61 protein-coding genes and 3 tRNA genes (2 of these 64 running past the window's edge) are annotated in these 54,034 nt (G+C 65.5%); 12 read left to right on the forward strand and 52 right to left on the reverse strand.

Going from position 1 to position 54,034, the window contains the following annotated elements:
* The 6 genes in view from mltG to K6T56_04580 are tightly spaced (at most 33 nt apart) and all read left to right on the forward strand, a layout consistent with a single transcriptional unit that may run on beyond the window.
* Positions 1–868, forward strand: partial view of an endolytic transglycosylase MltG gene (gene mltG, locus K6T56_04555; GenBank protein MCL6555619.1) — the 3' portion only. It extends 116 nt beyond the left edge of the window; 868 of the gene's 984 nt are visible here — the last part of the coding sequence; its start codon lies off the left edge, out of view; its stop codon occupies positions 866–868.
* A 2-nt stretch (positions 869–870) separates the two neighbouring features.
* Positions 871–1,479 (forward strand): dTMP kinase, encoded by a 609-nt coding sequence (tmk, locus tag K6T56_04560; GenBank protein ID MCL6555620.1) that lies wholly within the window; start codon positions 871–873, stop codon positions 1,477–1,479.
* Between the two features lie 33 nt (positions 1,480–1,512).
* The gene (locus K6T56_04565) at positions 1,513–2,502 is read left to right on the forward strand and encodes a DNA polymerase III subunit delta' (GenBank protein MCL6555621.1); all 990 of its coding nucleotides are present in this window, start codon (positions 1,513–1,515) and stop codon (positions 2,500–2,502) included.
* Positions 2,495–2,860 (forward strand): PilZ domain-containing protein, encoded by a 366-nt coding sequence (locus K6T56_04570; protein MCL6555622.1) that lies wholly within the window; start codon positions 2,495–2,497, stop codon positions 2,858–2,860. Before K6T56_04565 ends, K6T56_04570 begins: the two co-directional genes overlap by 8 nt.
* A 15-nt stretch (positions 2,861–2,875) precedes the next feature.
* Positions 2,876–3,652: a TatD family hydrolase gene (locus tag K6T56_04575; GenBank protein ID MCL6555623.1), complete on the forward strand. Its 777-nt coding sequence runs from the start codon at positions 2,876–2,878 to the stop codon at positions 3,650–3,652.
* A complete protein-coding gene (locus tag K6T56_04580; protein MCL6555624.1) occupies positions 3,642–4,304 on the forward strand; it encodes an ankyrin repeat domain-containing protein in 663 nt (220 codons plus the stop codon). Before K6T56_04575 ends, K6T56_04580 begins: the two co-directional genes overlap by 11 nt.
* Positions 4,305–4,634: 330 nt before the next feature.
* On the opposite strand, the gene K6T56_04585 is transcribed toward K6T56_04580, so the two are convergent.
* The 23 genes from K6T56_04585 to rpoE all read right to left on the reverse strand — a co-directional run bounded on the left by K6T56_04585 (position 4,635) and on the right by rpoE (position 19,931).
* On the reverse strand, positions 4,635–4,844 hold the full coding sequence (locus K6T56_04585) for a hypothetical protein (GenBank protein ID MCL6555625.1): 210 nt from the start codon (positions 4,842–4,844) through the stop codon (positions 4,635–4,637).
* A gap of 130 nt (positions 4,845–4,974) precedes the next feature.
* Positions 4,975–5,062, reverse strand: a tRNA-Leu gene (locus tag K6T56_04590).
* A gap of 5 nt (positions 5,063–5,067) precedes the next feature.
* Positions 5,068–5,141, reverse strand: a tRNA-Cys gene (locus tag K6T56_04595).
* 104 nt (positions 5,142–5,245) lie between these two features.
* Positions 5,246–5,321 (reverse strand) — tRNA-Gly (locus K6T56_04600).
* Between the two features lie 39 nt (positions 5,322–5,360).
* Entirely contained in the window at positions 5,361–5,936 is a 576-nt protein-coding gene (pgsA, locus tag K6T56_04605) for a CDP-diacylglycerol--glycerol-3-phosphate 3-phosphatidyltransferase (protein ID MCL6555626.1), read from the reverse strand.
* Between the two features lie 4 nt (positions 5,937–5,940).
* The gene (gene uvrC, locus K6T56_04610; protein MCL6555627.1) at positions 5,941–7,737 is read right to left on the reverse strand and encodes an excinuclease ABC subunit UvrC; all 1,797 of its coding nucleotides are present in this window, start codon (positions 7,735–7,737) and stop codon (positions 5,941–5,943) included.
* Positions 7,738–7,778: 41 nt separating this feature from the next.
* The gene (locus K6T56_04615; protein MCL6555628.1) at positions 7,779–7,967 is read right to left on the reverse strand and encodes a 4-oxalocrotonate tautomerase family protein; all 189 of its coding nucleotides are present in this window, start codon (positions 7,965–7,967) and stop codon (positions 7,779–7,781) included.
* A gap of 1 nt (position 7,968) precedes the next feature.
* A complete protein-coding gene (locus K6T56_04620; protein MCL6555629.1) occupies positions 7,969–8,601 on the reverse strand; it encodes a uracil-DNA glycosylase in 633 nt (210 codons plus the stop codon).
* Positions 8,598–9,530 (reverse strand): cation diffusion facilitator family transporter, encoded by a 933-nt coding sequence (locus K6T56_04625; GenBank protein ID MCL6555630.1) that lies wholly within the window; start codon positions 9,528–9,530, stop codon positions 8,598–8,600. The genes K6T56_04620 and K6T56_04625 overlap by 4 nt, the downstream gene beginning before the upstream one ends.
* Positions 9,531–9,544: 14 nt before the next feature.
* Positions 9,545–10,594 (reverse strand): beta-N-acetylhexosaminidase, encoded by a 1,050-nt coding sequence (gene nagZ / locus K6T56_04630; protein MCL6555631.1) that lies wholly within the window; start codon positions 10,592–10,594, stop codon positions 9,545–9,547.
* The gene (gene acpS, locus K6T56_04635; GenBank protein MCL6555632.1) at positions 10,591–10,977 is read right to left on the reverse strand and encodes a holo-ACP synthase; all 387 of its coding nucleotides are present in this window, start codon (positions 10,975–10,977) and stop codon (positions 10,591–10,593) included. Before acpS ends, nagZ begins: the two co-directional genes overlap by 4 nt.
* A 7-nt stretch (positions 10,978–10,984) precedes the next feature.
* Positions 10,985–11,713 (reverse strand): pyridoxine 5'-phosphate synthase, encoded by a 729-nt coding sequence (gene pdxJ, locus K6T56_04640; protein ID MCL6555633.1) that lies wholly within the window; start codon positions 11,711–11,713, stop codon positions 10,985–10,987.
* Between the two features lie 7 nt (positions 11,714–11,720).
* Positions 11,721–12,443: a DNA repair protein RecO gene (recO, locus tag K6T56_04645; protein MCL6555634.1), complete on the reverse strand. Its 723-nt coding sequence runs from the start codon at positions 12,441–12,443 to the stop codon at positions 11,721–11,723.
* Positions 12,444–12,447: 4 nt separating this feature from the next.
* Positions 12,448–13,344: a GTPase Era gene (gene era / locus K6T56_04650; protein MCL6555635.1), complete on the reverse strand. Its 897-nt coding sequence runs from the start codon at positions 13,342–13,344 to the stop codon at positions 12,448–12,450.
* Entirely contained in the window at positions 13,341–14,030 is a 690-nt protein-coding gene (gene rnc / locus K6T56_04655) for a ribonuclease III (protein ID MCL6555636.1), read from the reverse strand. Before rnc ends, era begins: the two co-directional genes overlap by 4 nt.
* Complete coding sequence (locus K6T56_04660) at positions 14,027–14,389, reverse strand: DUF4845 domain-containing protein (protein MCL6555637.1); 363 nt, start codon at positions 14,387–14,389, stop codon at positions 14,027–14,029. Before K6T56_04660 ends, rnc begins: the two co-directional genes overlap by 4 nt.
* Before the next feature lie 27 nt (positions 14,390–14,416).
* Positions 14,417–15,220 carry a signal peptidase I gene (lepB, locus tag K6T56_04665; protein ID MCL6555638.1) on the reverse strand — a complete coding sequence of 268 codons (804 nt, stop codon included), beginning with the start codon at positions 15,218–15,220 and terminating at the stop codon, positions 14,417–14,419.
* A gap of 4 nt (positions 15,221–15,224) precedes the next feature.
* Entirely contained in the window at positions 15,225–17,018 is a 1,794-nt protein-coding gene (gene lepA / locus K6T56_04670; GenBank protein MCL6555639.1) for a translation elongation factor 4, read from the reverse strand.
* Positions 17,019–17,132: 114 nt separating this feature from the next.
* Positions 17,133–17,387 (reverse strand): glutaredoxin family protein, encoded by a 255-nt coding sequence (locus K6T56_04675; GenBank protein ID MCL6555640.1) that lies wholly within the window; start codon positions 17,385–17,387, stop codon positions 17,133–17,135.
* A gap of 4 nt (positions 17,388–17,391) precedes the next feature.
* Positions 17,392–17,829, reverse strand: coding sequence for a SoxR reducing system RseC family protein (locus tag K6T56_04680; protein ID MCL6555641.1), 438 nt, complete (start codon positions 17,827–17,829; stop codon positions 17,392–17,394).
* Complete coding sequence (locus tag K6T56_04685) at positions 17,819–18,781, reverse strand: MucB/RseB C-terminal domain-containing protein (protein MCL6555642.1); 963 nt, start codon at positions 18,779–18,781, stop codon at positions 17,819–17,821. The genes K6T56_04680 and K6T56_04685 overlap by 11 nt, the downstream gene beginning before the upstream one ends.
* Entirely contained in the window at positions 18,778–19,329 is a 552-nt protein-coding gene (locus K6T56_04690; protein MCL6555643.1) for a sigma-E factor negative regulatory protein, read from the reverse strand. Before K6T56_04690 ends, K6T56_04685 begins: the two co-directional genes overlap by 4 nt.
* A 2-nt stretch (positions 19,330–19,331) precedes the next feature.
* On the reverse strand, positions 19,332–19,931 hold the full coding sequence (gene rpoE / locus K6T56_04695; GenBank protein MCL6555644.1) for an RNA polymerase sigma factor RpoE: 600 nt from the start codon (positions 19,929–19,931) through the stop codon (positions 19,332–19,334).
* A 188-nt stretch (positions 19,932–20,119) separates the two neighbouring features.
* On the opposite strand from rpoE, the gene nadB reads away from it, so the two are divergent.
* On the forward strand, positions 20,120–21,733 hold the full coding sequence (gene nadB / locus K6T56_04700) for an L-aspartate oxidase (protein MCL6555645.1): 1,614 nt from the start codon (positions 20,120–20,122) through the stop codon (positions 21,731–21,733).
* Here the strand turns inward: nadB and K6T56_04705 are convergent.
* From K6T56_04705 to sdhC, 6 genes are read right to left on the reverse strand one after another with little or no spacing between them, the layout of a single operon-like run.
* Complete coding sequence (locus tag K6T56_04705) at positions 21,727–22,158, reverse strand: hypothetical protein (protein ID MCL6555646.1); 432 nt, start codon at positions 22,156–22,158, stop codon at positions 21,727–21,729. The genes nadB and K6T56_04705 overlap by 7 nt on opposite strands.
* Complete coding sequence (locus tag K6T56_04710) at positions 22,152–22,370, reverse strand: succinate dehydrogenase assembly factor 2 (GenBank protein ID MCL6555647.1); 219 nt, start codon at positions 22,368–22,370, stop codon at positions 22,152–22,154. The genes K6T56_04705 and K6T56_04710 overlap by 7 nt, the downstream gene beginning before the upstream one ends.
* A 23-nt stretch (positions 22,371–22,393) precedes the next feature.
* The gene (locus tag K6T56_04715) at positions 22,394–23,095 is read right to left on the reverse strand and encodes a succinate dehydrogenase iron-sulfur subunit (GenBank protein MCL6555648.1); all 702 of its coding nucleotides are present in this window, start codon (positions 23,093–23,095) and stop codon (positions 22,394–22,396) included.
* Positions 23,095–24,858 (reverse strand): succinate dehydrogenase flavoprotein subunit, encoded by a 1,764-nt coding sequence (gene sdhA / locus K6T56_04720; protein ID MCL6555649.1) that lies wholly within the window; start codon positions 24,856–24,858, stop codon positions 23,095–23,097. The genes K6T56_04715 and sdhA overlap by 1 nt, the downstream gene beginning before the upstream one ends.
* Positions 24,855–25,202, reverse strand: coding sequence for a succinate dehydrogenase, hydrophobic membrane anchor protein (gene sdhD, locus K6T56_04725; protein MCL6555650.1), 348 nt, complete (start codon positions 25,200–25,202; stop codon positions 24,855–24,857). Before sdhD ends, sdhA begins: the two co-directional genes overlap by 4 nt.
* The gene (sdhC, locus tag K6T56_04730) at positions 25,199–25,570 is read right to left on the reverse strand and encodes a succinate dehydrogenase, cytochrome b556 subunit (GenBank protein MCL6555651.1); all 372 of its coding nucleotides are present in this window, start codon (positions 25,568–25,570) and stop codon (positions 25,199–25,201) included. Before sdhC ends, sdhD begins: the two co-directional genes overlap by 4 nt.
* Positions 25,571–25,707: 137 nt before the next feature.
* Between sdhC and K6T56_04735 the strand changes: the two genes are divergently transcribed.
* On the forward strand, positions 25,708–26,742 hold the full coding sequence (locus K6T56_04735; GenBank protein MCL6555652.1) for a folate-binding protein YgfZ: 1,035 nt from the start codon (positions 25,708–25,710) through the stop codon (positions 26,740–26,742).
* A 4-nt stretch (positions 26,743–26,746) separates the two neighbouring features.
* On the opposite strand, the gene ftsB is transcribed toward K6T56_04735, so the two are convergent.
* From ftsB to K6T56_04755, 4 genes are all read right to left on the reverse strand, one after another.
* Positions 26,747–27,049 (reverse strand): cell division protein FtsB, encoded by a 303-nt coding sequence (gene ftsB / locus K6T56_04740; protein MCL6555653.1) that lies wholly within the window; start codon positions 27,047–27,049, stop codon positions 26,747–26,749.
* Positions 27,050–27,181: 132 nt separating this feature from the next.
* Positions 27,182–28,465 carry a phosphopyruvate hydratase gene (eno, locus tag K6T56_04745; protein MCL6555654.1) on the reverse strand — a complete coding sequence of 428 codons (1,284 nt, stop codon included), beginning with the start codon at positions 28,463–28,465 and terminating at the stop codon, positions 27,182–27,184.
* A gap of 102 nt (positions 28,466–28,567) precedes the next feature.
* A complete protein-coding gene (gene kdsA, locus K6T56_04750; protein MCL6555655.1) occupies positions 28,568–29,410 on the reverse strand; it encodes a 3-deoxy-8-phosphooctulonate synthase in 843 nt (280 codons plus the stop codon).
* Positions 29,407–31,053, reverse strand: a complete 1,647-nt coding sequence (locus K6T56_04755) for a CTP synthase (protein ID MCL6555656.1) — start codon at positions 31,051–31,053, stop codon at positions 29,407–29,409. The genes kdsA and K6T56_04755 overlap by 4 nt, the downstream gene beginning before the upstream one ends.
* A gap of 376 nt (positions 31,054–31,429) precedes the next feature.
* Here K6T56_04755 and K6T56_04760 point away from each other — a divergent pair, with 376 nt between their 5' ends.
* The gene (locus tag K6T56_04760) at positions 31,430–31,663 is read left to right on the forward strand and encodes a ferrous iron transport protein A (GenBank protein MCL6555657.1); all 234 of its coding nucleotides are present in this window, start codon (positions 31,430–31,432) and stop codon (positions 31,661–31,663) included.
* Complete coding sequence (gene feoB, locus K6T56_04765) at positions 31,660–33,447, forward strand: ferrous iron transport protein B (protein ID MCL6555658.1); 1,788 nt, start codon at positions 31,660–31,662, stop codon at positions 33,445–33,447. The genes K6T56_04760 and feoB overlap by 4 nt, the downstream gene beginning before the upstream one ends.
* Before the next feature lie 26 nt (positions 33,448–33,473).
* On the opposite strand, the gene ppsA is transcribed toward feoB, so the two are convergent.
* Entirely contained in the window at positions 33,474–35,855 is a 2,382-nt protein-coding gene (gene ppsA / locus K6T56_04770; protein ID MCL6555659.1) for a phosphoenolpyruvate synthase, read from the reverse strand.
* Between the two features lie 29 nt (positions 35,856–35,884).
* On the opposite strand from ppsA, the gene K6T56_04775 reads away from it, so the two are divergent.
* Positions 35,885–36,703, forward strand: coding sequence for a kinase/pyrophosphorylase (locus K6T56_04775; GenBank protein MCL6555660.1), 819 nt, complete (start codon positions 35,885–35,887; stop codon positions 36,701–36,703).
* Here K6T56_04775 and K6T56_04780 read toward each other — a convergent pair.
* Both K6T56_04780 and K6T56_04785 read right to left on the reverse strand, forming a co-directional pair.
* Positions 36,686–37,465 (reverse strand): RNA methyltransferase, encoded by a 780-nt coding sequence (locus K6T56_04780; protein ID MCL6555661.1) that lies wholly within the window; start codon positions 37,463–37,465, stop codon positions 36,686–36,688. The two genes, K6T56_04775 and K6T56_04780, sit on opposite strands and share 18 nt — an antisense overlap.
* A complete protein-coding gene (locus tag K6T56_04785; GenBank protein MCL6555662.1) occupies positions 37,462–38,376 on the reverse strand; it encodes a pentapeptide repeat-containing protein in 915 nt (304 codons plus the stop codon). The genes K6T56_04780 and K6T56_04785 overlap by 4 nt, the downstream gene beginning before the upstream one ends.
* Before the next feature lie 106 nt (positions 38,377–38,482).
* Here K6T56_04785 and K6T56_04790 point away from each other — a divergent pair, with 106 nt between their 5' ends.
* A complete protein-coding gene (locus K6T56_04790; GenBank protein MCL6555663.1) occupies positions 38,483–39,457 on the forward strand; it encodes a TIGR04348 family glycosyltransferase in 975 nt (324 codons plus the stop codon).
* On the opposite strand, the gene K6T56_04795 is transcribed toward K6T56_04790, so the two are convergent.
* The 16 genes from K6T56_04795 to pyrH all read right to left on the reverse strand — a co-directional run.
* Positions 39,439–40,227: a class I SAM-dependent methyltransferase gene (locus tag K6T56_04795; GenBank protein MCL6555664.1), complete on the reverse strand. Its 789-nt coding sequence runs from the start codon at positions 40,225–40,227 to the stop codon at positions 39,439–39,441. The genes K6T56_04790 and K6T56_04795 overlap by 19 nt on opposite strands.
* Positions 40,205–41,134, reverse strand: a complete 930-nt coding sequence (motB, locus tag K6T56_04800) for a flagellar motor protein MotB (protein MCL6555665.1) — start codon at positions 41,132–41,134, stop codon at positions 40,205–40,207. The genes K6T56_04795 and motB overlap by 23 nt, the downstream gene beginning before the upstream one ends.
* A 1-nt stretch (position 41,135) precedes the next feature.
* Positions 41,136–41,996 (reverse strand): flagellar motor stator protein MotA, encoded by an 861-nt coding sequence (gene motA, locus K6T56_04805; protein ID MCL6555666.1) that lies wholly within the window; start codon positions 41,994–41,996, stop codon positions 41,136–41,138.
* Positions 41,997–42,107: 111 nt separating this feature from the next.
* The gene (gene rnhB / locus K6T56_04810) at positions 42,108–42,755 is read right to left on the reverse strand and encodes a ribonuclease HII (protein MCL6555667.1); all 648 of its coding nucleotides are present in this window, start codon (positions 42,753–42,755) and stop codon (positions 42,108–42,110) included.
* A complete protein-coding gene (gene lpxB, locus K6T56_04815; protein MCL6555668.1) occupies positions 42,752–43,945 on the reverse strand; it encodes a lipid-A-disaccharide synthase in 1,194 nt (397 codons plus the stop codon). The genes rnhB and lpxB overlap by 4 nt, the downstream gene beginning before the upstream one ends.
* Before the next feature lie 16 nt (positions 43,946–43,961).
* Positions 43,962–44,735, reverse strand: a complete 774-nt coding sequence (gene lpxA / locus K6T56_04820) for an acyl-ACP--UDP-N-acetylglucosamine O-acyltransferase (GenBank protein ID MCL6555669.1) — start codon at positions 44,733–44,735, stop codon at positions 43,962–43,964.
* Positions 44,732–45,169, reverse strand: a complete 438-nt coding sequence (gene fabZ / locus K6T56_04825) for a 3-hydroxyacyl-ACP dehydratase FabZ (protein MCL6555670.1) — start codon at positions 45,167–45,169, stop codon at positions 44,732–44,734. The genes lpxA and fabZ overlap by 4 nt, the downstream gene beginning before the upstream one ends.
* Before the next feature lie 5 nt (positions 45,170–45,174).
* Entirely contained in the window at positions 45,175–46,227 is a 1,053-nt protein-coding gene (gene lpxD, locus K6T56_04830; GenBank protein MCL6555671.1) for a UDP-3-O-(3-hydroxymyristoyl)glucosamine N-acyltransferase, read from the reverse strand.
* A gap of 35 nt (positions 46,228–46,262) precedes the next feature.
* Positions 46,263–46,781 (reverse strand): OmpH family outer membrane protein, encoded by a 519-nt coding sequence (locus K6T56_04835; protein MCL6555672.1) that lies wholly within the window; start codon positions 46,779–46,781, stop codon positions 46,263–46,265.
* 9 nt (positions 46,782–46,790) lie between these two features.
* Complete coding sequence (bamA, locus tag K6T56_04840) at positions 46,791–49,067, reverse strand: outer membrane protein assembly factor BamA (GenBank protein ID MCL6555673.1); 2,277 nt, start codon at positions 49,065–49,067, stop codon at positions 46,791–46,793.
* Between the two features lie 4 nt (positions 49,068–49,071).
* Positions 49,072–50,409: an RIP metalloprotease RseP gene (gene rseP, locus K6T56_04845; protein ID MCL6555674.1), complete on the reverse strand. Its 1,338-nt coding sequence runs from the start codon at positions 50,407–50,409 to the stop codon at positions 49,072–49,074.
* The gene (ispC, locus tag K6T56_04850; GenBank protein ID MCL6555675.1) at positions 50,406–51,581 is read right to left on the reverse strand and encodes a 1-deoxy-D-xylulose-5-phosphate reductoisomerase; all 1,176 of its coding nucleotides are present in this window, start codon (positions 51,579–51,581) and stop codon (positions 50,406–50,408) included. The genes rseP and ispC overlap by 4 nt, the downstream gene beginning before the upstream one ends.
* A 2-nt stretch (positions 51,582–51,583) precedes the next feature.
* Complete coding sequence (locus K6T56_04855; protein ID MCL6555676.1) at positions 51,584–52,414, reverse strand: phosphatidate cytidylyltransferase; 831 nt, start codon at positions 52,412–52,414, stop codon at positions 51,584–51,586.
* Entirely contained in the window at positions 52,407–53,090 is a 684-nt protein-coding gene (gene uppS / locus K6T56_04860; protein ID MCL6555677.1) for a di-trans,poly-cis-decaprenylcistransferase, read from the reverse strand. Before uppS ends, K6T56_04855 begins: the two co-directional genes overlap by 8 nt.
* Positions 53,091–53,172: 82 nt before the next feature.
* On the reverse strand, positions 53,173–53,736 hold the full coding sequence (frr, locus tag K6T56_04865) for a ribosome recycling factor (GenBank protein MCL6555678.1): 564 nt from the start codon (positions 53,734–53,736) through the stop codon (positions 53,173–53,175).
* Positions 53,737–53,750: 14 nt separating this feature from the next.
* Positions 53,751–54,034, reverse strand: partial view of a UMP kinase gene (pyrH, locus tag K6T56_04870; protein ID MCL6555679.1) — the end only. 442 nt of this gene lie beyond the right edge of the window; 284 of the gene's 726 nt are visible here — the last part of the coding sequence; the start codon falls outside the window, past its right edge — the gene reads right to left on this strand; the stop codon is at positions 53,751–53,753.

The raw sequence follows: 54,034 nt of genomic DNA on the forward strand, positions 1-54,034 counted from the left end.
TACCCCGGGCAGCAGCCTCAGAAGCGTGGCGCGACAGCTCACGGCAGCGGGGCTTTTGCGGGAGCCGTGGAGCTTCATCACCCTGGTGCGGCTAACGGGTCGGGCCACCGACCTCAAGGCGGGAAACTATCTCCTGGAGCAGCCGCCCACGGGTCTTGAGCTCTACCGCATGCTCACCCGTGGTGAGGTGCAGGTGGCCGAAATCCGCTTCATCGAGGGCTGGACCTTCCGTCAGGTGCGCGAGGCGCTGGATGCCCATCCGGCACTGCGCCATGAAACCAAAGGGCTTTCCGAGCAGGAAATCCTGCGCCGCCTGGGCATCGACTCCCCCCATCCGGAGGGTCTGTTTTTTCCCGACACCTACTACTTCGGCGCCGGGGTGAGTGACCTTTCCATCCTGCGCCGTGCCCACGCCCTGCTGGAACACCACCTCGCCCGGGAATGGGAGGGGCGGCAGTCGGGGCTACCCTACCGCAGCCCCTACGAAGCCCTCATCATGGCCTCCATCGTGGAAAAGGAAACCGGCGTGGCGGAGGAGCGGCCCCTCATTGCCGGCGTCTTCGTCAACCGGCTGCGCCTCAACATGCGCCTGCAGACCGACCCCACCGTCATCTATGGCCTGGGCGAGGCCTTCGATGGCAACCTGCGGCGGCGACACCTGGAAACCGACGGGCCTTACAATACCTACCTGCGACCGGGTCTGCCGCCCACTCCCATTGCCATGCCGGGGCTGGCGGCCATCCGCGCCGCACTCCATCCCGCCCCCACACGCGCCCTCTATTTCGTGAGCCGGGGCGATGGCACCCACGCCTTTTCGGAGACCCTGACGGAACACAACCGGGCGGTGGCCCGTTACCAACTGAGGTGAGGATGCGGGGAAAATTCATCACGCTGGAAGGCATCGATGGGGCCGGCAAGAGCACCCATCTGCCTTGGATTGCCGAATGGCTGCAGGCACGGGGTCACACCGTGGTGGTGACCCGGGAGCCCGGCGGCACCCCGCTGGGGGAGATGCTGCGGGATCTCCTGCTGGGGCAGCCCATGCACTCTGACACGGAAACCCTGCTCATGTTCGCCGCCCGCCGGGAACACATCGACAAAGTCATCCTGCCCGCCATGGGCAAGGGGCATTGGGTCGTCTCCGACCGCTTCACCGATGCCACCTTTGCCTATCAGGGCGGCGGGCGGGGTATCCCCGCAGCCAAACTGGAAGCCTTGGAAGACTGGGTGCAGCAGGGGCTCCAGCCGGACCTCACCCTCCTCTTCGACGTACCCTGGGAGGTAAGCCAAGCGCGCCTTGCCTTAAGTGCCGTGCGCGACCGCTTCGAAGCGGAAAAGCAGGATTTCTTCCAGCGGGTGAGAAACGCCTACCTGGAACGAGCGCGCGCCTTCCCGGAACGCATCCGGGTGGTGGACGCAAGCCGACCCATCGCCGCCATCCGCGAGACGCTGGCGACCATCCTCGGCGAGCTCGGCTGAGCGCCGGATGGCCCTTGGCAGGTGACTTTCACCATGAGCCTTTACCCCTGGCAGATCCCCGTCTGGCAGCGGCTCGTCGCAAAGCGACCGCGGCTGCCCCACGCCCTGCTGCTCCATGGACGGCGGGGCATCGGCAAACGGGCCTTTGCCTTCGAATTCGCCCGCTTTCTCCTCTGCGAGGCGCCCCAGGAGGGGCACGCCTGCGGCCACTGCCGCGCCTGTCATCTCTTCCGCGTGGGTACCCACCCCGACTTCCGCCTCCTCGAGCCGGAGGAGCGGGAAGGGGAGGGCGAAGTTGGCCGCGGAACCCAGCAGATCGGCATCGGCCAGGTGCGGGAGCTTTCGGATTTCGTCACCCTTTCCACCCATCAGCACGGGCCGCGGGTGATCCTCATCCATCCCGCCGAGGCCATGAACGTCGCGGCCGCCAATGCGCTCCTCAAGACTTTGGAGGAACCCGCCGAAAATACGGTATTCCTGCTGGTGAGCCACCAGCCGCGGCAGCTTCCGCCCACCGTGCTGAGCCGCTGCCGGGCGGTGGCCCTCCCGTTGCCTGGCCGCGAAGCGGCCCGGGCGTGGCTGGAAGGGCAGGGGGTAGCCGAGGCCGAGCTGTGTCTTGCCATCAGCGGCGGGGCGCCCCTCTTGGCCCAAAGCTATGCCGCGGCCGAACGCCTAGAAAGCCGCCGGGCCTTCCTTTCGGCGCTGGCGGAACCTGCCCGCCTCGACTGGTTGCGGCTGGCGGAAGAGGGGAGCCGGCAGGAGCTGGCGGAGCTCATCGACTGGCTGCAGAAGTGGCTCTATGATCTGCTTGCCGTGCGGCTGGCCGGCCGGGTCCGTTACAATCCGGATTTCGCCGGCCGCTTGCAGGAACTGGGCGCAGGGGTTAATGTGACTGCTCTGTTGCGCTTTTTGCGGGAGGTGGCAGGGGTGCGCCGGCACCTTAAGCATCCCCTGAACACCCAGTTGCTCCTGGAAAGTGTTTTTTCCGCCTACCAACGGCTGTTGACGAGGGAAAATGGCTGAAACGCAGAACAAACCCGCCACCCGACCCGGGGTGCTGTCCCTCAGCATCAAGGAGAAGTCCGCGCTCTACGCGGCTTATATGCCCTATCTGAAAAACGGCGGCATCTTCATTCCCACCAACAAGTCCTACAAGCTGGGGGATGAGGTCTTCATGCTGCTCACCCTCATGAACGACCCTAACAAGATTCCCGTTGCCGGCCGCGTGGTGTGGATTACCCCCGCCGGCGCCCAAGGGGGCAAGACCCAGGGCATCGGCGTCGAATTCGCCGCCAACGAAAGCGGCACCGCCGCCCGCAACAAGATCGAGGGCCTGCTTGGCGGCTCGCTGAAATCGACGCGCCCCACCCACACCATGTGAGGGGCGCCCCGCGCCATGTTTGTCGATTCCCATTGCCATCTGGATTTCCCGGAGCTTGCTCCGCACACCGGGGAAATCCTTGCCCGCATGGCGGATAACCAGGTCACCCATGCCCTCTGCGTGGGCGTCAATCTGCCTGACTTCTCCAAGGTACGGGCGCTGGCCCAACAGCATGGGAATCTCTTCGCCTCCGTCGGTGTGCATCCGGACTACACCGACACACCGGAACCCACCGTCGCCGAGCTGGTCAGCCTCGCCTCCGATCCCAAGGTGGTGGCCATTGGCGAAACCGGCCTCGACTATTTTCGCCTCAAGGGCGATCTAGAATGGCAGCGGGCGCGCTTCCGCACCCACATCCGCGCGGCGCGGGAGGTGGGCAAGCCCCTCATCATCCACAGCCGGGAGGCGGCGGCAGACACCCTGCGCCTGCTGCGGGAAGAGCGGGCCCAAGAAGTGGGGGGGGTGATGCACTGCTTCACCGAGAGTTGGGAGGTGGCCCAGGCGGCGATGGACCTGGGGTTTTACATCTCCTTTTCCGGCATCGTCACCTTCAAGAACGCCACCGCCCTCAGAGAGGTAGCACGCGAGGTCCCCCTGGAGCGCATGCTCATCGAAACCGACTCGCCCTATCTCGCGCCCGTGCCCTTCCGCGGCAAGACCAACGAACCCGCCTATGTGAAACACGTGGCGGAGGAGATCGCCCGCGTCAAGGGCATCGGGGTGGACGAGGTGGGCGCCGCCACATGGAGAAATTTCTTTAACTTGTTCCGTCAAGCCTCTGTTGCACAATAGACTTTTTCAGGCGTTCCTCATTGCCGGCCTGGCCCTTTCCCCCTCCGCCCGCGCCGGTGACATCCGCGACGACATCGTCCAGGCCATCCAGATCGACGACGCGGGGGAAGTCCGGACGCAACTGGCCCGGGGCGCGGACGTCAACCTGAGCGATGAGGCGGGCAACACGTTGCTCATGCGGGCAGCACGGGAAGGAAGCCTCGCCTCGGTGCGGGTGCTCCTTGCAGCCGGCGCCCGCGTCCACCAGACCAACGCCTTTGGCGACACCGCGCTGCACCTCGCCGCCTGGGGCGGTGATGCCCGCATCGTGCGGCTCCTATTGGACCGGGGGGCTTCGGTCGCGCCCAATCACCGCGGCTGGACACCGCTCATGTACGCAGCACTGGCCGGGCACGAGGAAGTCGTGGCCATGCTCCTCGAGGCCGCCTCACCGGTCAATACCGCCAACCGGTCCGGCCTCACCGCGCTCATGCTGGCGGCGATGAAGGGGCATGAAACCATCGTCCGGCGTCTGCTTGCCGCCGGTGCCGATCCCCGGGCGCAGGACGTGACGGGCAAGACGGCGCGGGAACTGGCCTTGGAAAATGGCAACACCGATGTGGCCGCGATCGTTGCCGCTGCCCAGCAAGCGGCAGCCAGGGCGAGCCCCTGAGGACGTCACGCAAGGGCCAGCCAGCTCAACCCCGGGAAAGCATTCCTTCGCATAATGTGTATTATGTCAAATTAGTTGGGATTGTGGTTCAGGGCGCCGCGGGCGTCTTTCGGCCCCCCACGCTCCCGCTCTGTTTCCCCCACCAGCCCGCGGCCCGGGCGAAACGATTTGGGGGCACGGGGATCCGGCCAAGACCCCAGGCTTGCCGCACTGTCCGGAAACGTCGCGCGTGTGGTTGGTTCCCGCACGGAAGACGAACGCGGGCGTGGTAGTCCCCTCGCCGAGGGCGGGCTGTCGTGGGGACGAGGAAACGCTGAGTTGGGAAAACCCTCACCCCACCGGCGTGGGATCGGAACGGGTGAGCGCGGAAAAGAGGCGCTCCAGCAGCGCATCGACGGCTGCCGCATCCTCGGCAAAACCCCGCGCCCCCGCACCGGCCCGCGCCCCTTCACAGGCCGCGTTGAGGGCGGCCAGGCGCGCCAGGAACAGGCGCTCTTCGGCGGTAAGCGGCCCTTGGGGAGAAACGTTCAAAGCAGGCATGGTCACAGGATCCCGGTTTGCCTGCAGTAATCGGCAACGACGGCGGAAACTTTAGCGGCGACGCCGCTGGACAAGAAAAAGGGAGAATCCGGGGAAAAAGGGAGAATCCGGGGGGCTCAAGCCGGCGAAGTGGTGCCCGGAGCCGGACTCGAACCGGCACGGGCTTTTGGCCCGAGGGATTTTAAGTCCCTTGTGTCTACCTGTTCCACCACCCGGGCGGATGTGGAGGCGGGGGTCGGAATCGAACCGGCGTCCACGGCTTTGCAGGCCGCTGCATAACCACTCTGCCACCCCGCCCTGTGGAACCCACGGATTGCGAAACTGTGCAGATGGGCGCCAGACAGGCGCCCGGCAAAACTAAAAAGGGAAAACGAAGTACTCGCCTTCGCTTTCCCCGGATTTGGAGCGGGAAACGAGTCTCGAACTCGCGACCTCAACCTTGGCAAGGTTGCGCTCTACCAGCTGAGCTATTCCCGCCTGACGAGAGCCGCCATTTTACCCAAGCGCGGCGCGATGTCAACCAACCCCCCCGCCACGCGCCGAGCGCACCGCCTGCATCATGTAGTAGATCATGGACAGGATGGTGAGAAGGGCCGCGAGATAAATGAGCCAGGTGCCCATCTCGCGGATGGGCAGTCCTGCCACCGGCTCCCCATAGAGGAGCAGCAGGATGGCCACCATCTGGGAGGCGGTCTTGATCTTGCCAATGAAGGCCACCGCCACGCTCCTGCCCTGCCCCACCCCCGCCATCCACTCGCGCAGCGCCGAAATGGCGATCTCCCGCCCGATGATGATGAGGGCGATGACGCCTTCGACCCGTCCCAGCTCCAGCAGCATGATGAGCGCCGCGGCGACCATCAGCTTGTCCGCCACCGGATCAAGGAAGGCGCCGAAGGGGGAAGTCTGGTTGAGCGCCCGGGCGAGGTAGCCATCCAGCCAGTCGGTGACGGCTGCGGCAGCGAAGAGGGCGGCGGCGGTCATGTTGAGGAGGTGGGCGTCAAGCCACCCTTCCGGTAGGTGGAAAAGCAGCACGAAAACCGGAATGAGGACGATGCGAAGCCAGGTGAGGAGGTTGGGCAGATTGAGCGGCATGGGATCAGTGAAAAGAGGCGTAGATTTTTTCCGCCAGGGTGCGGCTGATGCCCTCCACCTTGGCCAGCTCGTCAATGCTGGCATCCCGCAGGCCCTTCAGCCCGCCGAAACGGCGCAAAAGCATCTGTCGCCGCTTGGGGCCCACGCCCGGGATTTCGTCCAGCAGGGAATGGGTGCGCGCCTTGCCCCGGCGCGCGCGGTGGCCGGTGATGGCGAAACGGTGGGCTTCGTCGCGGATTTGCTGGATGAGATGCAGGCCCGGATGGTCAGTGGGTAGACGCAGCGGTTCCCTTCTGTCACCAAAGACCAGTTGCTCGAGCCCGGGCTTGCGTCCCGGGCCCTTGGCCACGCCCACCACTTCCACCTCGCCCACCCCTAGCTCGGCGAGCACGCTGCGCGCCACGGCCACCTGGCCACGGCCGCCATCGATGAGGAGCAGGTCGGGCAGCTTCCCCTCCCCTGCCGCCAGCCGGCGGTAGCGGCGGGTGAGGGCTTGCCGCATCGCGCCGTAATCGTCGCCCGCCACCCCCGGCTCGATGTTGAAACGGCGGTATTCCGCGGGTCTCAGGGCGAAGTCGTCATAGACCACACAGGCGGCGACGGTGGCCTCGCCGAGGGTGTGGGAGATGTCGAAGCACTCGATGCGGCGCAGGCTTTCGGGCAGTCCCAGCGCCTCCAGCAAGGCGGCGAGGCGGGCCTCTTGGGTGCTTTGCTGGGCAAGCCGCTGCCGGATGGCAAGCAGCGCATTCTTCGCCGCCATCTCCAGCCACACCCGGCGCTCACCGGTCACACGGTTGACGATCTGCACCCGATGTCCGCTGGTGGCACTCAAGAGTTCGCCGAGCTCCGCCCGGTCGATGTCGGTGTTGACCAGGATGAGGGGGGGAGCCGGCTGTTCCCCGTAATGCTGGGCGAGGAAAGCTTCCAGGATGCGGGCCGGGTCGTGCCCTTCCGCATGCTGGGGGAAGATGGCCTTGTCCCCCAGGTGCCGGCCGGCGCGGATCATGGTCAGATTGACACAGGCAAGCCCCGCCTCCACCGCCACGGCCACCACATCCGCGTTTACCTGCCGCCCGCTTTCCACGAACTGGCGCTCCTGCACCGCCCGCAGGGCCTTGATCCGGTCCCGGTAGAAGGCCGCCTCCTCATAGGCCTGGGCTTCCGAGGCGGCCAGCATGGCCTGGGTCAGTTCGTCGAGGACGTGCTGCTCCCGCCCCAGGAGAAAGGCGCTGGCCCGTTCCACCTCTCGGGCGTAGTCGGCCTCGCTCACCGCCCCCACGCAGGGTGCGGTGCAGCGTTGGATCTGGTGCAAAAGGCAGGGACGGGAACGGTGGCTGAACACCCCATCCTCGCAGGTGCGCAGGCGGAAGACTTTCTGCAAAAGCTGGATGCTTTCCCGCACCGCATGGGCGTTGGGATAGGGGCCGAAATAGCGGTCGCCCTTTTTCTGCGGTCCCCGATGCAAGGCCAGGCGGGGGAAGGCATGACCGGTGAGGACAATGTAGGGATAGGACTTGTCGTCGCGGAAGAGAATGTTGTAGCGGGGGGCCAGGCCCTTGATCAGATTGTTTTCCAGGAGCAGGGCCTCGTGCTCGGAGCGGGTGACGGTGATCTCGACGCGCGCCACCTGGGACAGCATGAGCTGGATGCGGGGGGAAAGAACGGTCTTCTGGAAATAGGACGAGACCCGCTTTTTGAGGTCCCGCGCCTTGCCCACGTAAAGCACGTTCCCGTCCGCCCCCAACATGCGATAGACCCCCGGCAGATGGGGCAGACCGGCCAGGAAGGTCGTGTCCAACATCTCAGATTCCGCTTGAGGTTGTCTATGTAAGAGTTTGATATTCAGTCACTTTCATCGAGCAGCTTGCCGCCGATGGCCCATTGCTCGTCCGGCAGCTCATCGAAGGCGATGTAGGTGTAGGACTTGGGTTTGTGGGCGATGCGTTCAAGGGTGTCCGTGATTTCCTCGGCGATTTTGCGCTTCTGCTCCCGGGTCAGGGTGCCGGCGATACGGATGTTGACGTAGGGCATGTCAGCTCCTCTCCAAGTGGCTTCGAATGGCCGCCACCACGGCCTCGAACATGGCCGGGGTGAGGCGTCGCGTCTGGGTATTGTAGCGGCTGCAGTGATAGCTATCGAAGAGCGTCAGGCGCGGCAGGTGATGCACCCTGCCATGGCCGAAGGGAAAATCCCGGGCGCGGACCCCCAGCGCCTGCAGCACGGCATGGTGGGCGATCTGGCCCAAGGCGAGGACCGCGGAATTCTTATCCAGCGCTTGAAGTTCTGATGCCAAGTACTTGTTGCAGCATCTGATTTCCTCTGGCGTCGGCTTGTTCTGCGGGGGCAGGCATTTGACCGCATTGGTGATGCGGCAGTCGATGAGCTCCAGGCCGTCCGCGGCGTGTTCCGCCACCGGCCGGTTGGCGAAACCGAAACGGTAGAGGGTGGCGTAGAGGAGGATGCCGGCGTAATCGCCGGTAAAGGGTCGGCCGGTGCGGTTGGCGCCGTGCAGGCCCGGGGCGAGTCCCACCACCAGCAGTCTCGGACGGGAGGCGCCGAAGGGCGGCACCGGCCGTGCATGGTAGTCTGGATGGCGCCGCCGCACCTCGGCGAGGAAGGCCGAAAGGCGCGGACAGTCTTCACAGGCGGCTTCGAAAGTCTTCATGTCCCGGATTTGCCCGATCGGGAGCGCAGACCGGAAAGCGAGGCCACCGCCCGCGTCGGGGGCCGCAGCTCCGGCTGCACGGTGACGTGGCCGATGCCGAAGCGCCCATCCAAAAGCTCCTGGATCGCCGCCAGGGTGCGCGGCCAGCGGGAAAGGTCGTTCACCACCACGTGGGCGGAAAGGGCGATGCGTCCGCTGGCTAAAGTCCAGATGTGCAGGTCATGGACGGACTCCACCCCGGGCACCTGGGCCAACGCCCGGCCCACTTCGTCCAGAGCGAGGCTGGGGGGCACACCTTCCATGAGGACGTTGAGCGCCTCCCGCAGCAGGCGCAGGGTGGCGAAAAGAATGAGGCCCGCCACCACGAGGGAGAGAAGGGGGTCGGCCAGGCTCCAGCCGGTGAAATGCACGATGGCACCGGCGGTGAGGGCGGCCACCGAGCCGGCGAGGTCCCCCAGGACATGCAGCAGGGCGGCACGCACGTTTAGTCCCGTCCCGCCCCGGCTCAGCACCCAGGCCACCAGGACATTGATGGCGAGTCCTACGGCGGCGATGCCCATCACCCAGGCGCCGGCCACGGGGCGGGGATGGAGCAAGCGGTCCACTGCCTCGACGACAATGTACACGATCACCGCCAGCATCAGGACACCATTGGTGAGCCCGCCCACCACTTCCGCCCGCGCAAGCCCATAACTGTGCCGCGCCGAGGGCGGCTGGCGGGAAAGCCAGGCGGCAAAAGCGGCAAGGAGCAGGGAAAAGGCATCGGTGGCCATGTGGCCGGCATCGGACAACAGGGCGAGTGACCCCGCCCAGAAGCCGCCCACCGCCTCCACCAGGGCAAAGCCCAGGGTGAGCGCCACCGCCCAGCCCAAGGCGCGGCCGGCCGCGTGTTCGTGGTGAGGGTGGGCGTGGGGTTCGGCGGGGTGCACGGCTCTCGCTCCGGTCAGAGGGCGAGCTCACCGCTTTTGCCGCCGATTTCCCCCACCGCGTGCACGGCCGCGGCGTAATGGGGGTCTTCGTGCAGGCGGACGGGATCGGGGGCGCCGGGCCGGCCATGCAGGCGCGCCAGGCGGACCAGGCTCACCGGCGGGGGGGTCCATTGCAGGCGATCGAGCACCTTTTGCGCCCCATCGGGATCGTTGCACACCAGCACCATGTCACAGCCGGCCTCGAGGGCGGCGCGGGCCCGATCCACCACGTCGCCGGCAACACTGGCGCCCTCCATGCTCAGATCGTCACTGAAGATGGCACCATCGAACCCCAGTTCCCCGCGCAGGATGCCCTTGAGCCAGACGGGCGAAAACCCCGCCGGTCGATCATCGACGCGGGGATAGATCACGTGCGCAGGCATGATCGCCGGCAGTCCGAAATGGATCATGCGGCGGAAAGGAATGAGATCGGCGAGCTCCAGATCGACCCGCTCCCGCTCGTCCACCGGCACCGCCACGTGGGAATCCGCGACCACATGGCCGTGGCCGGGGAAATGTTTGCCCACCGCGGCCATCCCCCCCTCCTTCATCCCCAGCATGAAGGCATGGGCGAGCTCGGCCACCGCCTGGGGCTCCCGGTGAAAAGCGCGGTCGCCGATCACCTCGCTCACCCCGTAGTCGAGATCAAGCACCGGCGCGAAGCTGAAATCCACGCCGCAGGCGCGCAACTCCGCCGCCGCCACGTAGCCCACCTGATGGGCGAGCCGCCGCGCCCGCTGGGGGTGTTCGTCCCAGATTTCGCCCAGGCGGCGCATGGGCGGCAGAAGGGTGAAACCCTCGCGAAACCGCTGCACCCGCCCTCCTTCGTGGTCCACGCCGATGAGGAGCCTCGGCTCCCGCAGGGCGTGCAGCCTCCGGGTGAGGGAAACAAGCTGCGCAGGGGAGGCGTAGTTGCGGGCAAAGAGGATGACGCCCCCCACCAGGGGATGGGCAAGACGGGCGAGCTCCTCGGCGGTGGGTTCGGTCCCCGCCAGGTCCACCATCACCGGGCCCAGGGGTTTCATCCCCTCCCCTCCAACACCACGAAAGCCGCCACCAGTTCCTTTTCGTCGCTCACCGAGAGGTGACAGGCGACAATGCCCTGTTCGGCAAGCCACGCCCCCAGCGCGCCGTCCCAGGCGATGCCGGGTTTGCCCAGGGCATCATGGGTGATGGTGAGGCGGGTGAGGCTGACGGGATGGCGCAGGCCCAGGCCGGTGGCCTTGGCGAAGGCTTCCTTGGCGGCGAAACGCTTGGCGAGGAAACGGGCGGGAAAGGTGCTGGCGTCGAATTCCGCCCATTCCAAGGGGCTGAGCAGATGGCGAGCGAAGCGCTGTCCGTGGTGGGCCAGGATGGCGGCCATGCGGCGCACTTCCACGATGTCGGTGCCGATGCCGTAGATGGCCATGACCGGCTCACAGGCCGCGCGCCGCCAGCATCAGGCGCTTCATCTCCCGCACGGCGGCTTCCCAGCCGACGAAGAGGGCATGGGCGACGATGGCATGACCGATGTTCAATTCCCGGACCTCGGGAATCGCCGCGATGCGCTGCACGTTGTGGTAATGCAGGCCGTGGCCGGCGTTGATGATGAGCCCCAGCCGGGCACCGAAGGCCGCCGCGCTGCGGATGCGCTCGTACTCCTCGTCACACGCCGGGCCCGGCTCCAGATTGGCATAACAGCCGGTGTGGAGTTCCACCACCGGCGCCCCTGCCTCCTTGGCGGCGCGGACCTGCTCCGCCTCCGGCGCGATGAAGAGGGAGACGCGGATGCCGGCCCGCCCCAGCACCTCGCAGGCATGGCGCACCCGGTCGAATTGGGCCACCACGTCGAGGCCCCCTTCCGTGGTGAGCTCCTCGCGCCGCTCCGGCACCAGACAGACGTCCTGCGGCCGCACCCGCTGGGCGATGGCGAGCATTTCCTCGGTCACCGCCATTTCCAGGTTCATGCGCGTCATCAGGGTCTGGCGCAGGATTTCCACGTCCGCGTCCTGGATGTGCCGGCGGTCCTCCCGCAGATGCAGGGTGATGGCGTCCGCCCCGGCGGATTCCGCCATCAGCGCCGCCTGCACCGGGCTGGGGTAGCGTGTGCCGCGTGCCTGGCGCACGGTGGCAATGTGGTCGATGTTGACACCCAGGTAGATCATCGGTGGATCACAGTTCCTGCAGGTCCATGAGGAGTTGCCGGGTTTGCAGGTTTTCCCCGCCCAACTGATGGGCAATCAACAGGCGCATGAGCTGCTTCGCCTCCGCGAGCATCAGGGGATCGGAATAGTCATCGCGGGCAAGGGCAATGAGCGTGCTGCCCCGCAATTGTACACCGCCCGTCCCTTTCTCCGCCCGCACCGGGCCGTGTTCCGGCTGATAGACGTAGAGGGCATCCGGATCGATGGGGGTGTCGCTCATCGCCTCTTGTTCCAGCACCAGGGCATAGCCCAGTTCCCGCAGCAGCGCCTTTTCGAAACGCCGGAGCACCGGTGCGGCCGCGGCTCCCTCCCCCAACGCCCGCAGGGCGCTCTGGTAATGCTCGAAGAGGAGCGGGTGAGGGTCCTCCCGGGGCAGCAGGCGAAGCAGAAGTTCATTGAGATAGAAGCCACACATGAGGGCGGGCCCTTTCAGGGGCATCTGCCCCCCCTGCCACTCCGCCTGCTTCAGGGTGCGCAGCTCCCCTTTGCCGAACCAGGACAGGCGCAGGGGCTGGAAAGGCTGCAACAGGCCGCGCACCGGCGAGCGCGGGCGCCGCGCCCCACGCGCGATGAGGGCAAGGCGTCCCTGTTCCCGGGCGAAGATTTCCACCAATAGGCTCGTCTCCCGGTAAGGACGCGTGTGGAGGACGTAGGCAGGTTGATGGTCCTGCGGCCGGTCGGGCGCCGCCATGACTTTACTCGGAATAGCCGAGGCTTTTCACCGCACGTTCGTCGTCCGCCCAGCCGCTGCGCACCTTCACCCACAGCTCCAGATACACCTTGCCGCCGAAGAGTCGTTCCATGTCCCGGCGGGCCTCGCTGCCGATGGCCTTGAGCCGCTCGCCGCCTTTGCCGATGACGATGGCCTTCTGGCTTTCCTTGTCGACGATGATCGCTGCGTGGATGCGACGCAGCCTGCCTTCTTCTTCGAATTTCTCGATGACCACGGTGGCGCTGTAGGGAATCTCGTCGCCTAGCAGACGGAAGATTTTCTCCCGCACCGCCTCCGCGGCAAGAAAGCGTTCGCTGCGGTCGGTGATGTCCTCCTTGTCGTAGAGGGGCGGCCCTTCCGGCAGATGGGGGCGGATGGCCGCCAGCAACTCCGGAATCTGGGAGTGGGTGGTCGCGCTGACGGGCACGATCTCGGCAAAGGGAAACACCTTGGCCATACGGTCGATGAAGGGCAGCAGTTGCAGCTTCTCCTTCACCGTGTCGGTCTTGTTCACCGCCAGGATCACCGGCCGGTCCCGGGGCAGGAGCTTCACCACGGTTTCGTCCCGCTCATCATAGTGGAGCGCCTCCACCACGAAGACCACCACATCCACCCCGCTCAGGGCTTCCGTCACCGTGCGGTTCATGGTGCGGTTCAAGGCATTGCGATACTGCAACTGGAAGCCCGGTGTGTCCACGAAGATCCACTGCGCCGTGTCATCGGTGTGGATGCCCACGATGCGGTGACGCGTGGTCTGCGGCTTGTTGGAGGTGATGCTGATCTTCTCGCCGACGAGGGCGTTGAGTAGCGTCGATTTGCCCACGTTCGGGCGCCCCACGATGGCGATGAAACCGGTGCGGAAGGGCGTGTTTTCGCTCATGTCGCCCCCTCACGCCCGCTTGCCTCGGCATAGGCCAGGCGTGCCGCCTCCTGCTCCGCCTTGCGCCGGCTGGCACCTTCGCCAAGGACGCGGATGTTGAGCTCCGGGATGTGGCACTCGACCTTGAAATGCTGTTCGTGCGCCTCCCCTTCGGTGGCGACGATGGTGTATTGGGGCAGGCGCAGACGGCGCGCCTGCAGGAATTCCTGGAGCTGGGTCTTGGGGTCCTTCGACAGTTTGTGCGGGTCCACGCGGGCGATGATGGGGGCGTAGAGGCTGCCCACGATGCGCTGCGCCTCCTCGAAGCCGCCATCGAGATAAATGGCGCCAAAAATGGCTTCGAGGGCGTCGGCGAGAATGGAGGGACGGCGGAAGCCACCACTCTTGAGCTCCCCCTCGCCGAGGAAAAGATAGTCACCAAGCGCAAGCGACTGGGCGATTTCCGCCAGGGTGGGTTCCTTCACCAGGTGTGCGCGCACCCGCGACAGCTCGCCTTCCGTCAGCCCCGGAAAGTCATGGAACAGGCGGGTGGAGATGACCAGGGACAGCACGCTGTCACCGAGAAACTCCAGCCGCTCGTTGTGGGGCGTGCCGAAGCTGCGGTGGGTGAGTGCCTGGCGCAGGAGCGCCGGCCGTTTGAACACATAGTCGAGGCGCCGGGAAAGACGTTTGAGATCGCCGGTCATTCCACCATCTTCGCCGACTTGCTGCCGGCGGTGCTGGCCGAAAAATCCAGCAGCACGCTGACGTTGTAAAAGAGGGGGATTTTCTGCGAATACTCCACGCTCACCACGTTCTCGCCGTCCTCCTTGCGGATGTCCAGGTCCTGGGCGCTCACTGCGCTTACGTAGTCGATGGCAAGCCGCCGTTCGAAGGACTTGCGGATCTCCGCTGGCGTCATGGTGGCAAAGCCCGGCTCCCTGGCCATGGTGGCGAGAATCTTCTTCACCGAAAAGAATTCCACGTAGGCCGGCACTACTTTGATGCCGATATAGACGTAGCTCAGCACCAGGGCGAGGATCACCACCCAGCCGATGAATGTCATTCCCTTCTGCCGTTTCATCTTTCCCCCTCATTCGATGGATTTGCCGATGCGCCCGAAGTCGTCGAAATTCATCCAGATCAGAAAGGCGCGGCCGACGATGTTTTCATCAGGGACGAAGCCCCAGTAGCGGCTGTCGGTGCTGTCGTCCCGGTTGTCGCCCATGGCGAAATAATGGCCCGGCGGCACCACGCAGGTGAAGCCCCGCTCATTGTAATCACAGTGATCCCGGTACCGGAAGACACGGACGCCTTCCAGGCGCACCGGCGGCTCGTCGGGCTGGATCAGCACTTCATGCACGTGGCTGCCGAGATGTTCCCGATACAGGCGGGCGACGACGTTGTTCAGCCCCGGCTTCACGTAGTCATAGGGACGCAGGAACTCCATCTTCACCGGTTGGCCGTTGATGGTGAGCTGTTTGTCCATGTAGCTCACCCGGTCGCCGGGCAGGCCGACGATGCGCTTGATGTAATCAAGCGAGGGATCCACCGGATAGCGGAACACCATCACATCGCCCCGCTGCGGCTGCCCCACCTCAAAAATTTTCTTGTTGATCACCGGCAGACGGATACCCCAGGCGTATTTGTTGACCAGGATGAAGTCGCCGGCCTGCAGGGTGGGAATCATAGAGCCGGAAGGAATGCGGAAGGGCTCCACCAGAAACGAGCGCAACAGAAACACAACCAGGATCACGGGAAAGAAACTGCGCGAATACTCCACCAGAAGCGGTTCCTTCTCCCCCGCGGCGCGTTTGGGTTTGAACAGCAGGTGATCGACGAGCCAGATCACGCCGGTGACGATGAGCGCGATCAGCATGAGCAGCGCGAAATTCATGGCCTCACTTCCCCTCCACCTGCAGGATGGCGAGGAAGGCCTCCTGCGGGATTTCCACGTTACCCACCTGTTTCATCCGTTTCTTGCCCGCTTTCTGTTTCTCCAGCAGTTTCTTCTTGCGGGTCACATCACCGCCATAGCATTTGGCAAGCACGTTTTTGCGCAATGCCTTCACCGTCTCGCGGGCGATGATGTGACTGCCGATCGCCGCCTGAATGGCGATGTCGAACATCTGGCGGGGAATGAGCTCCCGCATCTTGGCCGCCAGCTCCCTGCCCCGCGCCTGGGCATTGGAACGGTGCACGATGGTGGATAGGGCATCCACCCGCTCACCATTGACGAGGATGTCCAGTTTCACCAGGTCGGCGGCACGGAATTCCTTGAATTCGTAATCGAGGGAGGCGTAACCGCGGGAGGTGGACTTGAGTTTGTCGAAAAAGTCCATCACCACTTCGTTCATGGGCATCTCGTAGGTGAGCATCACCTGCCGCCCCATGTATTGCATGTTCTTCTGCACGCCGCGCCTTTGCGTGCACAGTGTGATCACATTGCCCACGTAATCCTGGGGAACAAGAATGGTGGCGGTGATGATGGGCTCGCGGATTTCCTGAATCCGGGAGGGATCGGGCAGACGCGAGGGGTTTTCGATCTCCTCCACCCTTCCGTCCCGCAGCAGCACCTCATAGACCACGGTGGGGGCGGTGACGATGAGATTCATGCCGTATTCCCGCTCCAGCCGCTCCTGCACGATGTCCATGTGCAGCATGCCAAGGAAGCCGCAGCGGAAGCCAAAGCCCAGCGCCTGCGACGTCTCCGGCTCGTAATGGAGCGCCGCATCGTTAAGGTGCAGCTTCTCCAGCGCATCGCGCAGGGCATCGTAGTCATGGGAATCGACGGGATACAGGCCGGCGAACACCTGCGGCTTGATTTTCTTGAAACCCGGCAGGGGTTCGGCCGCCGGCCGGTTGGCGAGGGTGATGGTATCCCCCACCTGGGCATGGCGCAGTTCCTTGATGCCGGCGATGACGAAGCCCACCTGGCCGGCGGAAAGTTCCTCCCGGTTCACCGATTTGGGCGTGAACACGCCTACCTGTTCGCAGTGATAGGTGGCGCCGGTGGCCATGAGCAGAATCTTGTCCTTCGGCCGCAGGCGCCCATCAACGACCCGCACCAGCATCACCACGCCCACGTAGTTGTCGAACCAGGAGTCGATGATGAGGGCCTTGAGGGGTGCCTCCGGGTCGCCCTTGGGGGGCGGAATGCGGCTGACCACGGCCTCCAGGATGTCCTCGATGCCGATGCCCATCTTGGCGCTCGCCCGCACCGCGTCGTGGGCATCGATGCCGATGATGTCCTCGATTTCCTGGATGACCCGCTCCGGCTCCGCCGCCGGCAGGTCGATCTTGTTCAGCACCGGCACCACCTCCACGCCCTGCTCGATGGCGGTGTAGCAGTTGGCCACGGTCTGCGCCTCCACGCCCTGGGAGGCATCCACCACCAACAGCGCCCCCTCACAGGCGGCGAGGGAGCGGGAGACCTCGTAGGAGAAATCCACATGGCCCGGGGTGTCGATGAGGTTCAACGCATACACCTCTCCATCCCGCGCGCGGTAGGTGAGCGCCGCCGTCTGCGCCTTGATGGTGATGCCCCGTTCCCGCTCCAGCTCCATGGAATCCAGCACCTGGTCGGCCATCTCCCGCGCCGACAGGCCGCCGCAGTATTCGATGAAGCGGTCGGCAAGCGTCGATTTGCCGTGGTCGATATGGGCGATGATGGAAAAATTGCGGATGTTTTTCATCTGCATGCCATTAAAAAAGGGCACCCAGGTGCCCTTTCCTGCCAACCCGTTATTTTACCGGCAAAGCCGGCCGGCGTGTGCTCCTCCGCCCGTCCCACGGCTAGGGGCAACGGCTCAAACCGACTCACCACCCTGCCCGGCGGCAAGCCGCCTGCGCAGCACTTCCGGGTCGAGAAAGTAATGGCACAACACCTCCTCCCCCAGGGCGAGCACCGGCACCAACGTGCCGTAGCACGCGGCAAGGGCAGGGTCCGCATCCACGTCTACCGCCTGGTAGGTGAAGCCCAGTTGTGGGGCAAGCTCCTCCAGCGCTGCCGCCATGTCTTCGCAGAGGTGGCAGCCCGCGCGGGTGTAGAGGGTAAGCTGCATCGCCTCAAAGCCGGCGCAGGATGCGGGGCCGTGCCCCGTGCCGGCAGGCAACACGTCGCGCCAGCAACCAGCCCAGCCCCAAGCCCAGCCCGGCGCCCAGGGCGGCCGCCCCATCGCCCCCCAGCAGGCGGTTTGCGGCGACTGCCGCGACCAGAAGCAGGACAAGGGGCAGCAGATAGACCAGGAGGCTTGCCGCCAGCAGGCTGCCCGCCTTAACGCCCACCACCACCCGCTCCCCCGGACGGGCGCCGATGGGATTCGCCACGCGCAGCGCACCGCGGGGGGAGCGGCTGAAAAGCTGCGCCAACAGGGTGGCACCGCAGCCGCCGCTGGCACAGGCACCGCCGCCACAGCCGCCGCGATAGTCGGCCTCGACGAGGGCCATATCGTCCACCACTTCGAGGACGCGGGCCGGGGTTTCCAGCAGGCTGTCAGCGGACATGGGTGATGGAATCGCCGATTGTGCGCACCGTGGCGGCGGGCACTTCGCCGAGAACCTTCACTTCGTGCTCCCCCACCGCGCGCGTGTAGATGTGGAGCGCCCCCCGCTGAGTCAGGGTGTTCTCCACCGACCCCTGGGCGGGTTCGATGAAAATGGACACGGCGGCCAGGCCGTCCGAATAGACGATGTGGTTGACGGGCACTTCATGCCCCGGAAGTTTGCGCTTGACGGCGTAGATGCGTTTGAAGCCGGGCGGCACGCTGCCCACGTTCCAGCCCGGATCGCTTGCCAGATCGCCTTCGTCGGCGGGGCTGTGCTGGATGATACGCCGGCCCGCCAGACGGGGACGCACTTCGGAGCGGCGGATGGGCGTGCCGATGCTCACCTGGGTGAAGGAAAAGCGATCCACCATGCCCCCTTCCCGGCTCCACATGCCCGCCCGCAACAGCAGGCCCGTTTCCGTATCGGCCCAGAACTTGTGCCCGTAGCGGTAGGCGTCCCGCGGCTCGAGGATGACCACCTGGGTTTCCCGGCCCGCCACGCGGCTTATGCCACCCAGACGCGGCGAATAGGATTCCTTGAGCTCGCTGATGGGTTCCGGCAACAGGGCGGGGAAAAGCTTGCGCACCCGGCTTTTGTCCAGCCACGCGGTCTGGCCGTCCGGGAGCAGGCAAAGGATGTCGTCGTTGATGCGATAGGTCTCCCGCGGCTGGCCATCGAGGGAAACCAGCTTGGCGTGCTCCCCCGTCTCATCCACCAGGTGCACGATGCGTGAGGTTTCCACGCGATCGCCCCGCTGATAGACGAACACCCCGCTGTAATTGAGGCGGTGGCTCGCCTGCGCCATTTTCTGCAGCCAGCGGAAGGCCGCCGCGGCATCGTCCTCGCCGGCTGCCGCAAAGGCGAAGCCCGTCACCGCCGCCAGCAGGGCGGCCGCAACAAACCGCCTCATTGGCCCGTGTCCTCGGCCACCACGCGGACGTAGGCGGGCATGCCCACCATCGCGTAGCTGGGCGAAAACTCCTGATGGGCGAGGAGATAAGGCTCCGCCTCCAGGGGCAGCTTTTTCGCCGGCTCCTCTGCCTTCTCCTTCGTGGCGGCAGGCGGAGGGGAAACCACGACAAGGGGGGCGCTGGCGCCTTGCGCGAGCTCGATCCGGGGGGTTGCGACGACGTTTTCCTCGACGCGGGCAAGCTGCCAGGCAAACAGGCCGACGAAGCCCACGGCAGCCAGAGAGGCAGCCAGCGCCCACGGCGAAAAACGCCACTCGCGGGGCTGCGGGCGAGGCGCGAGCACCGTCGGTTCCTCCGCCAGACGGCGGGCCACGGCCCGGGTCACGTCCAGCGACAGGGGACCACTGCGACGCAGCGCATCCCGGACCAGATGATAGGTCGCCCAGGTTTCCGAAAGCTTTTCATCCTGACGGAGGAGGGCAAGGACACGGGCGGTCTCCTCCCCTTCCAGTTCCCCATCCATGAGGGCGGAAATATCTGCAGTCATGATTACCGCCTCTTGTCTTTGCTGGTGCCCAACAGGGGGCGAAGTTTTTCGGCTATGGCCTCGCGGGCACGGAAAATCCGGGAGCGCACGGTGCCGATGGGACAATTCATGGCCTCGGCAATCTCTTCGTAACTCAGGCCATCGATTTCGCGCAGGGTGATGGCGGTGCGCAACTCTTCCGGCAGCGCGTCCATGGCAGCGGTCACCGTCTCACCGATCTCCTTGGTGAGCATCACCGCCTCGGGGGTTTCCACATCGCGCAACTGCTCCGCCGCTTCGAAACCCTCCGCCTCTTCCGCGTCGTACTCGGTGCTGGTGGGGGCCCGGCGGCCCTGGGAGGCGAGGTAATTCTTGGCGGTGTTGATGGCAATGCGGTAGAGCCAGGTATAGAAGGCACTGTCGCCGCGGAAGGCAGGCAGGGCGCGATAGGCCTTGATGAAGGCTTCCTGGGTCACATCCTCCACTTCGGCCGGGTCACGGATGAAGCGCGACAACAGACGCGCCAGTTTGCGCTGGTATTTGGCGACCAGAAGCTCGAAGGCATGCTTGTCGCCGGCCTGGGCCCGCTGCACCAGAGCCTGGTCGATCTCCCGATCACCCATTTTCGCGTGGGCGTCCCTGAACGCTTGTTGTTTGACGGAAATTTCCCGGACGGGAAAGTCGATTATCTGGCCCAAAGTATACCTGCCCCCGGCTGCCTGAGGAACGAAAACGCCAAACGTGATTCAACAGACCACCCGGCACGCGGTAAGTTCAACGCCATCAGGGGTATGCCTCCCCCCCCCATGCTATGATCCCGCTTTCACTTACGGAGGCAGGGGTGCAACGGTTCGACGTGGTGGTGGTGGGCAGCGGGCTGGCGGGGCTCACCCTGGCCCTGCATCTGGCCGGGCAAAAGCGGGTGGCGGTGATCAGCAAGCGCACCCTCTTTGACAGCGCCAGCGACTGGGCCCAGGGGGGGATTGCCGCCGTGCTCTCCGGTGAGGATTCCATTGATGCCCATGTGCAGGACACCCTCACCGCCGGTGCCGGCCTCTGCGACGAGGCGGTCACCCGCGCCATCATCAGCCAGGGGCCGGACATGATCCGCTGGCTCATGGAACAGGGGGTCGCGTTCAGTCGCGATACCGAAGGGGAAACGGGTCTTCATCTGACCCGGGAGGGTGGCCACAGCCACCGCCGCATCGTGCATGCGGCGGATGCCACCGGCCATGCGGTGCAAAGCGTCCTCATCGCCCGCGCCCGCGCCCACCCATCGCTCACCCTGCTGGAAAATCACATCGCCATCGACCTCATCACGGGCGCCAAGCTCTCGCGCGGTGACAACCGGTGTTACGGCCTCTACGCCCTGGACAAAACCCGCGGCCGCGTGGTGACCCTGGCCGCAGATGCCACGGTGCTGGCCACCGGTGGCGCGGGCAAGGTTTATCTCTACACCACCAATCCCGATGTTGCCACCGGCGACGGCGTGGCCATGGGCTGGCGCGCCGGCTGCCGCGTGGCCAACATGGAGTTCATCCAGTTTCATCCGACCTGTCTTTATCATCCCCACGCCAAATCTTTCCTCATCACCGAGGCGGTGCGGGGGGAAGGCGGTGTGCTCAAGCGCCCGGATGGCAGCCGCTTCATGCCCGAGTACGACCCGCGGGCGGAGCTCGCGCCCCGCGACGTGGTGGCGCGCGCCATCGACTTCGAAATGAAGAAACACGGTTTCGACTGCGTTTATCTGGACATCAGCCACAAGCCGGCGGATTTTCTCAAAAGCCACTTCCCCACCATCTATGAGCGCTGCCGTAGGCTCGGCATCGACATCACGCGAGAGCCCATCCCGGTGGTGCCGGCCGCTCATTACAGTTGCGGTGGCCTCGTCGCCGATGTTGCCGGCCGCACCGACCTGCCGGGCCTTTACGCGGTGGGGGAAGTGGCCTGCACCGGCCTGCACGGCGCCAACCGGCTAGCCAGCAACTCGCTCTTAGAATGCCTGGTCATGGGACGCGCCGCCGCCCGGGCCATCCTGGCCGAGCCCGCCGCGCCGCGACCGGAACTGCCGGCCTGGGATGAAAGCCGCGTCACCGACGCCGACGAGGAAGTGGTCATCTCCCACAACTGGGACGAGCTGCGGCGCTGCATGTGGGACTACGTGGGTATCGTGCGCACCGACAAGCGATTGCAGCGTGCCCTGAACCGCATCAACCTGCTGAGCGAAGAGATCGTCGAGTACTACCGCAACTTCCGGGTAAGCAACGACCTCATTGAACTGCGCAATCTCGTCGTCACCGCCGAACTCATCGTGCGCTGCGCCCTCTCCCGCCACGAAAGCCGGGGCCTGCATTTCAGCCGCGACTATCCCTTCACCCTGCCCCGCGGCGAGAACACCGTGCTCTCCCCGCGCGGGGCTCACTGAGGCGCCTGCCGCGCTGGCAGCCGCCCCCAGCGCAGCCGCAGCCGCAAGCGGCGGAAGGATTCGGCTTCCACCCGGTCGGGGGTGAGCAGAACGCTCACCCGCCCCTTGGCCGTGCGGCACGGCAACACGGTGAGCCACGGCGTGACGAAAGCCCCGGGGACAAGCTCCGCGGCAAGGCGGTTTCTCTTCGTGACCACCTCCAGCCTGCCCGCTTGATCCAGCATAAGCGCCTGCACGGAACGGGGACCACGGTTCAAGGCATGATGGAAAACGGCGTGCACGGCGCTCATGAGGAGAAGGCCGCTGCCGGAAAGCTTCACCCACAGTGTCAGGGGCACAAGCCAAAGGCAGAAGAGCGCGCCGGCGTGCAGGCCCCCCAGCAGGAGGGCAAGCCGCAGGGAAGGTCTGAGGGCAAGCATCAGCATCGGCGCAACCGTTCGATAAGGGGGGCGAATCGTTCGCTCGGCTGGCGACCCTCGAGAAGCGCGAGCAGCGTGGCATCGCCAAGCTGCAACAGCGCATCGAAGCTTTCCCGCTCGCGTGGCGTGAGTTGGGCGTATTCCGTGTCCAGGAATCGCGCCAGGATGAGGTCGAGCTCCAGCATGCCGCGCCGGCAGCGCCAGCGCAGCCTCGCCATCCTGTCATCGTCTTTGGCAGGGTTCACAGCGTGCGACTCACCAGCATGGCCTTGATGCGGGCGATGGCCTGGGTCGGATTGAGACCCCTGGGACAGGCATCGATGCAATTCATGATGGTGTGGCAACGGAACAGGCGGTAGGGGTCTTCCAGTTCGTCCAGTCGCGCATTGGCCGCCTGATCCCGGCTGTCGGCAAGCCAGCGGTAGGCGGCAAGCAGTGCCGCCGGGCCGAGGAAGCGGTCCGGATTCCACCAGAAGGAAGGGCAGGCCGTGGAACAGCAGGCACACAGGATGCATTCGTGCAGCCCGTCCAGCACCGCCCTTTCCTCGGGACTCTGCAGCCTTTCGATCTCCGGCTCCGGATCGTGGTTGATGAGCCAGGGCTTCACCGCGCGGTACTGGCGCAGGAAGGGTTTGAGGTCCACCACCAGATCGCGGATCACCGGCAGGCCCGGCAGCGGGCGCAACTCAATGGGCTGTTTCAAACCCGCCAGGGGCGTGATGCAGGCCAGGCCGTTGCGCCCGTTGATGTTCATGGCATCCGACCCGCACACGCCCTCGCGGCAGGAACGACGCACCGCCAGCGTCGGGTCCTCATCCTTGATTCTGAGGATGGCATCGAGGAGCATCCGCCCTTCCGGTTCCATGTCGAGCACGTATTCCTGCATGCGCGGCGGAGCGCCCGATTCGGGATCGTAGCGGTAGATGGACAGGCGAACGCTCATCAGTAACTCCGGGGCACGGGCGGGAAGGATTCCACGGTGAGGGGTTTCAGGCGCACCGGCTTGTAATCGAGCCGGCTGCCTTCGAGGAAATACAGGGTGTGCTTGAGCCAGTGATCGTCGTCGCGCCGGGGAAAATCCACGCGGGAATGGGCACCGCGGCTTTCCGTGCGGGCCGCCGCGGAAACGATGGTGGCAAGCGCCACCTCCAGCATGTTCTCCAGCTCCAGCGCCTCGATGCGTGCCGTGTTGAAAATGCGGCTGTAATCGCGCAGGCTGGCGTGGGCGAGGCGTTCCCGCAGGCTGCGGATCTCCTCGATGCCCGCGGCAAGCTCGGAAGCAGTACGGAAGACACCGCAACGGCGTTCCATCACCCGCTGCATTTCGTCGCGGATGGCGGGAATCGATTCCTCGCCCCGCGGCCGATCCCAACGCGCGAGGCGCTCCAGCACCGGTTCCACCGCGCTGGGTGGAATCGGCCGCGGATAGGGGTTTTCCCGCAGGTATTCCCGCATGTGCGCGCCGGCGGCGCGGCCGAAGACGACGATGTCCAGCAGCGAATTGCCCCCCAGCCGGTTGGCGCCATGGACCGAGACACAGGCACACTCCCCCACCGCATACAGCCCCGGCACAGGCTCCTCGGGACCCGTGGCGGTGGGTGTCACCACCTGACCGAAGCGGTTGGTGGGAATACCCCCCATCATGTAATGGGCCGTGGGAAAAACGGGAATGGGCTTTTCCGCCGGGTCCACATGGGCGAAGCGGCGCGCCAGCTCCCGCGCCCCCGGCAGACGCGCCGCGATGCGCTCCGCACCCAGGTGGTCAAGCTTCAGCAGCACGTGATCCCCCTGCGGCCCACAGCCGCGCCCTTCGCGGATTTCGGTGACGATGGCGCGGCTCACCACGTCCCGGCTGGCGAGGTCCTTCGCCTGAGGTGCGTAGCGCTCCATGAAACGCTCGCCGCGGTTGTTGATGAGATAGCCCCCCTCCCCCCGCGCCGCTTCGGAGATGAGGCAACCCACGCCGGCAATCCCGGTGGGATGGAACTGGAAGAACTCCATGTCCTGCAGGGGAATCCCGGCACGCAATGCCATGCCCAGCCCATCGCCGGTGTTGATGAAGGCATTGGTGGAGGTACGGAAGATGCGCGCCGCGCCGCCGGTGGCCAGCAGGGTAGCGCGCGCCTCGATGAGGAGCGGCTCGCCGGTCTCGATCTCCAATGCCAGCACGCCGAGGACATAGCCCTCGTCATCCTTGATCAAGTCCACGGCGAAGAACTCGTCGAAGAAGTGGGTGCGGGCCCGGAGGTTCTGCTGGTAGAGCGTGTGCAGCATGGCATGGCCGGTGCGGTCTGCGGCGGCACAGGTGCGCGTGGCCTGGCCCTGCCCCAGCGCAACGGATTGCCCGCCGAAGGGCCGCTGGTAAATGCGCCCGTCGGGCAGGCGGGAGAAAGGCAGGCCGTAATGTTCCAGCTCGTAAACCGTCTGCGCCGCCGCGCGGCACATGAACTCGATGGCATCCTGGTCCCCGAGGTAGTCCGAGCCCTTCACCGTGTCGTACATGTGCCAGTACCAGTTGTCCGGCGTCACGTTGCCCAGGGCGGCGTTGATGCCCCCCTGCGCGGCGACGGTGTGGGAGCGGGTGGGGAAGACCTTGGACACCACCGCCACCTTGAGGTCGGCATCGGCCAGCGCCAGCGCCGCGCGCAGGCCACCGCCCCCCGCGCCCACCACGAGGGCATCGAAAGTACGCTTGCGTACCTTCATGGCCGTCCCCACAAAATGCCCGCCGCCCAGAGGAGACACCCCATCAGGATGAGCAGGGTCAGCGTGTGAGCGGTAAGACGCACCCCGGTGTGGTGCAGATAGTCCATGTAGACATCACGCATGCCGAGCCACGCATGCCAGCACAGGGCGAAGACGAAAAGAAAGGTGGCGTGGCGCATCCAGACCGGTTCGAACAGCCCCCGCCAGGCGGCATGGTCGAGGACGGGGACACGCCAGAGGCACACGCCCAGAAGCAACGTGTAAACCGCCAGCAGCAGGCCGGTGATGCGCTGCGCGAGCCAGCCGATGACGCCATAGTGGGCGCCGCCCACGCTTCGCTTCACCTGCCGCCCCCCCAAAGCGCCACACCGATCACTAGCGCGACGGCGGCCGCTGCGCCCAGCACCAATACCGCGGAGCTGCGGGCGTGGCGGTAGAGTCCCGGCCGGTGCAGATCGAAGACAAGAAAGCGCAAGCCGGCAAGCAGGTGATAGACATAGACGATGAGCAGCAGGGTCACCACTGCCCGCAGCGGCAGGCTCTGTCTAAGCTTCCTGAACCCCGCTTCGCCGGAAAGGGAAAGCTCGAACAGATAAAGCGCGGCGGGGAGCAGGAGAAAGAGCAGGATGCCGCTCGCCCGGTGCAGGATGGAAACGATGGCGGGAAGCGGCTGGCGGATGCGCAACAGATCGAGATAGACGGGGCGGCGCATGACGCATCAGGCTTGCAAAAGACTACGGGCGCCAGTATGTTTCGCCCGGTGCCTCCGTGCCATGCGGAAGCCCTTTGGCCCTTTCTGCGACACGGCTTTTTTCCTTTCGGCGTTTTCCTTTTCCAGGAATCGTGCCCATGAATACCGACTGGCAGCAGTTTCTCCAATCCCGTGGTGCCGTTTTCGAGGACGGTCGGGTGGTCCACTTCGGCGATGCGGCGGAAGAACTCCGGCGCTCGGCGCAGCAGCCCATTTTAGCCGATCTCTCCCACTACGCGCTGATCCGCCTCGCCGGCGACGACGCCCAGACTTTCCTCCAGGGACAGGTGAGCAACGATGTGCGTCTGCTCAACGGTGAAAACAGCCAGTGGGCCGCCTACTGCACGCCCAAGGGACGCATGCTGGCAAGTTTCCTCCTCTGGCGGGATGCGCAGGGTTTCCTCATGCAATTGCCGGCAAGCCTTAAAGAGCCCATCCGCAAACGCCTGTCCATGTTCGTGCTGCGTTCCAAAGTGACCCTCAGCGACGAGAGCGCAAACTGGGTGTGTCTAGGGCTCGCCGGGCCCGGTGCGGGGCAAACCCTCGGCGAAACACTGGGGGTGACGCCGCCAGCGCCCCATGGCGTGCTCTCCCTGGCTGAGGGCATGCTCCTCTCCCTGCCGGGGGGCTGTTTCGAAATCCTCACACCCCCCGCGGGCGCTCCCGCGCTTTGGGACAGACTCGCCCAACGCTTCCTTCCGGTGGGAAGCGACCGCTGGGATTGGCATCTTTTGCGCGCTGGCATTCCCGTGATCCTGCCCGCCACCCAGGAGGAATTCGTGCCCCAGATGGTCAACTTCGAACTGGTGGGGGGCGTGAGTTTCAAGAAGGGCTGCTACCCGGGCCAGGAGATCGTGGCCCGCACCCAGTATCTGGGCAAACCCAAGCGGCGCATGTATCTTGCCCACCTGACGAGCGCCACGCCCCCGCAGCCCGGGGATGCCCTCTTCAGCGCCGACATGGGGGATCAGGCGAGCGGCGTGATCGTCAACGCCGCGGCCGCACCGGAAGGCGGTTACGATGTCCTGGCGGTGATCCACACGGCAAGTGCCACCGCCGCACCCGTCCACTGGAAAAGGCCGGACGGACCGGTCCTGCAGCTTGGGGAACTGCCCTACGCGGTTCCTCTGTGAGGGTTTAGGGTGACGCGGGCGGGGTCTTCGGCTGGGTTTCGTCCATCACCTGGAAGAAAACCTCGTCCTGCCGCACCATGCCCAGTTCGCTGCGCGCGCGCTCTTCGATGGCTTCGTAGCCGGTTTTGAGGTCGTTGACCTCGGCCTCGAGGGAGGCATTGCGCCGCGCCAGCCGCTCGTTTTCGGCGAGCTGTTTTTTCAGCGCCTGGTCCACCTCCCACACCTTGAGCCAACTGCCCTTGCCCAGCCACAGGGGATACTGCAGGGCGAGGATCAGGAGTGCGAGGATCAGAGTCAGCCAGCGCACGGCAAGCTTCACCCCGCTGTCCGTGGCCGCCTGGCACAGGGCCGGCGTCTCGGGCGCGGGCGCCTTCCGGCAACCGCGCCCGAGGCGCAGCCGGCGCCGGGGGCGCGCGCCGCAGACGCCTGCGCCGGAATCTCAGCCGAGTTGATAGAAGGCCTCCCGCCCCGCATAGGCGGCATTGTCGCCCAACTCCTCCTCGATGCGCAGCAACTGGTTGTATTTGGCAATGCGCTCCGAGCGGGACAGGGAGCCGGTCTTGATCTGCAAAGCGTGACTGGCCACGGCAATGTCGGCAATGGTGGTATCCTCCGTTTCTCCCGAGCGGTGGGAGATCACCGCCGTGTAACGGGCGCGCCGCGCCGTCTCGATGCAGGTGAAGGTCTCGGTGAGCGTCCCGATCTGATTGATCTTGATCAATACCGAGTTGGCAATCCCCTGGGCGATCCCCTCGCGCAGGATGCGGCTGTTGGTGACGAAGATGTCATCACCCACCAGCTGGATGCGGCGGCCCAGACGTTCGGTGAGCAGTTTCCAGCCCGGCCAGTCATGCTCGCTCATGCCATCCTCGATGGAGACGATGGGATACCGCTCCACCCAGGAGACGAGATAGTCGGCGAACGCTTCCGAACTCATGCTGCGGTTTTCCGAGGCGAGTACGTATTTCCCATCGCGGTAGAACTCGGAGGCGGCGCAGTCCACACCGATGGCCACATCCGCCCCCGGCAGGTAGCCCGCCGCCTCGATGGCCTCGACGATGAGCTCGAGGGCAGCTTCGTTGCTGGGGAGGTTGGGGGCAAAGCCGCCTTCGTCGCCGACAGTGGTGACGTGGCCGCGGTGTTCCAGCAGTTTCTTCAACGCATGGAAGACTTCCGCGCCGTAGCGCACCGCCTCGCGGAAGCTGGGCGCCCCCACCGGAATGATCATGAATTCCTGCATGTCCACGCTGTTGTTGGCGTGCGCCCCGCCATTGATGATGTTCATCATGGGCACCGGCAGCGTCATCGGCCCCGCCCCGCCCAGGTAGCGGTAAAGGGGCAGCCCCGATTCCTCCGCCGCGGCCTTGGCCACCGCAAGGGAGACGGCGAGGATGGCATTGGCACCCAGGCGGCCCTTGTTTTCCGTGCCATCGAGGTCGATGAGGGTACGGTCGATGAAGGTCTGTTCCTCCGCATCCAGCCCGATGATGGCTTCGCAGATTTCGGTGTTGATGTTTTCCACGGCCTTCAACACGCCCTTGCCGCCATAACGCTGCGCATCCCCGTCGCGCAGCTCGATGGCTTCCCGGCTGCCGGTGGAGGCACCGGAGGGCACGGCGGCGCGGCCGATCACCCCGGATTCCAGCAGCACATCGGCCTCCACCGTGGGATTGCCACGGGAGTCGAGGATTTCACGGGCGATGACATCGACGATTGCACTCATTGCGTTTTTCCTTTTTCCGTTCCACCACGGAGGAGGCGAAGGTTCCGCAGCGACGATCGGTGCGGCCGCGTGTCCCTCTGGTGTTCCCCGTGGTACGTGTTTTTACAAAAACTCGTTTTCGATAAAACCCGCACGTTTCACCTGCGCATCCAGTTCCTTAAGGAGGACGAGCAGTTCCTTCATGCGGGAAAGGGGCCAGGCATTGGGGCCGTCGGAGAGGGCCTTGTCCGGCTCCGGATGGGTTTCCATGAACACCCCGGCCACCCCCGCCGCCACCGCCGCCCGCGCCAGCACCGGCACGAACTCCCGCTGCCCCCCGCTGCGCACCCCCAGTCCCCCCGGCTGCTGCACCGAGTGGGTGGCATCGAAGACCACCGGACAACCCGTCTCCCGCATGATCGCCAGCCCCCGCATATCGGAGATCAGGGTGTTGTAACCGAAGGAGACCCCCCGTTCGCAGACCAGAATGGTGTCCGCGCCGCCATTGGCCGCCTTGGCCTTGGCCACCACGTTTTTCATGTCCCAGGGGGCGAGGAACTGGCCCTTCTTGATGTTGACGGGCTTGCCGGTGGCGGCCACGGCCTGGATGAAATCGGTCTGCCGGCAGAGGAAAGCGGGTGTTTGCAGCACATCCACGACGCCGGCCACTTCCGGGATTTCCGCTTCCGTATGCACATCGGTGAGCACCGGCACACCGATCTGGCGACGCACCTCCTCCAGGATTTTGAGTCCCTGCGCCATGCCCAGGCCGCGGAAGGAAGTCCCGGAGCTGCGATTGGCCTTGTCATAGGAGGATTTGTAGATGAAGGGCATGCCCACTTCGGCGCAGATTTCCTTGAGCCGCCCCGCCGTCTCCAGGGCAAGCTCGCGCGACTCGATGACGCAGGGGCCGGCAATGAGAAACAGCGGATGTTCAAGGCCGGCATCGAAACCGCAAAGCTTCATGACGCCGCTTCCTGCCGCCTGCTGCGTTGCGCCAGGGCGGCGCGGACGAAGGCGGTAAACAGGGGATGACCCTGGCGGGGCGTGGAGGTGAATTCCGGATGGAACTGTACGGCCACGAACCAGGGATGATCCGCGAGCTCGATCACTTCACAGAGATGTTCCTCGCCGGTGGAACGGCCACTCACCCGCAGGCCCGCCTCCTCCAGCGCCGGCAGCAGAGTGTTGTTGACCTCATAACGGTGACGGTGGCGCTCCACGATCCCATCCCGGCCGTAAATCTGGTGAGCGAGGCTGCCGGGGGCAAGCCGGCATTCCTGGCCGCCCAGGCGCATGGTGCCGCCGAGATCGGAGGTCTCGGAGCGACGCAATAGCTGCCCGGAGCGGTCCCGCCATTCGGTGATCAATGCCACCACCGGATAAGGCGTGTCCGGATCGAATTCCGTGCTGTGGGCGCCCGCCATGCCGGCCACGTCGCGGGCGAACTCGATCACCGCAAGCTGCATACCCAGGCAGATGCCAAGATAGGGAATGCGGTTTTCCCGCGCGTAGCGGATGGCCTTGATCTTGCCCTCCACCCCCCGCTTGCCGAAACCGCCGGGAACCAGGATGGCATCCATGTCGCGGAGCACGTCGGGATCCCCGTCTTCCAGTTTTTCGGAATCGATGTAGTGGATATGCACCCGCGAACGGGTGTGGATGCCGGCGTGAACGAGGGCCTCGGAGAGGGACTTGTAGGACTCGGTGAGGTCCACGTATTTGCCCACCAGGGCGACATCCACTTCATGCTGGGGATGTTCCAGCGCATATACCAGTTCGTCCCACAGGCGCAGATCGGCAGGGGGCGGATGCAGCATCAGCTTGCGGCAGACGATGTCATCCAGATGCTGGTCGTGGAGGATGCGGGGAATCTTGTAAATGCTGTCCACGTCGATGGCGGAGATGACCGCTTCTTCCGGCACGTTGGTGAAGAGCGCGATCTTGCGCCGTTCCTCCGCCGGCAGCGGCCGGTCGGCGCGGCAAAGGAGGATATCGGGTTGAATACCGATCTCCCTCAGCTCCTTCACCGAATGCTGTGTGGGCTTGGTCTTGATCTCACCGGCGGAGGCGATATAGGGCACCAGGGTGAGATGGATGAAACAGGCATTCTCCCGCCCCACCTCGATGGCCATCTGGCGGATGGCCTCAAGGAAAGGCAGGGATTCGATATCGCCCACGGTGCCGCCGATTTCCACCACCGCCACTTCCGCATCGCCCGCCCCCAGGCGGATGAAATGCTTGATCTCATCGGTGATGTGGGGAATGACCTGCACCGTGCCGCCCAGGTAATCGCCCCGGCGTTCCTTGCGGATCACGCTTTCGTAGATCTGGCCGGTGGTGAAGTTGTTGCGCTTCGTCATCTTGCGGTTGATGAAGCGCTCGTAATGACCGAGATCGAGGTCGGTTTCCGCCCCGTCCTCGGTGACGAAAACCTCACCGTGCTGAAAGGGGCTCATGGTGCCGGGATCCACGTTGATGTAGGGATCCAGCTTGAGCATGGTGACCTTGATGCCGCGGGATTCCAGGATGGCGCCCAGAGAGGCGGCGGCGATGCCCTTGCCCAGGGAAGAAACGACCCCGCCTGTGATGAAGATGAATTTGGTCATGGAGAAGGCATGCAACAGACGGGATGCCATCATACCGCAAAAGGCGGTGGCGGCCAAAAAATCTTCCTCAGCCGCCGCTGCCGGACTTTCCAGGTCGCCATCTTTGCGAGCGGCAAAGGTGGCGCGTTTCCTTGCCCCCTGCCCGCTTGCGCCGGAGGAAGTTTCCGTCGGGTCCGCCCACTGGTCTCAGCGGGCGGGCCCGCTTCAGACGCTGCAGGATGGCGGCAACAGCGGCGGCAGGCAGCCCTTGGTCTTCTGCGGTCCATTTCCCTGCGCCCCACCCCATGGGCTGCTTTCAGGCGCGCTGATGCTTGCGCCCCAGACGGGGAAGTGGCAAACTTAAAAACAATTCTCATTTGTAAATAAGCCCATCCTGATGGACACCCTGGCCAACCTGCAACCCGGAGAGACGGCGATCATCACCGGCCTCCGTTTCAATGACGCCGTCAAGGCACGCCTGGCCGCTCTGGGTCTGCGGGTGGGGCGGCGAGTGGCCCTCATCCGCCGCGCCTGCTGCAGGGGGCCACTGCAGATCCGGGTCGGCAGCACGGACCTCATGCTGCGCCCGCGGGAGGCCGCCCACATCGACGTCGCCCGCGCTTCGTCATGAAGCGCATCGCCCTTCTGGGCATGCCCAACACGGGCAAGTCCACCTTCTTCAACCGGCTCACCGGCGCCTCGGCCCGCGTTGGCAATTGGCCGGGGGTCACCGTGGACCTGCTGGGCGCAAAAATCCTCCTCGGCGGCGAAATGGTGGAAGTCGTCGATCTGCCGGGGATCTACGATCTCCACGGTTTCTCCGAGGACGAGATGGTGGTGCGCCATTTCCTGGAACACAACCGGGTGGACCTGGTGGTGGTGATCCTCAACGCCACCCAGCTCGACCGCCAGCTCGCCCTCGCCCTGCAGGTGAAACAACTGGAATTGCCCGCCGTGCTGCTCCTCAACATGGCGGATGAAGCGGCGCGTTTCGGGGTGGCCATCGACACCCACCGCATGGCGGCCGAAATGGGCATGCCGGTGGCGCTGTTGTCCGCCAAGCACGGGCAGGGCTTTGCCGCGGCGGTGGATTTGCTGAAGCGCCGCTTGGCCCAGAGCAATCCGGTCACGCTCGAAAATCTGCGGCAAAGACTGGCCGCTGACGCCGGCATCGAACGCCAGATGGAAAGGGTGCTGGCCCGCGCGGTGCACATCCCGCCGCAGCTTACGGACAGCCTCACCGCCCGTCTGGATGGGCTGCTTTTGCATCCCGTGCTTGGCCTGCCCATTTTCTTCGCCATCCTCTATGGCCTCTTCCACGCCATCTTCACCCTGGGCAAGCCCCTGCAGGATGGCATGGCGTGGCTTTTGGCGGCATTCCGCGCGCAGGCGTTGGATCCGCTCCTCTCAGGCGCACCGGCGTGGCTGTCTGGCCTGCTGCTGGATGGCCTCTACAACGGCGTGGGCACGGTGGCGGCCTTCGTGCCGGTGATCGTGCTCTTCTTCCTCTTCATGGCGCTGGTGGAGGACACCGGTTACCTCTCCCGCGCGGCCTTCCTCATGGATGCCCTCATGGCGCGGCTGGGGCTCGATGGACGCAGTTTCGTCATGCTCCTCATGGGCTTCGGCTGCAACGTCCCCGCCATCATGGGCACACGGGTGATGCGCTCGCGTGCCCTGCGCCTGCTCACCATGCTGGTCATCCCGTTCTCCCTCTGCTCGGCACGGCTGCAGGTTTTCCTCTTCATCACCGCCGCGCTCTTTTCCCCACGGGCGGCGCCGCTGGTGCTCCTCAGCCTCTATCTGCTCAGCTTCGCGGCGGCCATGCTCACCGCGCTCCTCTTTAAGGGACGGTTCGTCAGCCACGAACCCTTCGTGCTGGAACTGCCCCCCTACCGCCTGCCGACGCTGCGGCAGATGGTCCTGCGTGGCTGGCAGGAGGTGCGGCACTTCCTCCATCGGGCGAGCAAATTCATTGTCGCCGGTGTCGTCATGGTCTGGCTGCTCACCCACCTGCCGCCGGGTGCCATCCCCGGCAGCAGTGCCACCTGGGCGGGGAAAATCGGCGCCTGGGCCGCGCCCGTACTGGAGCCCGCGGGCATCGATGGGCAGCTTGCCATCGCCCTGATCTTCGGCTTTGTCGCCAAGGAAATCGTCATCGGGGCGCTGGCCGTGATCTATGGCCTCGAGGGCAGTGCCCTCACCCACCACCTCGGGCAGACCCTCAGCTGGGCGCAGGCCATGAGCTTCATGCTCTTCACCCTCCTCTACACCCCCTGTCTTTCCACCATTGCCACCCTGAGGAGCGAAGCCCACAGTTGGCGCTTCACCCTCACCAGTGTGGGCTGGTCCCTGCTCCTCGCCTGGCTGGTGAGCTTCGCCTTCTACCAGACCACGCGCCTGTTGGGTTACTGAGGCTGGGCAAGCCAGGGCACTGCCCCTTACGCGGCAGAACCCGGACGATCACCTGCCAGGGCGAGCCAGGTTTCCACCACCGTGTCGGGGTTGAGGGAGAGGCTTTCGATGCCCTGCTCCACCAACCAGCGGGCGAGATCGGGATGGTCGGAGGGACCCTGGCCGCAGATGCCCACGTACTTGCCCTTCTGCCGACAGGCGGCGATGGCCTGGGCGAGCAGCATCTTGACCGCGGGGTTGCGTTCGTCGAAGGCAGCGGCCACCAGATTGGAATCGCGGTCCACACCCAGGGTGAGCTGGGTGAGGTCGTTGGAGCCGATGGAAAAGCCGTCGAAATACTCGAGGAAGTCGTTGGCCAGGAGGACATTGGAGGGAATCTCGCACATCATCACCAGCCGCAGCCCCGCGCTGCCCCGCGTAAGCCCCTGTTCGGCCAGCAGTGCCACCACTTCCCGCGCCTCCTCCACGGTGCGCACGAAGGGAATCATCAGTTCCACGTTGCCATAACCGAGCTCCTCGCGCACCCGCTTCATGGCGCGGCATTCCAGGGCGAAGCAGTCGCGGAAGGCCGGCGAGATGTAGCGGGCAGCACCGCGGAAACCCAGCATGGGGTTTTCCTCCTGCGGTTCGTAACGTTCGCCGCCGATGAGATTGGCATACTCGTTGGATTTGAAATCCGACAGGCGCACGATCACCGGCTTCGGCCAGAAGGCGGCGGCGATGGTGGCCACCCCTTCCGCCAGCCTTTCCACATAGAAGCGCACGGGATCGGCATAGCCTGCGGCCTGGGTTTCCACCGCCTCGCGCAGGGGCGGCGGCAGCTGGGGATAGTCGAGCACGGCGCGCGGGTGGATGCCGATCATGCGGCTGATGATGAATTCCAGCCGCGCCAGCCCCACGCCGTGATTGGGGAGTTGGGCAAAATCGAAGGCCTGCTCCGGGTTGCCCACGTTCATCATGATTTTCACCGGCGGCGGTGGCAGCGTGTCGAGACTCAGCTCGCGCACCTCGCTTTCCAGCAGCCCCTCGTAAACCTTGCCGGTATCCCCTTCGGCGCAGGAGACGGTCACCGGCTGGCTTTCGGCGAGTTTCTCCGTCGCATCGCCAGTGCCCACCACCGCGGGAATGCCCAGTTCCCGCGCCACGATGGCGGCATGGCAGGTGCGCCCGCCGCGATTGGTGACGATGGCGGCGGCGCGTTTCATCACCGGTTCCCAGTCGGGATCGGTCATGTCCGTGACCAGCACGTCACCCGGCTGCACCCGGTGCATTTCCGCTGCCGACAGGACGCGGCGCACGGGGCCGGCGCCGATACGGCTGCCGATGGCCCGCCCGGTCACCAGGACCCGGCCGGATCCCTTGAGGCGGTACTGGCGCAAGAGGCTGCCGGAAGCGCGCGATTTGACCGTCTCGGGTCTTGCCTGGACGATGAAGAGCTCGTTCGTGAGGCCGTCCTTGGCCCACTCGATGTCCATGGGACGGCCGTAATGTTTTTCGATCACCACCGCCATACGGGCGAGTTCCCGCACTTCGTCGTCACTGAGACAGAACTGCCGGCGGAGCGCCTCCGGTACCTCCTCAATCCGCGTGGCCTGACCGCCCTCGCCATAGACCATGCGCCGTGCCTTGCTGCCCAGGGCGCGGCGCACGATGGCGGGCCTGCCCGCTGCCAGCATGGGTTTGTGCACGTAGAACTCGTCCGGGTTCACCGCGCCCTGCACCACCATTTCCCCCAGCCCCCAGGAGCCGGTGATGAAGACCACGTCGGGGAAACCGGACTCGGTATCGATGGTAAACATCACGCCACTTGAAGCGAGATCACTGCGCACCATGCGCTGGATGCCCGCCGACAGGGCCACCTGGGCATGGCGGAAACCGTGGTGGACGCGGTAGGCGATGGCGCGGTCGTTGTAGAGGGAAGCGAACACTTCCTTGACCGCCTGCAGCACATTCTCGAGGCCGACGACATTGAGCAGTGTCTCCTGCTGGCCGGCAAAGGAGGCATCCGGCAGGTCCTCCGCCGTGGCAGAAGAGCGCACGGCAACGGAAAGCTCCCCGGGGGTGGCGGCGACAAGCTTCGTCCAGGCGACGCGGATTTCCGCCTCGAGCCGGGGAGGAAATTCCCCTGCCTTCACCCAGGCGCGGATTTGCGCCCCCGTCGCCGCCAGCGCGGTGACATCGTTCACGTCGAGGCCATCCAGGGCGGCGTGGATTTTTTCGACGAGACCATTGTGGGCGAGATGATCGCGGAAGGCCTGGGCCGTGGTGGCAAAGCCGCCCGGCACCCGCACACCCAGATGGGAGAGGGAGCGGATCATCTCGCCCAGGGAGGCGTTTTTGCCGCCCACCCGCTCCACGTCCTTCATTGACAGTTCTTCAAACCAGATGATGTATGATGGCTCGGTCATGGTGAGGTCCCATTGAGTGAGGCGGGCGCATGCCCATTTCCCCACGGCGTCACGTGTTCTTCATTTCCGATCACACCGGCATTACGGCGGAAACCCTTGGCCGGAGTCTCCTCAGCCAGTTCGATCATATTGACTTTGTGCGCACCACGCTACCCTTCATCGACAATGCGGAAAAACTCGCCCACGCCCTGGAGCGCATCAGGGCCGCCGCAGAAGAGGATGACGCGCGGCCCATCGTGGTGAGTTCGCTGACCCAGCCCGAGCTGCGCGCGCGTCTTGCCGAGGCCCCGGCGCTGGTGCTGGATGTCTTCGACCATTTCCTGCCGCCCCTGGAGGAGGAGCTGGGACTGACCCCGGCGCGGGCCGTGGGCAGGCTCCATGGCGTGGATCATGCCTATGGCCGCCGCATCGAGGCGGTCAACTTCGCGCTCGCCCACGACGACGGCCTGGGCAGGCAGCTTGCCGAGGCGGACATCGTGCTGGTCGGCGTCTCCCGCTGCGGCAAGACCCCCACCTGCCTTTACCTCGCGCTCCAATACGGACTCAAGGCAGCCAACCATCCCCTCACCGAAGAGGACTTCGACCGTGGCCGTCTGCCGCCGGGGGTGATGGCGCAGGGGGGCAAACTCTTTGGTCTATCCATCAGCCCCCAGCGGCTCCATGAAATCCGCGAGGAGCGTCGTCCGGGCAGCCGCTATGCCGAACTGGCCACCTGCCAGCGGGAGGTGCGTGCGGCAGAGGCGCTCTTCCAGCGCCATGGCATTCCCTTCCTCGACACCACCCACATGTCGGTGGAGGAAATCGCCTCCACCATCGTCCACCGCCAGGGCCTAACGCCCCGCCTGTAGCTGGCGCACCCGCTCGAAAAGACAGACGGCGGCGGCCGCTGCCGCATTCAGTGATTCCACGCGGCCGGGCATGGGGATGCGCACCCGGTGCCGGGCGGCGGCAAGCAGTGCAGGCGATAACCCCGCTCCCTCATTGCCGAAAGCGAAGGCGACCCGCTTGCGCAAATCCAGGTCATAGAGGGAATCGCTGGCAGCGAGACTGGTGGCGATGACCACCCCGGGAAAGGACTGGGCGAGCGCAACCAGGTCCACCTGTTCATGGAGCGCGAGGTGGAATTGCGCCCCCATGCCACCGCGCAGGGCACGCGGCGACCAGACATCGGCGCACCCCTTGGAGAGATAGACCGCATCCGCCCCCGCGCAAGCAGCGCTGCGCAGGATGCTGCCCAGATTGCCCGGGTCCTGGATGCGTTCCAGAAGCAGCACGCAGTCCTGTCCCGCCGCTCTGGGGTGGGGAATGCCGATCACGGTGAGCACGCCGGTGGCTTCCTCCACCGGGGCCAGGGCATCGAACAGGGCATCGGCGAGGAGGGCAACCCGACGCGCCTCCACCTGCGCCAGCAGGCGGCGCGCCGGGGCGGAATCCCGTATCCGCGCGGCGAGGAGCACCCGTTCCACCGCAACGCCCGCAGCAAGACAGGCTTCCAGCAGATGCCACCCATCCAGCACGGCCTGCCGCAGCCGGCGCCGCGCTTTCGCCGAAGCGAGCAGCTTGCGCACCTGCCGGATCAGGGGATTTTCCGGCGAGGTGATGGGCATCATGGACCACACTCCCCCACCGAGCCCGGCGCGCAGGTGTGGCCATCGGTCCAGAGGGCGCCCGACAGGCGGGCACCCATGAGCTCCGTGGCGGCAAGCTTCGCCCCCCGCAGATCGGCCAGACGGAGGTCGGCCTGGCGCAGGCTCGCATAGGTGAGGTCCGCTCCCGCCAGGTTGGCCGCCTGCAGCGTGGCGCCTTCGAGATTGGCATAGCTCAGGTCGGCACCGGCGAGATTGGCATAGGCGAGGCGGGCAAGACTCAGATTGGCGCTGTTGAAGCGCGCACCGGCCAGATTGGCGCTCTCCAGGTCCACTCCCCGCAGCCAGGCGCCGCTTTTGTCGCAGCCCTGCCAGTTGACCTGCGGGGAAGCCGGCGCGCGGCAGTTCGGCTGCGCCGATGGCAGGTGGACCACCACGGGGTTGACCACGCGCCCCCGGCTTGCCGCCCAGAGGGTGACCCCCAGCAACACGAGGAGCACCGCCACCACGCCCAGGTAGCGTTCCCGCCGGGCAGCGAGTGTGCGTTCCCATTCGGCGTGACGTTGCCGCAAAAGCAGGGTCTCGGCACTTTCCGGCAGACGCCGGTCCGGCCGCCGCCGCTTCTCCTCCCCGGATGCGCGGGCTTCACCCTGGCGGCGATCCGGCAGTCTGCGCTCATCGAGCCACCGGCGGCGCGCCCGCAGCCGCTCCTCCTGCCATTCCGGCAGGTCCGCCGGCGCTTCAGGAAGCGGTTCCCGAAGCCAATCGGTCCGCTCCCGCAAGGAAATCCAGCTTACGCGATCGGGACTGATTTCATCCTCCGGCCGCAGGCGCCCCAGGGCAAGATCGCGGCGCAGCCATTTTTCCGGGAAGGGTCCGCTCACCCGCTCCCCCCGCCGCACATACCACAGGTTTTGGAATTTGGCGTCAGTCATGGGCGGAGGGCGTGATCTGGCGAAAAGTGCGTCCTGCGCCGGCGGCAGGCGTTTTCCGGAAAGGCGGGGAAGCGTATAGTGGCGGGCGCATGGGTTGAGTCAGTTTATCCCATTGAGAATCGCCCTGATCACACCTGCCGGGGCGCGGCTTCGCACCGGCAACCGCCACACCGCACTGCGCTGGGCGCGCCTTCTGAAGCGCCTTGGGCATCGCGTGGACCTTGCCACCCGCTGGCGGGGCAGGCCCGCCGACCTCCTCATCGCCCTGCATGCCTGGCGCTCGCGGGATTCCATCGCCCGTTTCCACCGGCGCCATCCCCGCCGGCCACTCTTGGTGGTCCTCACCGGCACCGACCTCTACCGGGATCTGGCAGAAAAAGGGCAGGCGCGCCGCTCGGTGAGGCTTGCCCACGGCCTGATCGTCCTGCAGGAAGAGGCGCTGGCGAGTCTGCCCGCCCCATGGCGGGCCAAGGCCCAGGTTATTTACCAGTCGGCGCCCAAGGGCAGCCGTCTGCCTGGCGAGGCCGGCTTTGCCGTCTGCGTCGTGGGCCATCTGCGGGAGGAGAAAGACCCCTTCCGCACCGCCTACGCCCTCGCCCATCTGCCGCCCACTTCTCACATCCGCGTGGAACATCTGGGCCGCGCCCTGGATCCCCGGCATGCCGAGGAGGCGCGGCGGCTCATGGGTGAAGAGCCCCGTTACCGCTGGCGCGGGGAAGTGCCACCCAGACAGGTGCGGGAAACTCTGCGGCGCTCGCGGCTAATGGTGATGAGTTCCCGCATGGAAGGCGGGGCCAACGTCATCAGCGAGGCCCTGGCGGTGGGTCTGCCGGTGCTCGCCTCCCGCGTGCCGGGCAACGTGGGCATGCTGGGCCGGGATTATGCGGGCTATTTTCCCGTTGGCGACGAGCGTGCGCTGGCGGCCCTCCTCGCCCGCGCCGAAGCGGATGCAGACTTCCTCGCCCACCTCGGCGCCCAATGCCGGCGGCGTGCCCGACGGCTGACCCCGGCACGGGAACGCGCTGATTTGGCCCGCGCCATCAAGGCCGCCTGCCGCCGGGCTCAGAAACGCCAGAGATAGAGGCGCTGCCGGCCGCCGGTGTGGATGACGGCGTGAGGCTCGACGCCGGGCACGGGGAATTCCACGCTGACGAAGACGCTACCGGGCGCCATTTCCGCCTGCACCTTGCGCCACAGCCGCGGCATGACGGCAGGCGAAAGGTAGGCGAAGACGAAATCGTAAGCGCCCAGGTCCTCCTCCCAGAAGGAGCCCCGGACGAAGCTCAGCCGGGTGTGCCCCATGGCCCGCAGCCGGCTGATGAGCCACGGCAAGGGCGCCGCCTCGATGCCCACACCACGAAGCCCCGGGTGATGACGCGCGAGATGAAGAAGAGGCCCACCCAGTCCCGAGCCCAGGTCCAGCACCCGCCCCGTGGGGGGCACAAGATCCGCCAGGGCCTGCCACACCGCCCGCCCGGAAAGATACAGGGGCACACGGGTGCGACCGGGGTTCCCGTACACCGCGGCAAGCGCAAGGAAAGCGGCGAGGAACCAGCCGGAGGCGACGGGCAATGCGAGGGCCGCCGCCAAGGCGGGGGCAAAGGCCAACTCCATGGGCCACCACCACCAGGGCAGCCGTAGCAATACCGCCAATCCCGCCGCCACCACGCCCTGCAACAGCAGCACGCCGGCAAAAGGCAGGCTTTCCGCAAGGGCAAGGCTCACGGGCAGGGCACCAAGCTGGGCGCAAGCCGCGCGCGCCACCACCGGCCAATGGTGGAGGGCCGCCACACCCAAGGCCGCCGGCGCCACCCGCGCGCCCCGCGGTTCAAGGCTTGAGGGGTGGGGCATCGCTGCCCTCCTTCAATTGCTCTGCGGCAACCTCGAGCTTGCCGCCGTCGCTGCGCACCGCCTCCTCCGTGCGTTTGTTCATGACGATGATGCTGATGCGGCGGTTGATGGGGTTATAGGGATTGTCCTTGTCGAAGGGCACGGCGGAGGCGAGCCCCACCACCCGCAGAATCTTGCCTTCCGCAATGCCGCCTGCCACCAGCTCCCGCCGCGCGGCATTGGCCCGGTCCGCTGACAACTCCCAGTTGCTGTAACCCCGTTCGCCCCCGGAGTACGGCGTGGCATCGGTGTGACCCGACAGGCTGATGGTGTTGGGCACATCGTTGAGCACCTTGGCGATCTCGGCGAGGATTTGCCGCGCATAGGGCTGCATGACGGCACTGCCCACGTTGAACATGGGCCGGTTCTGCTCATCCACGATCTGGATGCGCAGCCCTTCGCTGGTGATGTCGATGAGGAGCTGTCTTTTGAACTGCTTGAGCAGTGCATTGCTTTCGATCAACTGTTCCAGCTTGGCCTTCAGGCTTTCCAGACGTTGCCTTTCCAGCCGCTCCTGCTCCGCCCTCGCCGCTTCCAGATTGACGGTTTTCTTCTTCTGCGGCGTGTCGGTCTTTTCCACCTGGCCGGTCTTGCGGGAAAGATCCATGCCGCCGCCCTTGATCACGGAAGAGGCATCACCCGCGCCGCTGCCCCCGCTCATGGAAATCTTGAGCGGTGCCTTGAAATATTCGGCAATCCCCTCCCGCTGCGCCTTGGTGGTGGAACCGAGCAGCCACATGAGGAGGAAAAACGCCATCATCGCGGTGACGAAGTCGGCATAGGCGATCTTCCACGCCCCGCCATGGTGGCCGTGGGCCGCCTTTTTCACCCGTTTGACGATGATTGGCCGCTGGGAATCGTCGCTCATCTCACTTGCCCTTGCGGCTCTTCACCTCTTCCTCCAGCTCACGGAAGCTGGGCCGTTCGGTGGAATAGAGCACCTTGCGCCCGAACTCCACCGCCACCTGGGGCGCATAACCGTTGAGGCTGGCGAGCAGCGTCACCTTGATGCACTGGAGAAACTTGGTCTCTTCCGCGAGCCGGTGCTCCAGCCGGCTCGCCAGGGGCCCGACAAAGCCATAGGAAAGCAGAATCCCGAGGAAGGTCCCCACCAGGGCATGGGCAATGAGAATGCCCAGTTCCGACGGCGGCAGGCCCACCGACTCCATGGTGTGCACCACCCCCATCACGGCGGCGACGATACCGAAAGCTGGCATCGCATCCCCCAGTTTGGAAAGAGCCTGCACGGGCACCTCGCCCTCGTGGTGATGGGTCTCGATTTCGTTGTCCATGAGGTTTTCGATCTCGAAGGCATTGAGGCTGCCGCTCACCATCAGGCGCAGGTAATCGGTGAGGAAATCCATCACGTGGTGGTCGGCGAGGATGCTGGGATATTTGGAAAACAGCGGGCTTTCCTGGGGCGATTCCACATCGTTTTCGATGGACATCAGCCCTTCCTTGCGCACCTTGGCCAACACTTCGTAGAGCATGGACAAAAGGTCCATGTAGAGGGCCTTGGTGTATTTGGAGCCTTTGAAGAGCGACGGCAGCGCCTTGAGGGTGGCTTTCAGGGGTTTGCCACCATTGGCGACGACGAAAGCGCCCACCGCAGCGCCGCCGATCATGAGCAATTCCAGGGGTTGCAGCAGGGCGGCGATGTGGCCGCCGGAGAGGATGAAACCGCCCAGCACGGAGCCGAGCACGATGATGTAACCGACGATGACGAACATGGATCAGTTTTTCCCGGAACCAGGCATGCTTTACGTTCTGGCTGCAGGCAAAGGCGCCCGCCTGGTGACAACTACGGCAGTGCCGGCGGTTTCTTTAGGCCGGAATCCAGCTCAGGCGCGAGGGCTGTCGTGAAGGAGCCGGGCGACGGGGGCAAAGCTGGTTCGGTGCACGGGGGAAACACCGTTGAGCTGCAACGCCGCGAGATGTTCCGCTGTGGGATAACCCTTGTGTCGGGCAAATCCATAGGCGGGATAGAGGCGGTCAAGCCGCACAAGCTCCCTGTCCCGTGCCACCTTGGCGAGGATGGAGGCAGCGGAAATCGCCGGCACCGAAGCATCCCCCCCCACCACGGCCTGGGTGGGACAGGGAAGCGCGGGAAAACGGTTGCCGTCCACCAGAACGAGACCCGGTTCCCGGGGAAGCAGGCGCACCGCCCGCTCCATGGCAAGGAGGCTTGCCTCAAGGATGTTCAGGCGGTCGATTTCCTCCACTTCGGCGCGGGCGATGGCCCAAGCCAGGGCATGGCGGGTGATCTCCACGAACAAGGCCTCCCGCCGGGCGGCGGAGAGCGTTTTCGAATCACGAAGGCCCTGCCAGGGATGGCTTGGATCGAGGATCACCGCCGCGGCATAGACGGGACCGGCCAGCGGCCCCCTGCCCGCTTCGTCCACCCCGCAGAGGAATGCGGCATCGGCGCAGAAATCCCGGGCCTCGGCCCTCTCAGGCAAAGGATCGCCGGCGGGAAACGATGGCTTCATGACGTGCATCCTTCGGCATCGAAGGCCTTCATGGCGGCAGGCCGGTGGGCTTCCAGATGGCGCACCACCGCGTCCGCCACCTTCTCCGCGTTGCCCTGGCGCAAAAGGAGATGCATGCGCACAAAGTGTGCCTCCAGTGCCCCACACAGCCGTGGCGCAGCCAGCAGATTGCACACCGCCTGGGCGAGGTTGTCCGGCGTGGCCTCGTCCTGCAGCAGCTCCGGCACCAGGAAGCGGCCGGCCAGCACATTGGGCAACCCCACGTAGGGCAGATAGCGGCGGGGCCACATGAGCCGATAGGTGAGCGCAGGCACGCGGTAGGTGATCACCATGGGGCGCTTGAGCAATGCCGCTTCCAGGGTCGCCGTCCCCGAGGCGACGAGGACCACATTGGCCGCGGTCATCGCTTCGTGGGCGTGGCCGAAAAGGATGCGTAGCGGCAGGTCGTGCGCCTGCTGCCGCGCCAGCGCCGCCTCGAAGAGATCGCGTGTTTTACGCGTGATGAGGGGCACGAGAAAAGACACGCCCGGCCGCAGGCGGTGAATCTGCTGCGCCGCCTGCACGAAGAGGTCTCCCATCAGGGCGAGCTCGCTTTCACGGCTGCCAGGCAGCAGGGCCACCATCTCCCCTTGCGGAGGTAGGCGCAGCGCCTCCCGCGCCGCCGTTCGGTCGGGGTGGAGAGGCAGCATGTCCGCCAGGGGATGGCCGACGTAGGTGGCGGGAATGCCGGCGGCTTCGTAGAGGGGTGGCTCGAAGGGGAAAAGCAAGAGCATGTGGGAGACGGCGCGGCGGATTTTACGCAGACGCCCGCCGCGCCAGGCCCACACCGACGGCCCGACATACTGGAAGGTGGGGATGCCCGCGGCCTTGAGGGTGCGGGCAAGTCCGAGATTGAAATCCGGCGCATCGACGCCGATGAAAAGGTCCGGCCGCGTGGCGAGGAAATGGCGGGTGAGCTTGCGCCGGATGCGCAGGATCGCCGGCAGGCTGCGCAAGGCCTCCACATAACCGCGCACTGCCAAGGTTTCCATGGGGAAAAGGGAGTGCACGCCGGCCGCAATCATCTTCGGCCCGCCGATGCCTTCAAACTGCGCCTGCGGCAGTCTCGCCTTCAGCGCCGCCACCAGATGGCTTGCCAGAAGATCGCCGGACGCTTCCCCCGCAACGATGCCGATGCGCAGCCGCTCCATGCTTCCGGTACCGGCTTCAGCGGATGATGCCGCGAGTGGAGCGGTCGAGGAAGTCCACCAGACGCTGCACGGCGGGCTCCTGCCGTGCCTGCTCTCGAAGGCTTTCTTTCGCCTCTTCCAGGGTCAGGCCGGAGCGGTACAGGGTCCGGTAGGCCTGTTTCAGCGCCGCCAGAGTCGCTGCGGAAAAGCCACGCCGCCGCAGTCCCTCGCTATTGAGGCCGTGGGGCTTGGCGCCATCGGCCCCGGCGGCCATCACATAGGGGGGGATGTCCTTGAACACCGTGGTGTTGACCGCCGTGATCACATGGGCACCGATCTTGCAAAACTGATGGACGCCGGTGAAGCCACCGAGCACCGCGTAATCGTCCACCTCCACGTGGCCGGCGAGATTGGTGCAGTTGGCAAAGATGGTGTGGCTGCCGACGATGCAGTCGTGGGCGATGTGCACGTAGGCCATGATCCAGTTGTCATCGCCGATGCGGGTCACGCCCCCGCCCTGCGCCGTCCCCACGTTGATGGTGGTGAATTCGCGGATGGTGTTGCGATCACCGATCTCGAGACGGGTGGCTTCGCCCGCATATTTTTTGTCCTGCGGGATTTCGCCGATGGAGGCGAACTGGAAGATGCGGTTTTCGCGGCCGATGCGGGTGTGGCCGGTGATCACCGCATGGGCGCCAATGCGGCTGCCATCGCCGATTTCCACGTGTTCACCCACCACGGCATAGGGGCCGATCTCCACGCCTTTGCCCAGGCGTGCGCCGGGATGCACGATCGCGGTGGGATGGATCATACGACCTTGCGCACCGTGCACATGAGTTCCGCCTCGGCGGCCACCGCCCCGTCCACCTGGGCGCGGCCGGTGAATTTCCAGATGCCCTTGATGGCCCGCTGAAAATCCACCTCCAGCACCAACTGGTCGCCGGGACCCACGGGACGCTTGAAACGGGCACCATCGATGCCGACGAAGTAATAGACCGAATCGGCATCCGGCGTGGTGTTCTCCGATTTGAAGGATAGAATCGCCGCCGCCTGGGCCATGGCCTCCACGATCAACACGCCGGGGAAAACCGGCCGGTTCGGGAAATGGCCCTGGAAGAAAGGCTCGTTCACGCTCACGTTCTTCACCGCCACGATGCGCTTGCCGGGCTCGATGCTTTCCACCTTGTCCAGCATGAGGAAGGGGTAGCGGTGGGGCAGGTATTTCATGATTTCGTTGATGTCCATGAGACTCATGGCGCTTTCCTTTCCAGTTCCAGGAGTTTCTGTTCCAGCTCACGCATGCGCTTGGCCATTTCCTCCACCTGACGCAGCCGCGCCTGCATGTGCATCCAGTCCCGGTGGGGCATGGCCGACCAGACCCCGGTATAGGTGCTGCCCGGCTCGAGGATGGATTTGGTGACGAAGCTCCCCACGGAAATGGTCACGTTGTCGGCAATGGTGAGATGCCCGATGATGCCCGCCGCGCCGCCGATCATGCAATGCCGGCCAATGCGGGTGCTGCCCGCCACCCCGACGCATGCCGCCATCACGGTGTGGGCACCGATGCGGACGTTGTGCGCGATCTGGATCAGGTTGTCGAGTTTGACCCCTTCCTCGATCACTGTATCGTCGAGGGCGCCGCGGTCGATGGTGGTGTTGGCGCCGATTTCCACGTCATCGCCGATCACCACCCGCCCGAGCTGGGGAATCTTCAGCCAACGGCCTGCTTCCGGTGCGAAGCCGAAGCCATCGGCGCCGATCACCGCACCGGCGTGCACGATCACCCGCCGCCCCAGCACACAATCGTGGTAAATGGTCACCCCCGCGTGGAGCAGGCAGTCCTCTCCCAGCACCACCTGTTCCCCCAGGTGGCAGCCTGCGCCAATGCGGCAACGGGCGCCGATGCGCGCCCCCGCGCCGATGAAAACCAGCGGGCCCACTTCCGCAGTGGGATCCACCTCTGCCCCTTCCGCCACCACCGCGCTGGGATGGATGCCCGGCGTGGCGGCGGGGGTCGGATGCAGGAGCGTCAGCACCCGCGCCAGGTAGGCATAGGGATTGTCCGCCACGATGCGGGGCAGCGTCGTGGCCTCCCGCTCCTGCGGGCCCAGCAGGACCGCCGCCGCCCGGGTGCGGGCGAGCTGTCCGCGATACTTCCGGTTGGTGAGGAAAGTCAGGGCATCGGGCCCGGCCTGCTCCAGGGTGGCCACGCGGCGGATGCGCACGCCGGCATCGCCGACCACCTCCCCGCCGAGACGGGCGACGATTTCCTTAAGGCTTACGCCATCCTGCGCATCGGGCATGGTTCACCGTGACCGCGGACGATGCACCACGCGCCTCATTTGTCGGCGAGGGCCTTCAGGATTTTGTCGGTGATGTCGATGCGGTTGCTGACATACACCGCCTCCTGCAGGATGAGGTCGTATTTTTCCTTTTCCGCCAGCTCGCCGATGACCTTGTTCACCCGCTCCTGGAAGGCCGCCCGCTCTTCATTCTGGCGAATGGTGAGGTCCTCGCGGAACTCGCGCTGGGCGCGCTGCAATTCCCGGTTCAGGTTGGCGAGTTCCCGCTCCTTGTTGCGGCGCTCGGTCTCGCTCAAGGTGACGCTCTCCTTCTCCAGATAGGCCTGGAGATCACGGAACTGCTTGGCCATTTTCTGGATTTCCGCATCCCGCGCGGCGAATTCCTTTTCCAGCTTCTTGCTGGCGCGGATGGCGGGGGCCGATTCGCGGAAGATGCGTTCCACATTGACGAAACCTACCTTGAGTTCTGCCGCCTGTGCTGCGGAGCTTACCGCCGCGGACAATCCCGAAAGCGCCAAAACCGTCACTGCCACTGTCTTGCTGAGTCTGTTCATACCTGCTCTCTAGAAAACGGAACCCAACTGGAACTGGAACACTTCCTTCTTGTCGTCCGGCTTGGCGTTGAGCGCCTTGGCCAGACTGAATTTGAGCGGTCCCACCGGCGACACCCAGCTCAAGGCGATACCCGCAGAATAACGGAGCTCACCGAGGCTTACTTTGTCATCCGGCCCGTAGACGGCGCCGGCATCGAGGAAGGCACTCAGGCGCGCCGACTTGTCGTTTTTGAGCCCCGGCATGGGGAAGAGATACTCGGCATTGCCAATGAGACGCCGGGTGCCGCCGATGGCCTGCCCTAGGCTGTCTTTGGGGCCGATGGTGCCCGCCTTGTAGCCACGCACGGTGGTCACACCCCCCGCATAGTAGTTCTTGAAGAAGGGAAAGGGATCGCCGCCCAGACCCTTGGCCCAACCCACTTCGCCATTGAGCAGCAGCGCTGTATCCCGGGACAGGGGACGCAGCCATTGGTGCTGGTAGTTGAGCTTGATGTAGTTGAGCTCGCCCCCCGGCAGGCCGATTTCCCCATAGGCGCGCTGCAGCGTCCCCTTCATGGGATAGAGGCGGCTGTCGCGGGTGTCCCGTCCCCAGGATGCATCTCCGCGCAGGATGGTGTAACTGGTGCCGAATTTCGACACGAACTGGGCATAGACCGGTGAGGCGGTGGTATCCACGGCGGCCGTGGTGGCCTCGAAACCGAAGCCGAAGCCCACCACGTCGGTTTCCGTAAGCGGCACGCCCAGGCGCAGATTCGCCCCCCTGCTGGAGGTGGTGTAGGTCGTGACGGAAAGCGCCTTGGAATCCACCTTGCGCGTGAAGACATCGAAACCCAGACTCAGGCCATCGTCGGTGTAATAGGGGTTGGTGTAGGACAGGGCATAGACCGTGTTCACCTTGCTGGTGTTGGCCTGCACGGAAAGGTAATTGCCCGACCCCAGCACGTTGGACTGGGAAACCGAACCGCTCAGGATCAAGCCCTCGCTGCTGGAAAAGCCGGCACCGGCCATGATGTTGCCGGTGGGTTTTTCCTCCACCCGCACCCGCACATCCACCTGGTCGGTGGTGCCGGCCACCGCGGGGGTTTCGATGTTCACTTCCTTGAAATAATCCAGCTTGTCCAGCCGCTCCCGCGAGCGGTTGATCTTCGCGGCAGAGTACCAGCCGCCTTCGATCTGGCGCATCTCGCGCCGGATGACTTCATCCCGCGTGCGGGTGTTGCCGACGATTTCCACCCGGCGCACATAGACCCGCCTGCCGGGGTCGATGAAGAAGGTAAAGGAAACCCGCTGCCGCTCCCGGTCCACTTCCGGCACCGCGTTGACGTTGGCGAAGGCATAGCCGTCATTGCCCAGGCGGTCGCTAATCGCCTTGGTGGTTTCGGTGATGCGCTCGCGGGAGAAAATCTCCCCGCTTTTCACCTTCACCAGCTTGCGCAGTTCCTCTTCCGGAATGAGGAGCTCGCCAGCCACCTTGATGTCGCCCAGGGTGTAGCGCGGCCCTTCGTGGATGTTGATGGTGATGTAGATGTCCTTCTTGTCCGGCGAGATCTGCACCTGGGTGGACTCGATGGCGAAATCCAGATAGCCGCGGTTGAGGTAGAAGGAGCGCAGGGTTTCCAGGTCGCCGGCGAGTTTCTGTTTGGAATACTGGTCGTTCTTGGTGTACCAGGACAGCCAATTGGGCGTGGAAAGGGTCATGAGGTCGAGGAGGTCCTTCTCGCGGAAGGCCTGGGCGCCGACGATGTTGATCTGGCGGATCTTCGCCACCTCCCCTTCCGAGATGTCGAAGCGGATGGCCACCCGGTTGCGCTCCAGGGGGGTGACCGTGGTCTTGATCTCCACCCCATACTTGCCCCGCGCCAGGTACTGGCGCTTGAGCTCCTGCTCCGCCTTGTCCAGCAGGGAACGATCGAAGATGCGCGCCTCGGCGAGCCCCACCTCCTTCAGGCCCGCCTTGAGCTGATCCTTGTCGAATTCCTTGGCGCCGACCACCTCGATCTGGCCGATGGCCGGACGCTCCACGACGAGCACGATGAGCACGCCATCCTGCACTTCCAGCCGCACGTCGCTGAAGAAGCCGGTGGCAAACAGCGCCTTGATGGCAGCGGCGGATTTCTCCTCGTCGAACACCTCCCCCACCTTGACCGGCAGATAGCTGAACACCGTGCCCGCCTCGGTGCGCTGCAGCCCTTCGACCCGGATATCCTTGACGACGAAGGGCTCGAAGGCATGGGCCAGCTGGGAGAGGCCACACGCCAGCAGCAACACCAGGGCAGAAGGTCTCATGGAATCAAGGCCCAAGCAAGCGGTTGAGATCGTTGTAGAGGGCGAACAGCATGAGAGTGAACAGGAGCGCCATGCCGATACGCTGGCCAGCCATGAGTGCCTGCTCGGAAGGAGGGCGTCCCGTGACGATTTCCGCGACATGATACAACAAATGGCCACCATCCAGCACCGGCACCGGCAGCAGGTTGAGCACCCCCAGACTGGTGCTCAGCAAGGCGAGGAAGAGCAGCCACGGCATCCACCCCATCTGTGCCGTCTGCCCTGCATAATCGGCAATGGTCACCGGGCCACTGAGATTGCGCCAGGACACCTCGCCCCACAGCATTTTCCACAGCAACTCGAGACTCAACGCGGCCATGTCCCAGGTCTTCTGCACCGCCTGCAGGAGCGCGCGCCACGGCCCATGGCGCACCGTGGTATAGGCATAGACGGCCGCGCCGATGCGGCCCACCGTCTGTCCATCCATCCTTTCCGCGCGGGGGGTGACGGAGACTTCCAGGCGCTGGCCGTCGCGCAGGATGGCAAGCCGCACCGGGGAGCCGGGATGGCGGCGAATCGCTTCCACCAGTGCCTGCCAGCTTTCCACGGGCCGGCCGTCGATGGCCGTCACCCGATCGCCGGTGCGCAAACCGGCCTGCGCCGCCGGTGAGCCCGGCAGCACTTCACCGAGGCGCGGCTCGATCACCCGCGAGGGCAGAAGCCCGATGCGCGTCGTCAGGCCCTTGCCCTGGTCGCGCCCGTCATCCGGAGCAAGGCGCAGGATGTGCACCCGCCGGCCGCCATCGCGGCCTTGCACCAGAAGCTCGAGCTCGCCGCCCCGCCCCAGGCGGGAGACGAGGCGCCAGTGCACGTCCTCCCACACCGTCACCGGCTCGCCCGCCACCGCCTCGATGGTATCGCCCTGCTTCAGCCCCGCCAGCGCCGCCGGGCTACCCGCCGGGGGGGTATCCAGCACGGGACGCAGCCCCGGCATGCCATGCATGAAGAGCCCCCAGTAGAGCACGATGGCGAGGAGGAAGTTGGCAGCGGGACCGGCGGCAACGATGAGCATGCGCCGCCCCACCGGCTGCCGGTTGAAGGCGAAGGCGAGTTGATCCGGGGACACCGGCCCCTCATGTTCGTCCAGCATCTTGACATAGCCCCCGAGGGGAAAAGCGGCGATCGCCCATTCCGTCCCCTCGGGGGAAAAACGCTTCGACCAGAGGGGCCGGCCGAAACCCACGGAAAAGCGCAGCACGCGCACGCCGCAGGCCCGCGCCGCCAGATAATGGCCGAACTCGTGCACCACGATGAGCACGCCCAGGGTGACGAGAAAAGCGGCCACGGTGGCAAGAAGGCTCATGGCGCCTCCCGCAACAGTTCCGCTGCCCGGCTACGGGCGCGGGCATCCGCCGCCAGTACCGCCTCCAGGCTGTCCGCCGCCGTCACCGCCACGCTTTCCAGCACAGCCTCGATCAGCGTGGGAATACCCCGGAAACGCAACCGCCCGGCAAGAAACGCCTCCACCGCCACCTCGTTGGCGGCATTGAGAATGGCAGGTGCCGTGCCCCCCGTGCGCAGGGCCTCGAAGGCCAGGCGAAGACAGGGGAAGCGCACCGGATCGGGCGCTTCGAAATCTAGACGCCCGATGCGGACGAGATCGAGGGGAGTGACCCCGCTTTCGATGCGCTCCGGCCAGGCCAGTGCGTGGGCGATGGGCGTACGCATGTCGGGATTGCAAAGTTGCGCCAGCACCGAGCCATCCACGTATTCCACCAGGGAATGGATCACGCTTTGCGGATGGATCACCACTTCGATCTGTTCCGGACTCGCGCCGAAGAGCCAATGGGCCTCGATCACCTCCAGCCCCTTGTTCATCATGGTGGCGGAATCCACGGAAATCTTGCGCCCCATCACCCAGTTGGGATGGGCGCAGGCTTCGGCGGGCGTGACCTCCTCCAGCGACTCCACGCTGCGGGTGCGGAAAGGCCCTCCCGAAGCGGTGAGGAGAATACGCCGCACGCCGCGCCGCGCAAGGCTTCCCCCGTCATTGGGCAGACACTGGAAGACCGCATTGTGCTCGCTGTCGATGGGCAAAAGGCGTGCGCCGCCCGCCTGCACCGCCTGCATGAAGAGGGCCCCCGACATGACCAGGGATTCCTTGTTGGCAAGCAGGAGCCGCTTGCCCGCGCGCGCCGCCGCCAGTGCCGGCTTGAGTCCCGCAGCACCGACGATGGCGGCCAGCACGCTGTCCACCTCTCGGGCCGAGGCCACCTCCGCCAGTGCGCTTTCTCCCTGGCACACCTGGGTGGGCAGGCCCTCCCGACGCACCGCCTCGGCAAGCTGTTCGGCCGCGCCTGCCTCGGTCAGGACGGCAAAGCGCGGGTGAAAGCGGCGCACCTGTTCCAGCAGCCGCTCCCATTGCCGGTGCGCAGTGAGGGCGAACACCTCGAAGCGCTGCGGATGACGCGCCACCACGTCGAGGGTGCTGGTGCCAATGGAGCCGGTGGAACCCAGCAGGGTCAGGCGCTGCACCGTCATGGCTGACCCCCCAGGCGGTTGACGAGCAGGCTCAGAAGCAAAAACACCGGCAGCGCACTGGTGAGACTGTCGATGCGGTCGAGGACGCCACCGTGGCCAGGGATGAGGTGGCTGCTGTCCTTCACCCCCTTGAGCCGCTTGATGTGGGATTCGAACAGATCACCCAGCACGCTGATGGCTGCCACCGCAGCGCAGGCCAGAACGAAGGCCGGCACCGCCACCGTGCGCCCGGCAAGGAGGAAATTGGGCGCCGTCGCCGCCACAATCCAGGCCAGCAGGAGCGCCGCGCCCACACCGCCGGCCACCCCCTCCCAGGTCTTGCCGGGGCTCACCCGCGGCGCCAGCTTGTGTCGGCCGAAGGCATGGCCGGTGAAGTAGGCGGCGCTGTCGGTAAGCCAGATGAGGCCCAGGGCAAAGAGGGTAAGCCCAGGTCCCATCAGGCGCAGTTCCAGCGTGGCCACCCATGGCGGCAGGAGGAGAAGCCAGCCCACCACGGCGCGCAGCAGCCGACCCTGACCGGCAAAGCCGGTGGCCAGCCAAAGGGGCGCAACGACGAGCCAAAAGGCGGTGGCCAGCCCCGCCAGCCACCAGCTCAGTCCAGCGCCGGTTTCCAGCAGCCAGTAGGCGACGGCCAGCAGCAACGCGGTGATGACGAGGTAGAGGCGTTCCGCCCCCGCATCGAAGCTGGACAGGCGCGCCCACTCGTGGGCGGCGAGGAGAACCACGCCCCCCATGAGCACCGCCCAGGCCCACTGGGGCAGATAGAAGAGGGCCGCCACCAGGAGCGGAATCAGGACTAGCGCGGCAGCCAGGCGCTCCCTAAGCATTTTCCCGGAGCTGCTCGCTGGTGCGACCGAAACGCCGCTCCCGCGCCTGAAACCATCGGATGGCGGCGTCGAAGGCCTCGCTGTCGAAATCGGGCCACAGCGTTTCGGTGAAATAAAGCTCGGTGTAGGCCAGTTGCCAGAGGAGGAAGTTGCTGATGCGCTGCTCACCGCCGGTGCGGATGAAGAGATCGGGCTCCGGTGCGTCGTGCAGGCTGAGATAAGGGGCGAGATCCTCTTCGCCGAAACCGTGCACGAGCTCCGGATGTTCGGCGAGCATGCGGTTGGCCGCCTGTAGAATGTCCCAGCGGCCGCCGTAGTTGGCGGCGATGGTGAGGTTTAGCCGCGTGTTGCCGGCGGTGAGCCGCTCCGCATCGTGGATCAGCCGCTGCAGGCGTTCGTCGAAACGGGAGCGATCGCCGATGAGGCGGAAGCGGATGTCGTTTTCATGCAGCTTGGTGACTTCCTGTTCCAGCGCCACCACGAAAAGCTGCATGAGCAGCGAGACCTCCTCCGGCGGCCGCCGCCAGTTTTCACTGCTGAAGGCAAACAAGGTGAGGTATTCCACACCCCGCTCGATGCAGGCGCGAATCACCTCGCGCACCGTTTCCACCCCCCGACGGTGCCCCGCCACCCGCGGCAGCCTGCGTTGCCGCGCCCAGCGTCCGTTGCCATCCATGATGATGGCCACGTGCCGGGGAATGGCACGAGTTTCGGGAATGGTGCGGGTGGAACTGGCAAAGAGGGACACCGGTCCCGCCTCAGATGGACAGCAGGTCGGCTTCTTTCGCCTGCAGGAGCTTGTCGATTTCGGCAACGAAGCGGTCGGTGAGTTTCTGGATCTCCTCCTCGGCGCGCCGCGCTTCGTCCTCGCTGATCTGTTTTTCCTTGACCAGCTCCTTGAGGGCGCCGTTGGCATCCCGCCGCACGTTGCGCACCGCCACCTTCGCCGTCTCCCCTTCGTGCTTGACCACCTTGATCAGCTCCCGCCGGCGCTCCTCGGTCAGCGGCGGCATGGGCACCCGGATGGTCTCCCCCTGGGAGGCGGGGTTGAGTCCCAGGTCCGATTCGCGGATGGCCTTCTCCACCACCGGCAGCATTTTCTTCTCCCACGGCGTGACCCCGATGGTGCGGGCATCGATCAACGTGATCTTGGCCACCTGGTTGATGGGCACCGCGCTACCGTAATAATCCACCATGATGTGGTCGAGCAGGCCGGTGTGGGCACGGCCGGTACGCACCTTGCTGAGATCGGCCTTGAGAGCCTCGATGGCCTTGTGCATCTTCTGTTCGGCCTGCTTCTTGATCTCGGCGACGGAACTCATATTGCCCTCCTTCCTCAAGCCTCGTTGACCGTGACCAGTGTCCCCTCGTCTTCACCGCGCACCACCCGCTCCAGCGCCCCGGGCTTGAAAATGCTGAACACGCACACAGGCAGCCGCTGCTCGCGGCACAGGGCGAAGGCGGTGGCATCCATCACGCCCAGGTTCTTGCTGATCGCCTCGTCGAAGGTCAGACGCGCATAGCGCCGCGCCGTGGGGTCCTTGTTCGGGTCCGCGGTATAGACACCATCCACCTTGGTCGCCTTGAGCACGATGTCCACCCCCATCTCGGCGCCACGCA

The sequence above is a fragment of the Burkholderiales bacterium genome (assembly GCA_023511995.1).
In the GTDB taxonomy this organism is placed as follows: domain Bacteria; phylum Pseudomonadota; class Gammaproteobacteria; order Burkholderiales; family Thiobacteraceae; genus Thiobacter.

Bases quoted from the DNA above. Each gene is read 5' to 3' on its own strand.
- tmk (MCL6555620.1), top strand. From the start codon at position 871: ATGCGGGGAAAATTCATCACGCTGGAAGGCATCGATGGGGCCGGCAAG.
- K6T56_04565 (MCL6555621.1), top strand. From the start codon at position 1,513: ATGAGCCTTTACCCCTGGCAGATCCCCGTCTGGCAGCGGCTCGTCGCA.
- K6T56_04570 (MCL6555622.1), top strand. From the start codon at position 2,495: ATGGCTGAAACGCAGAACAAACCCGCCACCCGACCCGGGGTGCTGTCC.
- K6T56_04575 (MCL6555623.1), top strand. From the start codon at position 2,876: ATGTTTGTCGATTCCCATTGCCATCTGGATTTCCCGGAGCTTGCTCCG.
- K6T56_04585 (MCL6555625.1), bottom strand. From the start codon at position 4,844: ATGCCTGCTTTGAACGTTTCTCCCCAAGGGCCGCTTACCGCCGAAGAG.
- pgsA (MCL6555626.1), bottom strand. From the start codon at position 5,936: ATGCCGCTCAATCTGCCCAACCTCCTCACCTGGCTTCGCATCGTCCTC.
- uvrC (MCL6555627.1), bottom strand. From the start codon at position 7,737: ATGTTGGACACGACCTTCCTGGCCGGTCTGCCCCATCTGCCGGGGGTC.
- K6T56_04615 (MCL6555628.1), bottom strand. From the start codon at position 7,967: ATGCCCTACGTCAACATCCGTATCGCCGGCACCCTGACCCGGGAGCAG.
- K6T56_04620 (MCL6555629.1), bottom strand. From the start codon at position 8,601: ATGAAGACTTTCGAAGCCGCCTGTGAAGACTGTCCGCGCCTTTCGGCC.
- nagZ (MCL6555631.1), bottom strand. From the start codon at position 10,594: ATGAAACCCCTGGGCCCGGTGATGGTGGACCTGGCGGGGACCGAACCC.
- acpS (MCL6555632.1), bottom strand. From the start codon at position 10,977: ATGGCCATCTACGGCATCGGCACCGACATCGTGGAAGTGCGCCGCATG.
- pdxJ (MCL6555633.1), bottom strand. From the start codon at position 11,713: ATGATCTACCTGGGTGTCAACATCGACCACATTGCCACCGTGCGCCAG.
- recO (MCL6555634.1), bottom strand. From the start codon at position 12,443: ATGGCGGCGCCCGACCGGCCGCAGGACCATCAACCTGCCTACGTCCTC.
- era (MCL6555635.1), bottom strand. From the start codon at position 13,344: ATGAGCGAAAACACGCCCTTCCGCACCGGTTTCATCGCCATCGTGGGG.
- rnc (MCL6555636.1), bottom strand. From the start codon at position 14,030: ATGACCGGCGATCTCAAACGTCTTTCCCGGCGCCTCGACTATGTGTTC.
- K6T56_04660 (MCL6555637.1), bottom strand. From the start codon at position 14,389: ATGACATTCATCGGCTGGGTGGTGATCCTCGCCCTGGTGCTGAGCTAC.
- lepB (MCL6555638.1), bottom strand. From the start codon at position 15,220: ATGAATTTCGCGCTGCTCATGCTGATCGCGCTCATCGTCACCGGCGTG.
- lepA (MCL6555639.1), bottom strand. From the start codon at position 17,018: ATGAAAAACATCCGCAATTTTTCCATCATCGCCCATATCGACCACGGC.
- K6T56_04675 (MCL6555640.1), bottom strand. From the start codon at position 17,387: ATGCAGCTTACCCTCTACACCCGCGCGGGCTGCCACCTCTGCGAAGAC.
- K6T56_04680 (MCL6555641.1), bottom strand. From the start codon at position 17,829: ATGTCCGCTGACAGCCTGCTGGAAACCCCGGCCCGCGTCCTCGAAGTG.
- K6T56_04685 (MCL6555642.1), bottom strand. From the start codon at position 18,781: ATGAGGCGGTTTGTTGCGGCCGCCCTGCTGGCGGCGGTGACGGGCTTC.
- K6T56_04690 (MCL6555643.1), bottom strand. From the start codon at position 19,329: ATGACTGCAGATATTTCCGCCCTCATGGATGGGGAACTGGAAGGGGAG.
- rpoE (MCL6555644.1), bottom strand. From the start codon at position 19,931: ATGGGTGATCGGGAGATCGACCAGGCTCTGGTGCAGCGGGCCCAGGCC.
- nadB (MCL6555645.1), top strand. From the start codon at position 20,120: ATGATCCCGCTTTCACTTACGGAGGCAGGGGTGCAACGGTTCGACGTG.
- K6T56_04705 (MCL6555646.1), bottom strand. From the start codon at position 22,158: ATGCTGATGCTTGCCCTCAGACCTTCCCTGCGGCTTGCCCTCCTGCTG.
- K6T56_04710 (MCL6555647.1), bottom strand. From the start codon at position 22,370: ATGGCGAGGCTGCGCTGGCGCTGCCGGCGCGGCATGCTGGAGCTCGAC.
- K6T56_04715 (MCL6555648.1), bottom strand. From the start codon at position 23,095: ATGAGCGTTCGCCTGTCCATCTACCGCTACGATCCCGAATCGGGCGCT.
- sdhA (MCL6555649.1), bottom strand. From the start codon at position 24,858: ATGAAGGTACGCAAGCGTACTTTCGATGCCCTCGTGGTGGGCGCGGGG.
- sdhC (MCL6555651.1), bottom strand. From the start codon at position 25,570: ATGCGCCGCCCCGTCTATCTCGATCTGTTGCGCATCCGCCAGCCGCTT.
- K6T56_04735 (MCL6555652.1), top strand. From the start codon at position 25,708: ATGAATACCGACTGGCAGCAGTTTCTCCAATCCCGTGGTGCCGTTTTC.
- eno (MCL6555654.1), bottom strand. From the start codon at position 28,465: ATGAGTGCAATCGTCGATGTCATCGCCCGTGAAATCCTCGACTCCCGT.
- kdsA (MCL6555655.1), bottom strand. From the start codon at position 29,410: ATGAAGCTTTGCGGTTTCGATGCCGGCCTTGAACATCCGCTGTTTCTC.
- K6T56_04755 (MCL6555656.1), bottom strand. From the start codon at position 31,053: ATGACCAAATTCATCTTCATCACAGGCGGGGTCGTTTCTTCCCTGGGC.
- K6T56_04760 (MCL6555657.1), top strand. From the start codon at position 31,430: ATGGACACCCTGGCCAACCTGCAACCCGGAGAGACGGCGATCATCACC.
- feoB (MCL6555658.1), top strand. From the start codon at position 31,660: ATGAAGCGCATCGCCCTTCTGGGCATGCCCAACACGGGCAAGTCCACC.
- ppsA (MCL6555659.1), bottom strand. From the start codon at position 35,855: ATGACCGAGCCATCATACATCATCTGGTTTGAAGAACTGTCAATGAAG.
- K6T56_04775 (MCL6555660.1), top strand. From the start codon at position 35,885: ATGCCCATTTCCCCACGGCGTCACGTGTTCTTCATTTCCGATCACACC.
- K6T56_04780 (MCL6555661.1), bottom strand. From the start codon at position 37,465: ATGATGCCCATCACCTCGCCGGAAAATCCCCTGATCCGGCAGGTGCGC.
- K6T56_04785 (MCL6555662.1), bottom strand. From the start codon at position 38,376: ATGACTGACGCCAAATTCCAAAACCTGTGGTATGTGCGGCGGGGGGAG.
- K6T56_04795 (MCL6555664.1), bottom strand. From the start codon at position 40,227: ATGCCCCACCCCTCAAGCCTTGAACCGCGGGGCGCGCGGGTGGCGCCG.
- motB (MCL6555665.1), bottom strand. From the start codon at position 41,134: ATGAGCGACGATTCCCAGCGGCCAATCATCGTCAAACGGGTGAAAAAG.
- motA (MCL6555666.1), bottom strand. From the start codon at position 41,996: ATGTTCGTCATCGTCGGTTACATCATCGTGCTCGGCTCCGTGCTGGGC.
- rnhB (MCL6555667.1), bottom strand. From the start codon at position 42,755: ATGAAGCCATCGTTTCCCGCCGGCGATCCTTTGCCTGAGAGGGCCGAG.
- lpxB (MCL6555668.1), bottom strand. From the start codon at position 43,945: ATGGAGCGGCTGCGCATCGGCATCGTTGCGGGGGAAGCGTCCGGCGAT.
- lpxA (MCL6555669.1), bottom strand. From the start codon at position 44,735: ATGATCCATCCCACCGCGATCGTGCATCCCGGCGCACGCCTGGGCAAA.
- fabZ (MCL6555670.1), bottom strand. From the start codon at position 45,169: ATGGACATCAACGAAATCATGAAATACCTGCCCCACCGCTACCCCTTC.
- lpxD (MCL6555671.1), bottom strand. From the start codon at position 46,227: ATGCCCGATGCGCAGGATGGCGTAAGCCTTAAGGAAATCGTCGCCCGT.
- K6T56_04835 (MCL6555672.1), bottom strand. From the start codon at position 46,781: ATGAACAGACTCAGCAAGACAGTGGCAGTGACGGTTTTGGCGCTTTCG.
- bamA (MCL6555673.1), bottom strand. From the start codon at position 49,067: ATGAGACCTTCTGCCCTGGTGTTGCTGCTGGCGTGTGGCCTCTCCCAG.
- rseP (MCL6555674.1), bottom strand. From the start codon at position 50,409: ATGAGCCTTCTTGCCACCGTGGCCGCTTTTCTCGTCACCCTGGGCGTG.
- K6T56_04855 (MCL6555676.1), bottom strand. From the start codon at position 52,414: ATGCTTAGGGAGCGCCTGGCTGCCGCGCTAGTCCTGATTCCGCTCCTG.
- uppS (MCL6555677.1), bottom strand. From the start codon at position 53,090: ATGGATGGCAACGGACGCTGGGCGCGGCAACGCAGGCTGCCGCGGGTG.
- frr (MCL6555678.1), bottom strand. From the start codon at position 53,736: ATGAGTTCCGTCGCCGAGATCAAGAAGCAGGCCGAACAGAAGATGCAC.